This window comes from Peribacillus sp. NPDC097198, from assembly GCF_044762055.1.
Classification (GTDB): domain Bacteria; phylum Bacillota; class Bacilli; order Bacillales; family DSM-1321; genus Peribacillus.
The window spans coordinates 1-56,850 of the sequence record NZ_JBIWDO010000004.1 but is presented as its reverse complement, the minus strand read 5'-3'; the positions used below and the strand labels follow the sequence as shown (position 1 = coordinate 56,850).

The window sequence follows — 56,850 nt, the reverse complement described above, 5'->3', positions numbered from 1 at the left end:
CCTGCTTATTATTACTGAATACCGCTTTATCGCCCGTTATCTTCCCTGCCTGGTTCGTGGTGGTCAATAGATTCCCGGCCATCATGATTCCCACACCCAATAGGACAACAATTAAGGCATAGATATACATCGAAGGTTTTTTATCTTGGGGATCTTTTTGGTCCGGATCTTTGTTCAATAGTTTGTTTAGCCAGGATAATGGACCCTTATCTTTATTCATATCTCAGTCACTCCTCTCCCCGGCGATTTTAATGATTTCTTCATCGACAGACCAACTTGCTGCCAGAAACTTCTTGACGGCTTCGAGGTTCAACATAGTAGGTGTGGTCTTTTCCCGGGTGCTGATGTCCACCTTAGCCACCGTCTCTATCGCGGAGGATGAGTCTCTTTTTTCCGCCTCCTCCAATGAAATATTGATATGCTGTAGTTCTTCTAAGCTCGGACTTTCTTCATTCGTGACTCCGACTTCAATCGAACTGATCTTTACTTGGTACTCCTCCACCAACTCCTCTTCCACTTCTGTCTGTAGGTCAACAGCCATTTGTTCTAAAATATATGCACCTTGGGTAGCTTGTATTTCTTTTTTCTTCATTTCTGTTAAATTTCCTAAATCTTTTTTATTTGGGTTTTCAAATTCACTTGTCACAGTGGAAAGAATTTTATCAAAATCCGTATGAAATAGTCCCAAAATTGGAGTAAGAATTATCGCGATCAATAATAGTCCGATGACCATTTTTGCATATTTTTGCAGTGCTGAACTGGGAAGCAGCATATCGATCACGGTTGCCAGCAATACAAATACGATAATATTTGTTATCCAACCAGCTAAAAAGCTCACTCACACTTCATCCTTCCTAGCGGACCATCAGCGTTATATTCCCGGCTGCGATAATTACGGTGATGCATAAAAAGAACATGAGAGATACGATGGCCAGCGCTGCAAAAATATAAATCATACTCTTACTAATAATGTCGAGACAATTGATGACGGGTCCTCCTCCAAGTGGTTGCAAAAGACTGGCAGCCAACTTATAGACAAAAGCGATCATTAAGATCTTTATGGCGGGGAAAGCAATGATGAGCAGAAGGATGACGACACCTGCCAAGCCCACCGTATTTTTAAGAAGGACTGATGCACTAATGACTGTATCCGTCGCATCAGTGAACATACGCCCTATCACCGGAATGAAATTACCGGTAATGAATTTTGCCGTCCTGATCGTCACTCCATCGGCAACGGCGGATGAGGCACCCTGGACGGAAATCACACCGAGAAATATCGTCATGAAGGCACCCAGGATCCCGATAGCAAAATTACGAAGCAATTGCGCGAGTTGGGTCACTTTGTAATGTTCAGACAATGTGCTGACAATACTTAAAATGGCAGCGAAGAATAAGAGAGGCAGGACGACATATTGGATCAATATCCCACTGGTATTCATCAGGAACATTAAGATTGGATGAAAGAATGCAGCGGATACAAGACCACCTGAAGCCGCTATTAAAGCTAACAACAAAGGTAGGAGCGCCATTAGAAAGGAAATCATTAGATCAATCGTATCTTTTGTATATTCAATGGCCACATGGAAACTATTCAGTGCCATTATGATCAATACCATATAAACGATCGCATAGGCCACCTTACTCACTGAGCTCCGTTCAAAAGCATTCTGTAGTGCTTGCAGAAACATGCTGAACACGGTCAAAAGAATGAGCGATCCCAGTAATTTACCGTTTACAAGGAGTTCATGAAAGACGAATTTCATTATGCCTTTAAACCATTGTTCGAATGAAAACTTCTTTTCACCACTCACAAAATCCATAAAACTACCCTTTTGGCTTTCCGGTAAGAAACCGCCATATTCCGTTACGATGTCATCCCAATATTGCTTGAGCTCGTCAACGCCTAATCTTTCAATTTGGGCTTGTACCAGTTCTGATTGCATGATTGGTTCCTGGTTATCCCTCCATGTCTGTTCTTCCTCAGATTGCTTAATGGGCTCATTCTTGATTTCACCATTTTCGGCAGCATGTCCAACAGATGTATGCAGGAAAAAGAATAAAACGAATAGGAAGAATAAGAAAGGCATCTGCTGCTTCATACATTCACCTCAATTGACTAGTTGGAATAGTCCATTAACTAGGGAGCATCTGTATTACCGTTTCAATAATGACCGTCAAAATGGGAATGGCCATGGCCAAGATCAAAATCTTCCCGCTCAGTTCTATTTTGGAAGCTAATGACCCTTGACCTGCATCTTTTGTGATTTGAGAAGCAAATTCAGCGATATAAGCAATTCCGATAATTTTCAAGATTGTCTCTAAATAAACTGTATTGACATTCGCATTCACAGCTATCTTTTCAAGCATCAAAATGATTTCGTATATTTTATCCGCCAGAAAGAGAAAGATTGTACAACCTACAAAAACGACTAACAAAAAAGCAAAATTTGGCTTCTGCTCCTTGACTATCAAGGCTAAAAAGGTGGCTACTAGGGCAATTCCGACGATTTTTATGATTTCAATCGCGATTACCCCCTTTACTGGAATAGGAATACGGACTTAATTTTTTGAAATAGATCCTCTATCACGGAAGCTACCATAAACAAAATATAGATAAAGCCAAAAAGTGTCACCCACTGAGCATATTCCTTTTTCCCTACCTGATCGAGAATCGTATGAAGAAACGCCACGACAAGCCCCACACCCGCTATCTTGAATATGATGTCCACATCAATGCCCATGTTTATCCCTCCCGCATATGCCCTACATCAGCAAAATGATTAATAATAATCCTGATAAAAAGCCTAGGCTCTTCATCATCTTTTCATACTTTCTCTGTCGTTCCAGTGCATCGTTCTCTTCCCGTTCCAAGTGTGCCATCGTTAGCATGATTTGTTTTTGCTGATGATATTTATCACTTCTCCCAAGGGTTTCACCGAACTGAGATAGGATTTCAAACTCCCCTTGCTTTAAAGCAAGGGACTGCCATATCTTTTTCAAGCTAGCGTCCCAAGCCTCTTTTACAGTTGTTTCGCCTGATTCAAGTCGATTGGCAAACGTATGGAAAAAGTGGGAAAGTGGTTTTGGCATTTGCTTGGAGAGCTTCTGGGCTGCTTCTTTCAAAGGGGTCTGCCCATACATGATTTCAGCTTCAAGCGATTGCATGGCGACTTTCAGTTGACGTAACTGGCGGGGGCGCATACTCAATTTCTTGGCGGCTTCAAAGCCCGCCCATGTTGTGGCTAAAATAATGATGGCCGCTCCAATCATCTTAAACATGAGGACTCACGGCTCCACCTAAGAATAATTGGCCACCCGCCGCATCGAACACCCTATAACTCCGGTCTCCTGTCTTACTTCTTTGTAATTCAATAAAGCGTTCAAAAATATTCTGTCTTAAGATTTCCGATACAAAAGGACGTTTTTTCACTTCCTCCAGTGTATGGCCATGCGTAGTGATGATCAGTTTAATTCCTGCGTTTACGGCTTCGAGTACCGCTTGTGTATCCTCTGCCCGTCCAATTTCATCCACAACCAATACATCCGGGGACATAGAACGAATCATCATCATCATCCCTTCCGCTTTGGGGCAGCCATCAAGGACATCCACCCTTGGGCCGAATTCAAGTTGAGGAACTCCATGAACACAACCAGCTATTTCCGATCGTTCATCCACAATCCCCACTTTTTGAGGAGGGATGCCCTTCCGATCGATTCCACTCGAGATCATTCTGGCAATATCACGCAAAATGGTCGTTTTCCCTGACTGGGGGGCACCGATTAAAAGGGTATGCTGCCATTCCCCATTATATAAATAAGCCGTGAGTGGTTCAGCTGCCCCTATCTTTTCACGTGCTACCCGAATATTAAAGGACGAGATATCCCTTATCGCCTTGACCATCCCATTTTCCAGTATGACCTTGCCCGCTAGTCCTACACGATGTCCCCCGGCTATGGTGATATAACCGCGCTTTAATTCTTCTTCTAGCGTATATAGCGAAAATTGGCCTATAGAATTCAGTAATTGCTCTGCATCACTCGGGGTCACTTCATAAGGGAAAAAGAAAGGATTTCCCCCTACTATCACTTCTAACGGCCTGCCGACTCGAATCCTCAGCTCTTCTATTTTTTCTATCATCATCGGGGTCATCCCTTGGAGATGTGCGCATAGTTTTTTCGGTAGAAAAGAAAGTACCATTTCCATTTAGGCAATCCTCCTGTATACACCACTTTCAATAAAATGTATGCCGGGAATCATATAATGATGACAAGCTAATCAAAGAAGCATCGCCTGAATTCATCTTTGTGACTAAAAAAACATAAAAAAAAGCCCGGGATGATTAATCCCGGACTTCTTATGACTTAGGTTAACTTAGGCACGTGATACGTATGAACCTTCGTTTGTGTTAATCAATAATTTGTCGCCTTGGTTGATGAAGAATGGCACTTGAACGGAAAGGCCCGTTTCAAGTACAGCAGTTTTTGTTCCACCTGAAGATGTATCGCCTTTAATGCCTGGCTCTGTTTCAGCAACTTCAAGTTCAACTGTATTAGGAAGCTCGACGCCTAGTGTTTCCGCTTGGAAAGTCAAGATATGTACTTCCATGTTTTCCTTTAAGAATTTCAATTCGCGTTCGATACTTGATGCTGGAAGTTCGATTTGGTCGTATGTTTCGTTATCCATGAATACATGGCTGTCTCCACTTGCATAAAGATACTGCATTTTGCGGTTCTCGATATGTGCTTTCGCCACTTTTTCACCGGCGCGGAAAGTTTTTTCTTGGATGGAACCTGTACGAAGATTACGTAATTTAGAACGTACAAATGCCGCTCCCTTACCTGGTTTAACGTGTTGGAATTCAATAACCTGCCAAATTCCATTATCTACTTCAATGGTTACACCTGTGCGAAAATCGTTTACTGAAATCATAAATTTGTCCTCCTACATGTACATGTTTACAGAATGATTAACTCTTTTGATGAATGAGTAAGTGCTTCGTTACCACTTAATGTAACGATTGTATCATCTTCAATGCGTACTCCGCCAATTCCCGGTAGGTAAATCCCCGGTTCAACGGTAACTGCCATGCCTGGTTCTAAAATGATATCAGACCTTACGGATAATGCGGGACCTTCATGGACTTCAAGACCAATTCCATGTCCCGTCGAGTGTCCAAAGTATTGTCCAAACCCTTTTTCTTCAATTAAATTGCGAGTTAGTGCATCCGCTTCCCTACCCGTCATCCCAGGTTTAATCCCAGCCATGCCGCGTAATTGAGCTTCTAAAACAATGTCATAAATATTAATAAGTTCTTCACTTGGCTTACCGACTGCTAATGTGCGGGTGATATCCGATACATATCCATTATAGTACGCACCATAATCCAATGTGATGAAGTCACCTTTTTCGATAGTCTTATCCGTTGCAACACCATGTGGAAGAGCAGATCGAACACCTGATGCGACAATGATATCGAAAGAAGATGAAGTTGCGCCTTGTTTCCTCATGAAGAATTCAAGTTCATTGGACACATCCAGCTCAGTGACGCCTGGACGAATAAAATCAAGAATATGTGTAAAGGCAGCATCAGCGATAGCAGCCGCTTCCTTTAATATCTTAATCTCTGAAGAAGTCTTTATCAAGCGTAAATTCTCAATTACTCCCGACAACGGCAAAAGTTGAGCTTTGATAGCCTTTTCATAAGCCTTAAATGTGGCAAATGTCATATGGTCTTGTTCAAAGCCCAATTTGGTAATTTTCATCTCTTCAACTTGTTTCCCGACTTCTTCAAGGAGTGTTCCTTTATGTTGAACGATTTCAAAACCCTTAGCCTGGGTCCCGGCCTGTTCTACATATCGGAAGTCCGTGATGAACTTAGCCTCTTTCTGTGAAACCAGCACGACACCGGTACTTCCCGTGAAGTTAGTCATAAACCGGCGGTTATATGTACTTGTAATTAATAACCCATCAACGTTCACTTTTTCCATTGATTCGCGCAACCGTTCCAGTTTATTCATTTAATTCTCCCCCTTGCAATTTTCGTAATGGCCTGTAATGCCAATTCATATCCATGTATTCCCAATCCGACAATCTGTCCAGCTGATACCGGGGCAGTAACCGATTCGTGACGGAAACTCTCACGGGCATGTATATTCGAAATATGCACCTCAATAACCGGAACATCAATACCGGCAATCGCATCACGAATCGCATAGCTGTAATGCGTGAATGCTCCTGGATTAATGATGACCCCATCGAATCCATGATCTTCTGACCAATGTAGTTTATCGATGATCTCACCTTCATGATTAGATTGAAAACAGCTCAAGTCCACATCTAACCCTTCTGCTTGCTCATTCAATTGGGCTTCCACATCTTCTAGGGTAGAGGAGCCATAATGAACCGGTTCCCGTTTACCTAATCGATTAAGGTTCGGACCATTAATTAATAAAATTTTTATCATCTTTCCAACACCTGCTCATGGTTAAATAATGCTTTCCATGAATATTCTATCATAATTACAAATTGTCTTACTACTTTTTTACAAACGGCCCGATCAGCTTCCCGATTGATTTTCAGCGATTTCTTTTTGACGCAGATATTCCTGATGGTCATAGGATATAGAATATCCTACAAAAAGACCGTATAATATAAAAATGCAAACACTGGTTATGATGGAATTGGATGACATCTTCGAAACAGCGGGCAAATCTGAAAACATTGGCTTGAAAACAAAAACCAGTAATGCCCAACAAATCACACCATAAATCAGACCAGCAAAAATGCTTTTAATTTTTTTAAAAAGCCCATAATATATGAAAGCAACACCAATGGAGAGGATTCCGAACACTAGCAAAGTCATCATCGTTCCCTGCCAACGGTCAATCCAGGACATATCCGACCAGAAAGTTAAGATGAATTTCGGACTAAACTCCATAAACTTAAAATAATGTGCCGCCACTCCGGCTAAACTAGCAAAGATTCCCCCAAAAATACCAATGGCAAATACATTGGCAAGCAACAAACTTTTATTCTCTTGCTGATGATTACCTGTTTCATTTGTAGACACCTTAAACACCTCCGATATATAGTATGTCCTTTCTTAAATAGGAATATTTTCTTTTTTGGGCCTTCGAGGGTAGATTTACTAGAGGTTTTTGTTATTATTCTGTATGATTAACTCATAAATAATGTACTTTTCTCAAAGGATAATATCCATTCAATGTTGAAGTTTATATGTATAAGAATGTTTCTTCCTGAGATGGTTCATTTATGTTCGTGTTTAGGAATAAGTTCCCCGCTCATCATCAATAGATTGATGAAAGGTCGATTTATAAAAACCTGAACATATTTTAGGCTATACATGTTAGCATCCATGAGAGAGCTACGTGAAAAACTATTTAGGTTGGTGTAGAAATGTCTGAGGTTCAAAAACCCGTTTATGGAGGGCAGGCTGTCGTGGAAGGCGTCATGTTTGGCGGCAAGCATCACACAGTCACCGCTGTCCGTCGCAAGGATTCAACGATCGTGTATTACCATTTACCACGAGAATCAAAGCCTGTGATGAATCGGCTAAAAAAAATCCCATTTGTACGGGGAATCGTTGCCCTTATACAATCAAGTGCAAATGGCTCTAAACATCTTAATTTTTCCACAGAACAGTATGAAGAAGAAGCTGGAGGAACCAAAGTAGAAAAGAAAAAAGAAGTCAAGGAGTCTTCAAGGTTTAGTGTATGGTTAAGTGTGGCTGTTATCGGTGTTCTATCATTCCTATTCGGGAAATTGCTGTTCACCCTCGTTCCCGTTTTCCTTGCAGAATTGACAAGACCCATATTCTCTAGTCACCTGGCACAGATCCTAGTGGAAAGCTTATTTAAATTGATACTACTGCTCGTATATATTTACGTAGTATCCATGACTCCATTAATCAAGCGCGTGTTCCAATATCATGGGGCAGAGCATAAAGTGATTAATTGCTTTGAAAGTGGCAAAGAATTGAATGTGGCCAATGTCCAGGCAAGTTCAAGGCTTCATTACCGTTGCGGCAGTAGCTTTATTCTATTTACTGTCATTGTCGGCATGTTTGTGTACCTTCTCGTCCCGACCGATCCTCTTTGGCTCCGTGTCGTGGATCGCGTTTTACTTATCCCTGTCGTCCTAGGTATAGCTTTTGAGGTATTGCAGTTGACGAATAAAGTGAGAGATATTCCTGTTCTTCGTTACCTTGGATATCCTGGTCTTTGGCTTCAATTGTTAACCACAAAATCCCCTTCAGACGATCAGGTCGAGGTTGCACTCGCTTCCTTCAATGAGCTCTTAAAGATGGAAAAAAGTACGGAGGAAGGTTTAGACTCGGATGTTATTGTGTAAAACACTTATAACTGACTTTCGGAATAATATGATAAGTATTACTCCCTCTTTATTTTTTGGGAATATTTTGAATGGATAATGTTTAAAATAAGCTAAAAATGCTTATGATGCTCTTAAGGAGGTGTCTTTGTTGAAACGTTTCATATCTATTTTGATATACGGAATCATCGCCCTCGGAGTCTTCGGACTGATAAGCAGAATGGTTACTGACCCAATCGGACTCCTAAAGAATATTCTGATTATTGCCGCGGTCGCTGGGATTATTTATATGATCTACACCGGATTAACAAAGAGTAAGCCAGTGAAAAAAGAGCAACAGGCATTTCGTAAGGCTGCACGTCAGTCGAAAAAGCGGCTAAAGAGCAAAACTTCGAAAAAGGATAATGTGGCTAGCTTTTCGGCAGCGAAAACGACCAAGAAAGGTTTAGCACGTAAGAAAACGGAGAGTCACTTGACGGTCATTGAAGGAAAAAAAAATAAAAAGAAAAATCGGGCCTCATTTTAGGAGCCCGATTTTTTTCTTTTTAATAGGTCCATCGTTTTAAAAACTCCCTTGTGTAAATTCGTCCACGTTCTATTAATTCCCCCTTCATCTCATCATTCATATTGAAATCCATCGCGGAAATCCCCTTCATCGGAATAAAAACGATGTTGTTAACATGTTTTTTGGATATATAACGTGAATCGTGAGCATCCTTCATCGTTTTGAACAGGGCCGAGAATAACTCCACGGCGTTTCCTACCTCATGTGGCTTCCATATTTCATCCGCACTCAATCGCAAACCGATGACGGGTCGTTCCTTTCGTACATGTTCAGAATTGAATAACCACATGGGGAAGTTGCTCAATACTCCCCCATCAACGAATAGGGCCGTACTTTTTCCTACATTCAGCTTGACTGGTTCAAAAAAATAGGGAATGCTGCAGCTCATCCTTACCGCTTTAGCCACTGAAAAAGTATGAGGGTCAATCCCATAGTTCTTCAAATCATCAGGTAGGACGACCAATTTCCCATTTGTGATATCCGAAGCGATTATGCGGAGAGATTGAGGGGGAAGATCTTTGAAGGTAACCACATTTCTGATAGCCAGTTTTTGAGCTACCCATTTTTCTAATGCCTCCCCCTTGTATAATCCCAATTTCCAATAAACTAAAAGCCATTTTGCAAAAGGAATCGGTATAAGACCGTGTCTCCTATCCAATAAACCAGATAGGTTTATATCAATAAAGAGTTTCTCCATTTCTTCCCCTGTATACCCAGCTGCTATGAAGGCAGCTATAATAGAACCCGCACTTGTTCCTGCAGTTCTATGAAATGTAAATCCACGTTCCTCCAACTCTTGGAATCCACCCAATAATCCATAGCCTTTTATCCCGCCTCCGGAAAATACGCCGTCAATGATCATAGCTGCCCTCCCCACCCGGTCTATTCATTTTTAAGCAGGAGCAGGGCTTATTATGACTGTTTTGGCGAAACTTTTCTCTTTAAGTAAAGTACTGAACTACAGCTTTCGGAAAAAACTCCTCTATATACTCTCTAATTGTCGTTTCCAACTCTTTTGCTTCTTCATTTTGATAAACGTATTTACCGATTCCATAACGGCCCCATTTATATTTCCGTTTGGTTTCATCCAGTTCCAACTTTGTTTTGGGATAATTTTTTTGAATCACTCTTTTAGCAGGCCCCGTAAAGCGGTGTTGTATTAATTCAAACGTTAAATCCGGTATGTCGACTCCTTTTAAGCCCTCGCTCAATCGTTGGAAGAGTTCATAATACCCTCCCTGCCAATCTTCATGCCTATAAATGGGAGCGACGATGAATCCTAATGGGTAGCCCGCACCCGCCACTTTTCGTGCTGCCTCTATCCTCTCGTCAAAGCTTGAGGTACCAGGTTCAAAATTCTTGATCACATACCTTGAATTGATGCTGAACCTGAATCTTGTCTTACCATTATGCTTTGCATCCAAGAGATGATCGACATGATGAAATTTGGTTACAAACCGAAGCACACCATATTCACTTTTGCCAAAGTATTCGATAGCCCGTTTTAATGAATGTGTCAAATGGTCAATGCCGACGATGTCAGATGTACAAGCGGCCTCGAAACGGGTAATTTCTGGTTTTCTTTCGTTCATGTAGTTTTCTGCAGCCTCAAAAATCTCATCCAGATTAACATAGGTCCTTATATATGGTTTGGTACCAAGCGTTGTCTGTAAATAGCAATAATGACAGTGCCCCATACAGCCTGTGGCCAAAGGAATGGCATACTCGGCCGAAGGTTTAGAGGTATCGAATTTCAATGTCTTTCTGATACCTACAACCAGTGTGGATTTAGCTACACGATACTTTTGAAAATCATTATCTCCGGGTAAGTCCCGAATTTGATTATGAGAGGTCGTTTCACGGATTTCGATACCCATGTCCTCAAACTTCTTTTTCAGTTCTCTTCCTAAGGGGTATTCAAGGGCCCGTGGTTCGATATAAACAAGCTGTGGGATAAAGGGTTTCATATCCATCTCCATTCATTGACCGATCCGGTCATAGTTTTAGTTAAACTAGACAACCTATATATAAGGATAGCTTTTGCCACTTCTAAAATCCTCATGATGGTTTTTATTCTGTAAATAATGGAAAGGAGATGCAATATGTCAAAGAAGCAAAATGCATTCCGAAAAGTAACCGAAAATAAAGAAATGACTGTCACAGTTAATGAAAATCCAACTTCACAGCGTATCCCTGGAGACTCTGTCGACAAGTACTCCATTTTAAGAAGTGCAAATCTTGAGCTGGCCGAAAAAGAAATCGGCCAACAAATGGAAAACAACTGACAGATACAACAAAGAGAAAGCCGATTCCTTTAGGATTCGGCTTTCTTGTCGTCCGGTTTCAATGTTTTTTTATTAATGATTTTAAAGACGAGGAATAGCAAGATGAGACCAATCACGGCGGAAATAATATAACTCATGTTTAAATGATTTTTCATTAACACAGACATGAGCGGTGGTCCTGCCGCAACACCGATAAACCTGGCCGCGCTATAAAAAGACGAGATGGTTCCTCGTTGTTCCTTTTCGATATTCTCAGTGATGAGCGCATCCAATGTTGGAAGTAGCGCCCCAATGGCAATCCCCAATATACTCACTAGAATGAGCATGATCACGAGTTTGTCCTTTGTATATCCTACAAATGCCACGCTTGCCGACATCAGTATTAAACTGACCAAAATGATCTTTCTCATCAAAGGAATGCTTCCTTTGATTTTCCTCCCCGCTATATAAGAGGAGATACACAGGAATAATAAAGGGATAGCCAATATAAAGCCTTTTTTCACTCCTTTTAGATGATGCAATTTCTCCAGATTATCCGATAAGAAAAATAGCACCGCAAAAAGAATGAGCATGACGAAAACACCCAATATGAAGACTACGAACAGCCATTTTCCTTCTTTCTTAAAGGTAGCCTTCGTTTTTTTTAAGAATTCCTTGAACTTAAGGGGCTCATCTTCATTTTTTGGAACCTTGATGCAAAAGAATACGAAAATGATTGAGATCAGGCTAAAAAAGGAAATGGAAAAGAACGGAAGGAACCAAAGGACAGCTGCAAACAAAGATCCTAAAATCGGACTTAAAACTTTGCCGAACGTATTTGACGTTTCGATGATGCCAAGCGTCGAGCTGGTCTTTTCATCGTCATCCTTATAAAGGTCCCCCACTAACGGAAGAATAATAGGTGACGCCCCAGATGCTCCAATCCCTTGAAGGATCCGCCCAATGATTATCCAGGTATATGGACTGTCCATTTTCCAGGATGCGAACCCTGCAATCAATCCTCCAATTAAAGCTAATATTAGACTCGGTAGTATGACTTTTTTTCTTCCTATGCGATCAGATAAGTAACCCGCCACGGGGATAAGAAAGATGGACGCGACCGAATAACTGGTGATTATCATACTCGATTGAAATGAAGTGATATTCACTTTCTCTTCAAAAACCGGTAGTACGGGTATAAGCATTGAATTCCCCAGGGTCATAACGAGAGGAATCGAAGCCATGCTTACAATACACCACACGCTAACCTTACTATTACCTTTCTGGTTTTCCATTCAAACACCTCATTAATGTTGATAATGAATAGTCTAACCATAAAACTGAAAATACTTCATAAAGACATTTTCCAAAAAAAAAGGGTTGGACATGCTAATAGGGAATAACTCAAAAAGTCGTCGAGGAAAGCTCCTTAGCTTACCTCGACGACTTTTTGTAGCTTTTTAATAAGTTTAAGTATGACATATAAAGTAATCAGCATGATGGGATTCTATATTTTTCGTTAGTAAAAGTTCCTTGTAGACAAACAAATTGACGATAGTCTAATTAGACTATATTATACAAAGGCGTGAAAAATTAAATGACAAAATCTTTTTTAATGTTAGGTCAATCAAATATGGCAGGACGTGGATTCTTGCATGAAGTAGATCCTATCTATAATGAAAAAATAAAAATGCTACGCAATGGTCAATGGCAAATGATGGCCGAACCGATTAATTACGATCGTCCTGTTGCTGGTGTAAGTCTCGCAGCATCTTTTGCAGAGGAATGGTCGAAAGTCAATCCTGATGATGAAATTGGCTTAATTCCTTGTGCGGAAGGCGGCAGTTCTTTAAATGATTGGCATCCAGAAGGTACCCTTTTTAAACATGCTTTATCTGAAGCTCGATTTGCGCTTGAGTCTAGTGAAATCTGCGGTATTCTTTGGCACCAAGGCGAAAGCGATAGCAACCATGCTCTTCATGAAACATATTATGAGAAATTGGTCCTGATTATTGATACTTTAAGAAAAGAATTAGAACTTGAAGATGTCCCTTTAATCATTGGTGGACTTGGTGACTTTTTAGGGAAAATAGGTTTTGGAAAATACGCAACAGAGTCTCAACAAGTTAATGAACAGTTACTCCGATTTGCTCATACTCAGCAAAACTGTTACTTTGTAACGGCAGAAGGCTTAACAGCCAATCCGGACGGTATTCATTTGGACGCTGTTTCGCAACGAAAATTTGGTTATCGCTACTACGAGGCATTTTCGAAAAAGTGCGATGTCCTAACACCTCTTTCGAATGAAGAACAATCATTAAAAACCAATACTGACTATTCAAAAACAGAACAAATTTATATTCATAGTATGAATATGGCTTTAAGCAAAATCACATACGCTGAATTTGAAGCAAAAATGATGAAGGTGATGCAATCATAATCCCCTTGCTTATACTTGGCCTGCTGATCCAAAATCCTGGAGCGCATGGCTACGAACTACTAACTTTAATGGAAAAACGACATTATAAGTATATCGTTAACTTTACGAAGGGTTCATTTTATTACAACTTACAACAACTTGAGGAAAAAGGCTTGATTGAACAAGTTCATCAAACAATTTCAAGCAATGGGCGCGAAACCCACCGTTTTATTATCACAAATTCAGGAATGGAAGAATTCGAAAAATTAATGGTGAAGTTTGGAACTAAATCCGAATATGTCAACTTACAATGCTATGTGGCGTTACTCTTTGCAGATGATTTCGATAAATATAAATTATTAAAATTAATTCAAGCACAAATTGACCAGACTGAAGCTCGAATTGCTCTCCTCGATGATTATCTAGCCATCACAAAAGAATTTCCTGGTAAAATCGATTATTTTCGCCGCATGAACGAAAATTCTCGTTCTCATCATCAAGTGAACTTAAAATGGTTTAAAGAATTGAAAGAAGAAATAGAAGAGCCCAATGCATAAATATAATATCCCCTATCAATATTACTTAGTAAAATTGATAGGGGATATTTATTTAAGGAATCCATAAAAAGGTTTTCAATAATAGAACATTCCTCTACTTGAAATCACACTGAAATCCTCTAGACATTAAAAAACAGCCCTTTGGACTATCTTAATCCAAAGGGCTGTTTTTTTTAAACGATACATCTTTTCATTACTGGTTTAAAGCCCGCACTTCAATTGGGCACCACAATTCGTACAAGTATTGCATCCGCCCATTTCCTGGACTTCACCCTTACGGCAAACTGGACACGTGTTACCCACTTCCGAACCTATCGTTACATTAGTCGAACGCAGTTCATTAATGGTATCAACCAGAACGACTTTTTTCTTTTCTTCCACATCTGTTAAGCCATCCATTTCAAGCTGCTGTTCCATTTGGTTTTCTTCAGCTTTTAATGTAAGAACCTGGCTGTCACGGCTTCCATCTACATAAACCGTTCCACCTTTTGCGCCGCCTTTATATAAGCGCTCGTACACTTTTTGGACCTGCTCGACGGTATACCCTTTTGGGGCGTTAACCGTTTTACTGATTGAGCTATCAATCCAACGTTGAATGATGCATTGAACATCCGCATGGGCTTCAGGAGCCAATTCCATCGCCGAAATAAACCATTCAGGAAGGTTATCAGGATCGGCTTCAGGATGACGATCCAAGTATTCCTGAACGATGTCCGCTTTGACTTCAATGAATTTCCCTAAACGTCCGCTACGGAAATATGTGAACGAGAAGTATGGTTCAAGACCTGTCGAAACGCCGACCATCGTACCTGTGCTGCCCGTAGGAGCCACGGTCAATAAATGGGAGTTCCGGATACCGTGCTCGGCAATGCTTGTACGAATATCCTCAGGCATCTTCTTCATGAATCCAGTATTCGTGAAGCGCGTTCTAAGCTCATTCGTTTCTTCATCCGACGTTCCCTTCAGGAACGGGAAGCTGCCTTTTTCTTTTGCAAGTTCAACCGAAGCCCTGTAAGCAGACGTAGCAATCGTTTCAAACACTTTGTCCACCAGGATTTTTCCTTCTTCTGATCCATACTCGGTTTCACAATAAATTAGCAAATCATGCAGTCCCATGACACCTAATCCAACCCGTCTCTCGCCGAGTGCTTGTTTTTTGTTTTCCTCTAGGAAATAAGGGGTTGCATCAATGACGTTATCTTGCATCCGCACGCCCACTTCAACTGTTTTCTTAAGTTTTTCGAAGTTAACGGTCTTATTATCTTTATCCGCCATCTCAGCTAAATTGACCGCTGCCAGGTTACACACTGAAAATGGAGCCAATGGCTGTTCACCACATGGATTCGTAGCAACGACTTGCTGTCCATAAGCTTTTGCATTCGTCATCTCATTGGCATTATCAATAAAGAATATTCCCGGTTCTGCTGAGTACGTCGCACAAATGTTAATCAGGTTCCAAAGCTCCTTAGCACGGATCTTACGGTAAACCCGGACTTTATGGCCCATTTTTTCCCACTCGCGTACGTCTCCTACATTGTGCCACTCATCATTATAAATCGCCATTTCTTCCGCGTCGTAGCTTTCGACATCAGGGAAGCGCAACTCATACTCCGTATCTTTTTCGACGGCTTCCATGAACTCTTTGGTTAAGCAGATTGAGATATTGGCACCAGTCAAAAAGTCCGGATTGTGGACGCTATACGTTCCGCCTACGCGAACTTTTTCTTCAGCATCCCTAATGATTTTTTCACTGAATCCACCTAGACCCGGAATCTCTTTATAATTAATGATTCCTTGGTACATCGCCGTTTCTTGTTCGGTATGCGGTGTGAACTTCAATTTATCCGATGCATATTTCTTTATGGTTTCATCTTTTGTGTTCTCCATTAGGTAACGAAGAATCCTCGGATTTTGCATTTTTGAAATAATGAATTCCGCAATGTCTGGGTGCCAATCAGTAAGCATGATCATTTGGGCACCGCGTCTACTTCCACCCTGTTCAACCAAATGAGTCAATTTCGCTATATCATCAAGCCATGAAACAGAACCTGAAGACTTGCCATTGACCCCTTTCGCAAGGGTGTTTCTTGGACGGAGAGTAGAGCCATTCGTACCGACTCCACCACCACGGCTCATGATCTCCATGACTTGCTTTCTATGCTCGGAAATCCCTTCGCGTGAATCTGGTACAAACGGCATGACATAACAATTAAAGTACGTTACATCCGTGTTAGAACCAGCGCCATATAATACCCGGCCGGCCGGCACGAAATTAAGGTCCTTTAATTCTTCATAAAATTTATTGAACCATTCCGTTCTTTTTTCTTCAGTCGTTTCCACTGAAGCCAAACCAGTTGCATTACGCTTGGCAATTTGCTCGTAATATATTTCAAGCGGCTTTTCGATGATATCAAGCGGCCGATTAATGATTCCTGTTTCCACTTCTTCCGGATTATCCAGCACTCCGCGGAACTCTTCATCCACTAAAACCTTTGCCTTTTTCGATTCCCAATCTATTTCGACGATATGGCCAAGACCACGTGCAGGAAATTTCGGATCTTCTTTAATTGTCAATACTACAAAATCGCCAGCAGAGAGTGTGATTTTTTCAGTATCCTTAAAAGAATAACGGTCAAGCATAACTAGACGGGACACGCCCTTATGCATCATTTTCATATCAGCCGTTACAGGATGAACTTGGGGAAATAAAGATATATCTTTATTCAACCTTTCTAGATCAACCTTTAAAGCTTCTTTAATTACAACCGACATAATTCCCTCTCCTTTACATGTTTCAGATCCGTTCTTGTTGCAAAAATCAATATGTAACCTACATGTCCGTTTCGCTTAACAAGTTACACTAAATTTATCATAGCGAAACACAAAATTCAACATGTAGTGTTTAAGTAATTATTTTAGCCACTATATATTGTGTTGTGGTTGATTGTCTTTTAATTTTGTCAAACGGTGAATCAATTAATTGAGTTAGTAAAAGGGAGGAAAATGTCGATTTATAATAAAAATTAGACAGATTTCAATGAATTTGAACATTGCATTTTGCCCGCCTCTTTCAAAGCACTGACGTTACAAGGAATACATGCTTGTTCACACAAATCTGAAAAAACTTATTTATTCCCGACTCTCGCTTCCCCTCTTTTTCTACCTCAAAAAATTCCAGTCATCACTTTCATATTTATTTTTGGCGATGTCCTTCACTTCCTGTAATTGCTTTTCACTCAGCTCATATGGTTTCAAATCAATCGACAGACCCTCAGAAAAACCTTTTTCAAAGGCTGCCTTCGCCTCGGAAATAGTTATTTTTCTACCAGCAATGTCATTGATGGCCACTGCTTTGTTTCTCAGATTGTTTTTCATCTTCTCTTTTACTTTATCATCGGAGAACTTGAATACACTAAATAGCTTCTCCTCATCAAGTTCAAGCAGGATGGCTCCATGCTGAAGGATAACACCTTTTTGTCTCGTTTGTGCGCTGCCCGCAACTTTCCTTCCCTCAACCACCAGTTCATACCAGCTTGGCGCATCAAAGCAAACTGAGGACTTTGGAGATTTCAGCATCTCTTTATCCTGGTCAGTTTCAGGCACAGAGAAATAGGCATCCAGTCCGAGGTTTCTGAACCCCTTTAATATTCCTTCAGAAATCACCCGATATGCTTCGGTCACTGTATTCGGCATTCCCGGATAAGACTCTGGGACAATGACGCTATAGGTGAGTTCATGTTCATGCAAAACAGCCCGACCGCCTGTAGGCCTACGGACAAAACCTAAGCCTTGCCTTTCAACTTCCGCCAAATCGATTTCGGTCTCAGCCCTTTGAAAATACCCGATGGATAATGTAGCCGGGTTCCACCCGTAAAACCGGATCATGGGAGGGATTTCCCCATTACTCTGCCAATTCAAGAGTGCTTCGTCCATTGCCATATTATAAGCAGGTGAACAATCGCCTGAATCAATGAATCCCCATTTTTCTTTCGTCACGATTACCCCTCTTTTCACGTAGGCTTATTAAACCCTCTAAAAAAACTCACAAGTAGTAGTTTACCAGAGTTTAGCAACGTAAAAAAGAAAGTAAGCTATTCCACCAAATATTTATAAATTTTTTTTTGATTATTGGAGAAACCAATTATATAATAGACATTGTCTGTATTCGTTTAGGTAGAAGGGAGTTTTTATGGTTGGATATCTTATATACACTGATTATCATCATAGTAGCCATCGTTGCATATTCACTATTTAATTGGTTCCGTCAACGTAAAATCGTTAAAACCTTAACACAGGAAGAATTTATCGCTAATTACAGAAAAGTTCAATTAATTGACGTACGGGAACCTAATGATTTTGATAATGGACATATCTTAGGGGCAAGAAATATCCCTATGACACAAATGAAGACCCGCTTAGTGGAAATTAGGCAGGACAAGCCTGTATACTTGTATGCTCAAAGTGAAATCATTAGCGGAAGAGCGGCAGCCATGCTATATAAAAAAGGCTACAGGGAACTTTTTCACTTAAAAGGCGGTTTCAAAATGTGGACAGGGAAGATCAAGGCGAAGAAATAAGGCCAATTGCCTAAACCTTACATCTTATCCGGTTTTGAAACATATCATACTGTTCAATAGGGAACTCATGCTTAACAGGCCAAGCATGTTATTTCCCGAGATACATATGAATTTTACCAAATAAAAAACCCCCCGCCATCTGGCAGGGGTTTTTTCAGCATCATGCTTGATAACGAAGAATTGGTTTTCTAGCGGCCAATGTTTCATCCAGGCGTTTAATAACCGTGGTATGGGGAGCCTCCTGAACGATTTCAGGGGTTTCTTCGGCTTCCTTGGCTATTTGTATCATTGCATCTATGAAAGCGTCCAGTGTTTCTTTTGACTCCGTTTCCGTCGGTTCGATCATCATTCCTTCTTCTACATTTAACGGAAAATATATGGTTGGTGGATGATACCCAAAATCAAGTAGTCTTTTCGCAATATCTAATGTACGGACTCCCAACTGCTTTTGCCTCCGACCACTCAATACAAATTCATGCTTACAATGGCGATTATATGGCAAATCGAAAAATGGTTCCAAACGTCGCATCATATAATTTGCATTGATGACGGCATTCTCCGTAACGGCCTTAAGTCCATCCGGTCCCATTGACCTTATGTACGTATAAGCCCTTACATTGATGCCGAAGTTCCCATAATAGGGCTTGACCCTTCCAATGGATTGTGGACGGTCATAATCAAGGACAAACTGATCGCCCTCTTTTGTCACGATCGGTTTAGGCAAATAGGGAATTAAATCCGACTTCACCCCAACCGGACCTGAACCAGGTCCTCCTCCGCCATGGGGTCCAGTGAATGTTTTATGGAGATTTAAATGAACAACGTCAAAACCCATATCTCCTGGACGCACTTTGGAAAGAACAGCATTCAGGTTAGCCCCGTCATAATAAAGCTTTCCACCGGCGTCATGGACAAGCTGTGCCATCTCCAGGATATCCTCTTCGAATAAGCCTAATGTATTTGGATTCGTAAGCATTAATGCTGCTGTATCTGGTCCTACCACTCGCTTCAAGTCTTCAAGGTCCACGAGCCCGAATTCATTGGATTTTACCGTAATCGTCTCTAGTCCGGCAACTGTTGCCGAAGCCGGGTTCGTTCCATGGGCCGAATCGGGGACGATGACTTTCGTACGGTTTACATCTCCATTCGCTTCATGGAAAGCCCTGATCATCATGAGCCCAGTCCATTCACCATGCGCCCCGGCAGCAGGCTGCAAGGTCACTTGATCCATTCCTGTAATATCCGTCAAATGTTCCTGAAGATCAAATAACAACTCTAGAGCACCTTGGACGGTTTCTGAGTCCTGGTATGGATGGATATGGGCAAAACCATTGTACCTGGCGACATTTTCATTAATTTTCGGATTATATTTCATCGTACAGGAGCCGAGTGGATAAAACCCAGAGTCCACTCCATGGTTCCGTTTGGATAAAGCCGTATAATGACGCATGATATCAAGCTCGGAAACTTCCGGAAGCTCGGCTTCCTCCGTACGTATATATTCCACAGGCAGGATTTCTTCTAGTGGAATATCCGCTACATCCATTTCAGGAAGGCTATACCCGATTCGACCGGCTGTACTGATTTCAAAAATGAGTGATTGATCTTGATTATTCATAGTTGATCCCCCAGTTCCTGCGCAAATGCATCGATTTCTTCTTTTGTTCTTAGTTCCGTTACAGCCACTAGCATATGATTTTTCAACTCGGGATAAACGGAGCCCAGGTCAAAACCACCAATCATTTCTTTTTCAAAGAGCCTCTTATTGATATCTTTGTAGGGAAGAGGCAACTTAATGACAAATTCATTAAACGAAGGTCCTTCAAAGACCACTTCAATTCCTTGTGCTTGGAGCGTCTTTTTTGCGTAATGGGCTTTTTGAATATTCTGGACGGCCATTTCTCTGACGCCTTTTTTCCCTAGAGCAGTCATGGCTACAGAGGCTGCCAATGCGTTCAATGCCTGATTGGAACAAATATTGGATGTAGCTTTGTCACGGCGTATATGTTGCTCACGTGCTTGGAGCGTCAATACGAAGCCCCGTTTTCCATCCTCATCCACTGTCTGCCCGACTAAACGGCCCGGGACTTTCCGTAGCAGTTTTTTCGTGACCGCGAAATATCCGCAATGAGGTCCGCCGAATGCGGCAGGAATGCCGAATGGCTGAGCATCACCTGTCACGATATCGGCACCGAGTTTTCCCGGCGGAGTCAATGCACCAAGTGCAAGCGGATTACTCGATACGATAAACATCGATTTCTCGTTATGTATGATTGCTTCCATTTCCTTCAACGGTTCGATGCGTCCAAAGAAGTTGGGGTACTGTACGATAACACCTGCAATATCATCCGAAGCCAGGTCTTTTAAAGCAGCAATATCTGTGACTCCGTCTTTATGAGGAATCTCGATGACCTCCACCCGTTGACCCTTTGCGTAGGTTTTCACCACTTCCCTTGATTCAGGATGGACAGTAGATGATAATAGAATCTTTTTCCGGCGTGTTTGTCCGGCGGCAAGCATGGCCGCTTCGGCTAAGGCTGTTCCACCGTCATACATCGAGGAATTCGCCACCTCCATACCCGTCAATTCACATATCATCGTTTGATATTCAAAGATGGCCTGAAGCTCTCCTTGAGAAATTTCCGGTTGATAGGGAGTGTAGGCTGTATAAAACTCCGAACGGGATAGGACGTGATCGACGATGACAGGTGAATAATGATCATACACACCAGCCCCAAGGAAAGATGCATAGTTTTTCAAATCCGCATTTTTGGAAGCCAGTTTCGATAGTTCCTTCATTAAGGCTGGCTCTGATTTTGCTGGTTTTATGTCATATTCACCTTGAAATCGGACATTTTCTGGTATATCGCTGAAGAGATCATCGACGGATGTGACCCCTATAACTTCCAACATTTCTTTTTTATCCTGCTCTGTCATCGGTAAGTAACGATGTTTCATCTTATGGACCATTCCCTTCTATTTTCGTGTATTTTTATAAAAAGGTGCTTGGATAACAATGGCTTTCAGTCTCTTAGAACGGATTTCCACTTCTACTTCCGTGGATAGACTTGAGTGATTTTTATCGATAAGGACCAATCCTACATTTTTATTCAATGTTGGTGACTGAGTCCCTGTCGTCACTTCGCCAATGAGTTTCTCCCCGTTATATACTTTATAGCCATGCCGAGGTATACCTCTGTCAATCATTTCGATTCCAACAAGCTTACGTGGTGCCCCTTTTTCCTTTTGTTCGGCAAGCACGGCTTTTCCAAAAAAGTCTGACGCCTTATCCGGTTTAACCGCAAAACCAATCCCCGCTTCGATTGGGGTGATGTCCGGCGAAAGCTCTTGACCATAAAGCGGTAGTTTCGCTTCGAATCGAAGGGTATCACGGGCTCCCAGCCCAATCGGTTGTATCCCATCATCTTTACCAGCTTCCAAAATTTTTCTCCAGAGGGCTGGACCATCCTCACTTCGGCAATATATCTCGAAACCATCTTCCCCCGTATACCCTGTACGTGAAACCATCGTGGATATATTATGAATGTGGACATCTTCTTTAAATTTAAAAAAGCCAATTGTGCTTAAATCGGTTTGCTCGGTAATCTTCTGCAATACTTTCTCCGCTCGAGGACCCTGCAGAGCAAGTTGCGCATAATCGTTTGAAACATTATTGATGCTGACACCTTCCATACCATTCGCCTGAAGCCAATTGAAGTCTTTCTCGATGTTGGCTGCATTGACCACAAGCAGATAATCCTCTTCCGCTTTTTGGTAAACGATAAGATCGTCCACGGTCCCCCCATTTTCATAACACATGGCTGTGTATAGCGCTCCGCCCTGTTTCAGCTTGGCTACGTCATTCGTCAGCATCTTTTGTAAAAAAGAAAGGCTCCCGAAACCTTTTACCTCAATCTCTCCCATATGCGACACATCAAATAAGCCACCTCTTGTACGCACAGCTTCGTGTTCATCTTTTATGCCGGTAAACTGCACGGGCAGTTCCCACCCACCAAAATCGATCGTTTTTCCACCGTGCTCACTGTAAACCTCGAATAATGGCGTTCTTTTTAAATCGCTCAAAAAATGACCTCCTTCAATTTTTTTGCTTGTTCTCTTTCACCTGATATTCCTTAAAAAAAAGACACAAAAAAGGACAGAGAAAGCCAAAATGGCTTTTTCTCTGTCCTGAAACCTGAAAGTTTACCTATTATTATAGGTTTTCCCCTTTGGTGGCCGTCATTAAATAATTGGCGCTCTCCAGAGTCGCGTCCGATAAGAGTTCATTTGCCTGAGAGATTCACTGCTAAGTTTGCTCCTTCGGCGCTACATATGTAGATGGTAGTCTCTCCCCTTATCCTCACCCGCATATTGATGGAAAAGACTGAAAATTCCCCACCTGATGGTCATCCATTTGCGTGAAATGGGTACCAATCTGCTCATTGTTGATCTTTGGATAAAGCACTATCCAAATGCTAATACTATAATAACTAAAATTATTATCCAAGAAGAATATTTTCCTTCTAACTTCAGTACTATTGCAATTTTCTAAATATATTTACATCCTACCCTAAGATACTTTACTCTGCAATAACTTTCGTGGAGAAAGATTTTATTAACCTATAAAAAAGTTCATGGTCTAAAGAAACTAAGAAAATTATGTTTTAAGAAGGAGCAAGAATCAATGAAAATCAATATATCCTTCAGTTCTGATTGGAATGATGAATTTCTGCAAAAGATGGAAAACGACGGTCCATGGGGAAATTGGGATCTTTATAAACTGGCCATCCAAATGGAAGAGAACCTAATTATTCCTGATTTCGAAGGCTTACAAGCGCCTAAGCACCTTCAACAACTGACTCCCCTTCCCCATCAATTAGAGGCTGCACGTCAGGTGGTTGAACAGATGAATGGCAAAGCCATATTGGCTGATGAGGTCGGTCTTGGTAAGACTATCGAAGCGGGATTGATTTTAAAAGAATATATGATTCGGGGACTGGTTAAAAAGGTTTTGATCCTTGTACCCGCATCACTTGTCACCCAATGGGCTTTCGAACTGAATACGAAGTTTCATATTCCTGCAGTCGTTCAAAGGAAGAGTTATGTATGGGAATCATGCGACATCGTCATATCCTCCATCGATACGGCTAAGCGAGCCCCCCATCGGGATATCATTTTCAATCAAGAATATGACTTTATCATTATTGATGAAGCTCATAAACTTAAAAATAATAAAACGAAAAATTATGAATTTGTCCAAAATCTTAAAAAGAAATTCTGTTTGTTGCTGACCGCTACACCCATTCAGAATAAAATCGAGGAAATCTTTAATCTCGTTTCATTATTAAAGCCTGGACACCTAGGAAATGCCGCACTCTTTTCCGAAAAATACAAAGGGAAAGGCCGGAACATTCTAGAAGATGAGCACTTAAAGGAGCTTGTCAATACGGTCATGATAAGAAACCGACGTGCCGATACTGGTATTGAATGGACGAAACGGCGTGTAGAGACGATCATCATTGAATTTTCACCAACTGAACAAGCCTTGTATGATGCCGTAACGAAGTTTAAACCAATATCAGACGGAACAAAAGGAAGTGCTTTTTCTTCACTCACCCTTCAAAGGGAAGCATGCAGCAGCCGAGAAGCAGTCTACTATACATTGAAGAATATGAAGGAAAAATACAAAGAACCATCGGCTGACTTTGAAGCAAGATTAGATGATCTGTTTGAGAAAGTAAACCTCACCGAACAAAATTCAAAGGCAGAGAAGGCTTTGGAACTTATTAAGAAAATTGATGACAAGGTCATTATTTTCACCGAATATCGCGCTACACAGCTTTATCTACAATGGTACCTGCAACAGCATGGCATTTCATCCGTTCCATTCCGCGGAGGGTTTAAGCGTGGTAAAAAAGATTGGATGAAGGAACTATTCCAGAAGAAAATCCAGGTATTGATTGCCACCGAAGCCGGAGGAGAAGGAATCAACCTACAATTTTGCCATCACTTGATCAATTTTGATTTGCCTTGGAATCCAATGAGGTTGGAACAAAGGATTGGACGGATTCATCGACTTGGTCAAGAAGAAGACGTCATGATTTATAACTTTGCCACTAAAAATACAGTCGAAGAGCATATTTTGAAATTGCTTTATGAAAAAATCCACTTATTTGAAAAGGTAATTGGAGAATTGGATGATATTTTAACGAAGTTGGATATTAACAATATCGAGGAATATTTAATTGATGTTGTCGGAGAGTCCAAATCAGAAGGAGAAATGAAAATTAAAATGGATAATTTGTCTTCCATGATTCAGTTCGCACAAGCTATGAAGGATGGTGAAATCCATGCAGCAACAGGAAATTCATGATTTTTTAATAACCTACTTTCAATCCAACGCATGTGAAGTGTTGGAAAATACCTCTTCATATCTCACTGTTCAGTTAACGATCGAAATGGATAAGGAACTCATGAACAGACCTTTTTATTGGCACTATCTCGAAAAAACCGGTGGGATACCGAATCCTGGCATGCTTACGTTCATCACCCATCCCGAACTGGCACCGCCTGATTTGAAAGGGGAAATCATTCATTTTGGTTCGCCACGGCTCCACCAAATTATCCAGTCGACCAAGAGGCTGGCAGGTTTCATCAGGCTTTTTGAGGATAGGCCTCCCTTAAAGACGGGCCAAAGTCCACTTTTTCCTTGGCTCACCCAAAATGTAAAAATCTCTTATCAGTGTGACAGAAAAAAAGATATCTTCATGTCCATAGGACTTAATTTAATTTCCGGTGAATTCATAGAAGGATTCAATGAGCGTCTCCTGTCGGTCAAGGTCACTCCCAAAATACCGGATTATTCTTTTACACTTTCCCCCTTGATCATGCCTAAAAGCGGGCTATCCAGACTCGATACGTATATTCGTAAAAGCTTCGAGAATGATGATCATACCTGGGCGGAAGAAGCGATGGAACGGTGGCAGACAGACTTGAATCTATTGGAACATTTTTATAAGGATATGGAAGAGAAAAGCGAAAGCTACTTCACTGAGAAACAGGCATTGCAAGCCCAATATGAGCCAAATATCCAAATTACCATCATCAATGGCGGGCTATTCTATTTATCCGACCAATCATTAGCATAATGGTCTCTTTAGCCAATCATTAAGAAAAGCAGATGTCTATGAATTCAAGACATCTGCTTTCTTTTTTTGACTTTTTTAATGAACATGGACACTGCGAAAGGGACAATTCCAAACCAGTGAGAAACTCTAGGCTCCTTATCCTCTTTCCGATGACGGCGCTTTTCTTTTCTTTCTCTCTTGGTTAAATTGAAATACTGTACGATTTGTTGTGTAATATATTTGATATAAGCGTTCGTAGACATACATTATCACCCATGACCAAGTATGCCCCATATTCGTATTCCATATTCGTATTCACCACAAATCGACACGTTAGTCCTTCAGTTTTTCTATCCATTCTATCACTCTACCTAGTTTTTTATCATATAGAATGATGATTCGGCCTGTTCGCTTATTTTTGGTGATAGAAGAAAATTCGATATAGGCATATCGCACATCCTGCTTCGTTAACCTATAGTGAACATCACCATTAGGATAGGCGATTTCCCCCTGAATGCTTTTGGGTACCTCATCCTCCCATTCGGCTGTCACTTCATTAACGGCCAGATGCACTAAGTGATCGGAAAGTAAGGTCTCTTCTACTTCTTTATAAAATTTTTTATCAATAACGAATTGATCAATCATCAGTATCGTGAACATGATAAAAATACTAGCTATAATCATAACCATTGGGAATATGACTCCTTTTTGATTATTCATCAGCCACCAACTCACTTTTAATGAAGGGATGGAACCTTCGTATAAAGGTCTGACCTGCTTTATCCGTTATATTAAGCACGATGACGTTGCCATCCTTTTCAACCTTCACATTCGAAATGTTCTGGAGTATGACCTCATGGCCCTCCCCGTTAACCCGTCTTCTAAGCTTGTCATTATATTGCTCGATTAAAGACAAATCCTCTCCTGAAAGTAAATATAATTTATTCCCCACAACATCCTGGCTTTTGGAGCTTCTGACTTCCTGTTGCATTTGCAACGTAAAGATCTCCCACTCTTTAGGATGTATTCTATTTTTTGTTCCTATCTGGGATTGAATGATTGAGAAAAACTGGAGGATAAAAAGGGAAAGGGTCAGCAGGATCATTAAGGAAAAGAGCATTTCAATCATGGTAAACCCTTCACTTTTTCGCAACATCACAAATCGATTCATACTTCCCCTTTGCATTTTCATATCGGACACATCCTTCAACCATATCCGGAAACTCCTTTTGGACATTCCAGGTCAATTCATACGATTTTTCCTGGTACGTAATTTCTTCGTGGATAGCCTGTATTTCCCCATCCATATATGCCAACAATCTTTCATACAGCAAATGATGGGCATCCGCCCTCAAAACTACGTTCTTACGATTGGACATCGAATCTTCAAGAATAGGAAGCATGGAAATCACTAGGAATACACAAATGGAAAAAGAGGCTATCATTTCTAAGTAGACGTATCCTTTACTGTTTCTCAATCCTGAACCTCCCTTTACCGATATTGACCACCAGCTTGTATTTCCCCTTTGAAGTATCAATGGTCATCGTACCGGCTTTTGAAGCATTTCCATATTGATTGAAATAAAAAGAAGCCCCTAATGTCCCATTCATGAACTGTACGTCCGGCGGTATCTTTCTCTCTAGTATCACTTCTTCCTTATAAGAGTAAATCGTGTAAATATCGTTATCCACATAGAAATAAATTAAGCTTTCGTGACTTATTGCATACTGTTGTGCATAAAAAATATCTTCATTCAATTGATTAAGGAACATCTTATTGTGCATTCCCTTTGAAAAACTTGGATATAGGTTAAGGCCTAGAGTGCTTAATAGAATAAATACCACAAGGACAATCAGGGTCTCGGACATGGTGAATCCTCCGGAGGAAGGGCTATCCTCCCCGAATTTTCTACTCAACGACTGTAACCTTTCCTTTATTGTCAATGCTGATGCTGTCCCCATTCGGACAGGATTTCTGTTTAAGGTATCCTTGAGTTTCCAAATCATTAATACCGGAAGGCAACTTGGAATTGTCTATCTCATAAGCTTGGACTTGGGCCTGAACCATTTTGACAAAAGCCTCACACCCCTTAGAATGGATGGTCGATTGATGCTTCGTGATGTTCGGTATGGTGATAATCAGCAGAATCGAGATGACGAGCAATACAATAAGCATTTCAATTAACGTAAAGCCTTTTTCGTTTAAATATTTCTTCATATTAATCTGCTAATTACGAAAATAACAAGAATGCACTCAATATTTTCTGAGCAGATTCACCTCCCATTTTTTCTTGTACCTTATATTCCATCTAGTAGAGAAAACATCGGCAATAAGACAGCCATATAAATAGAAATAATCAATAGCCCGATTATAGAAAAAAGAAGAGGTTGTATGACTTTCATGATGGTGTTCATCCTCTCTTCAATCTTTTCCAATAAAAAACGGCTGTAATGGAGTAACTCAGAATCAAGCCTGCCATACTTTTGTCCATTCGCTGCGATAATCGACAAGTTCTTATCAAAGTACGGTTGCTCTTGAAAGATGGTTTCTAGCGACCTGCCCTCCATTAAATCATCTTTAATGATGGAGCAAAGCTTTTGATAAAATGGTTGCTGCTGGTTTACGGAGAATAATTTAATGCTCTCATTAATAGAAAGTCCACCAGCGAGGAGACCGCTGAACTGACTTGCAAAAAAATACGTTTCATACAACTTGATGAAGGGTCCTGCCAACGGAATCTTCATCAATAATCGCCGTTGTCTTAATGGACATAGTTTGTCGAACCAGAATTGTTTGAATAAATAGAAGATAAGGAGCATTCCAAGTAGGATGAAGGGGATCAGCGGGAGGATGACTGAGGATGCAGCCAACACATTCAGGATCATATTCTGTTTAACATTCATCGTCTGAAAAATCGTCTGAAACTTGGGGAGAAGGACACTTTGCAGTACATAAAATACAATGCTCACAAAAAAGAACAGGAAAATCGGATAGATCATGAGTTTTTTCACTTTTTCTGTATCTTCCGTCCGTTTCTTCCAGTAGTCCCCACCTTCCTTCAATGCTCGATCAAGGTCGCCATATTGTTCGCCATAAAATATAAAACTTACAAGCTCTGGATGAAACGTAAGATTCGTCAACACTTGATGCAAAGGGTGCCCACTCCTTAAATCCTGAATGGCCTGATTGAAATCCCCAGCCTTTTTCTTGGATTCCTGAAATTCCAGGAAGTGGATCGCCTCGGCTAAAGGATAACCATGAGCTAATAATTCGCCCAGCTTCGTTATAAAGACAGCCTGTTCTTTCAACGTCCATTTACTTTTTGGTTTCTTCGTAAACCAACCGTTCAAATTCATCGAGATTCACATAGCCCATCGCTACCGCTTTCCCAATTTCGTCTTTCAGCTGACGATAGGTGGCTTTCCCCTTTCCTTTTTCCTCTTTCGTCACCTTCAAGACTTCCGCTAGACTTTTTCCAGTCAGCAACTCATATACGCTGGCCCTTTTATTTCGGTAGGTCATGGAACAATCGGGTGCACACTCGCCCTCACAATGCGGGCATTTCAATTCCACCAGTCTTTGCGCCGTCACACCAATCAAACTCTGTTCAATCTCCAGCCAGCTTACACCGAACTCTAGAAGCCTAGAAATGGCTCCTTGAGCATCCCTTGTATGCATAGTAGTAAGGATTAGATGCCCGGTCAATGCGGCCCGTACTGCAATCTTTGCCGTTTCGGAATCCCTAATTTCCCCGACCATGATAATATCGGGATCATGTCTAAGTACCGCTTTTAAACCGACTGAATACGTAATGCCGGCCTTTTCATTAATTTGGACCTGTAACACTTTATCAGATTCATTTTCTATAGGATCCTCAAGCGTGATGACATTTCGGTTAATCATTTCTTGTGCATGATGAAGCAAGGAGTATAATGTTGTCGTTTTCCCACTTCCAGTAGGACCCGTGAAAATGATCATCCCATGGGAATGTTTCAAAAGCGCTATCAGTTTTTGAGCGGTATTGGGAAATAAGGATAACTGTTCTAGAGGTAGGATATTCTGTTGAGGAATTAAACGGATAACCAAACTCTCGGAGTGAGCTGTGGGTAGGGTGGAAAGGCGAAGTCCAACCACTTTATTGGCGAGATTGACGGTAATGGCTCCGCTTTGGGGCCTTCTTTTCTCGCCAATATCCATTGCGGCAAGAAATTTAAGATGGGAAATGAGCCTCTCGGTTTCAAAAAAGGATAGGGTTTCTTGTGGTACGAGCCTGTTGTCGATTCTAAATTGAATAAGTGGGCCTTCCTTGCGTGGTAAAACGTGGATGTCCGATGCCGAGAGTCTAATGGCACTGGTAAGGATTTTTTCTGCTGTTTTTTCAGTTGATATCAATCATTCATCACCTCCAGATTTTCTTGTAGTAGAATTTCGACGTTATAAGACAAATTCCTTCTAAATAAAAAAAATTCTCGAAAAAAAATTCGAGAATAGACTTATATGCTCATTTTCAATTCTGAGTTATGGGAAACCAAATTTCGTAAAGCATCTTCATTATGACCAATCACTAACTTTTCACCGTCTATGAGAATCGGACGTCTCAATAATTTAGGCTCATTCGTCAATAGATGGAGTACATCGGAAAGCATCATCTCATCAATGTTCACGTTTAATTTTTTGTACGCTTCGCTTCTTGTTGCCAATACCTCATCCATTCCTTCGGTTGTTAATTCAAGTATTCTCTTCAATTCTTCTTCATTCGGTGTATCTTTGAATAAATGACGCTCATCAAAGCTAACATGGTTGGCTTTCAACCACTTCTTTGTTTTACGGCAAGAAGTACAACTTGGATAAGAATAGAAAGTTAATCGATTCATCCTTCATCACTCTCCGTTCACAAATTATTGTTTTTGATTTCCATAATGGAATTGTACAACATTTGTATAATGTTTGTATATACATTTGCACTATAAATCCAATTGAAATGTGAACTTTTTCTTAAATAAGGGAAATTTGTTCTTTCTTTCATTCCAATTTTTTTTGCCTGTATTATAATATAATTAGTTAAACTTGGAATTTTAGGAGGGCACAATGGAACAAACGTTAAGAATTACCAACGTATTAGCCGATCCAACCCGATATTATATCTATCAATATATCGTGAATAATCATCAAGGAGTCTCCGTCCAGCAAATTGCAGACTCCTTTGAAATCCATCCAAATGTTGCCCGTCTTCATTTATCAAAACTTGAAGATGTTGATATGCTTACTTCAGAGGCACGGAAAACTGGAAAAGGTGGCCGTCCGAGCAGGATTTACCACTTATCGGATAAAGTCATTCAACTTCATTTTCCTTTCAGGGATTATCAGTTACTTTCAAAAATTGCCATCCAGACTATGATGACACTCGGCGAAGCAGGCATACAGGCGCTCTATGAAACTGGAAAAACATTTGGAGAAGAGTTGATCCACCAACAAATCAAACTTAAATCAACCTCCATCGATGACTTGACCTTTGATGAAAAAGTCAACATGCTTAAAAATGCAGCATCAATTGCAGGGTTCTCTCCTGAAATACAGGCAGATGAGGCGGAAAATAAAATTCACTTCAGAATTTATAACTGTCCCTTTAAAGAAGTTGCCAAAATTGACCCTAGCACTATCTGCACCATGCATAACTCCTTCTTAAAAGGAATGTTTGAGTCGTTGTTTACCAATGTCCACATCGTGGAATTGGATAATATGATGGAAAATTGCGTAACATGTTCTTATAAGGCATCCATCCTCGCCTAGAAACAAAAGGCATCCTTTACATTACCTTACAATTTCATTTATAATTATTTAGTATGAACACGACTAGACACAGGGAGGTATTCAGATGGAACGCATGTTTAGAGTTTGTGGATTTTGGACAGGGGTTATGGCAATTTTCTTTTATCTTGGCGATATGTACCAAACATCTTTACTTTTCTTCGCACAAACCGGATTTTTTGTACTATTGAGTTACCTGAAGTTGTCTGAACGCATGTATATTTACGTTTTCGGTGCCTATCTTACCGTTTTCTTTGCAGGATTTTCCTACTGGAGCGTATTTATGATGACCCCAGGCGCTGCACATTAAGAGCAAAATACATAACCCATGGACTCTTGGTCCATGGGTTTTATCATGTCTCATTCACGAAACAATTTCACCTTTTCGTCTATATTCTTTGTTTGTACTAAAACCCTAAAGTATTCACTTTGGCCTCCAGGCATGATTAAGCTTCGTATCGCACGGTTACGCTTAGCATGTTCGGAGAATGGGTTTGTTCCTTCGTGATCCCTCAGCCCTTCAAGAATTCCCCCTTTCAGTAAAAAGTCCCGTTGCACCAGGAGATCTCTCAAGGATAGACCCCGGTTAGTCCCAAGTTTGATTAGGGTATCAAAATGGATATGCGTAGTCAGATCCGCTTCCCCTGGTCGTTGGAGTATGTCATTGACCATGTTATGTTGATAAAAACCTCTTAAGCTACCTTGCTGATGAGCTGGTTCGCCCCATTCCAGTTCCGTATAGCCATAATCAAAGGTAAGGAGGATACCCGCATGGAGGCGATTAACGATTCTCTCAAATTCCTCTACCATCTTTAAAGGTACCTCATAACGCTGATTTTCTTTCAATGCAATATTATGCTCCTCCAGGTAGGAGTGGATTTCCTGATTTTCAAGGGATTCCTTTATTTCCACTAATTTATCTTCTTTCACCGTGATGAATATTTCTACAAGCTCTCCATTTTTCTTTTCGATAACATGGACCGGCAATGCATCAAAAAGTTCATTAGAAAACAAGATTCCCTTCACTATTGGGAAGTCTTCGAGATCAGTGGCAAAAACGACCTGTTCGCATGGACGTATCCGCATTTGTTGCAGTTTCCTATGATAAGGACTGCTATCCACTAGGATATATGTAAAATCCTCCCACAGCATTGGTTCTTCTTCTCTCATATACTTGAGAATGTCATGGGCCAGCTTTCCATTTCCAGCCCCCATTTCAACGACACAAGGCGGCAACCCCCTTTCCTTCATTAAGAAGGCAAACCACCTAGCAAGGGTCCTACCAAATGCATCGCCAACATTACCAGATGTATAAAAGTCACCGTTCATACCAATCTTCTCTTTTTCACGCATATAATAGCCTAAAGTAGGTGAATAAAGAACAGCTTCCATATAGTCCTGATAGGATATTTTTTTATGTGGACTATTTCCTATCAGTTCATACAGGAACTTTTCCAAATTCCCACCTCCTTTTTTCGAGTACCTTCAGTATAATTACACGAGTCAAAATATTCAATCAATTATAATTCAAAGAAAAACAGGTACCTGATCCGGCACCTGTAGCATCTCTTATTTCAGAAAGGGATTCGTATTCTTTTCATCTAAAATGGTCGTAATGGGACCGTGCCCTGGAAAGACAATTGTATCATCAGAAAGGGGCAATAATTTCGTATCAATACTTTTTAAAAGCACTGATTCACTGCCACCTATCAAGTCCGTTCTTCCTACACTTCCCTGAAACAAGACGTCCCCGGAAAAGAGAAGCCGCTCTTCCTTTGCATAATAGGAGACGCTGCCCGGCGAGTGTCCCGGTGTTTCAAGCACTTCAAAAGTGAATCCGCCAATAGTAAGCTCCTGTTCGTTGGCAAGGATATGGTCTGCCGGCTTCATGCGCATCGGATTATCGGGGAACCAGTTCTGTGAACCATTCAGGGCAGGGTCAAGCAGCCATTTGGCCTCCCTTTCATGGATATACGCAGGAATTTCATAATGATCGCGGATGGCATCCAGTGCACCGATATGATCAAAATGTGCGTGGGTTAATAAAATGGCCAGCGGTTTAAACTTTTTGGTTTGTATGTACTGAATTATTTTCTGCGGCTCCTCGCCCGGGTCAATAATTAAGCACTTCTGTCCGTCGGAAACGATATAACAATTCGTTTGCAACGGTCCTAGAGGTATTTGAGTCCATTTCATCTTCAACAACTCCCATATTTTCATTACCCTTATCTTACACCAATTTGGATCTTTTGTTGATACAGTTTACCCATGACATAGAAGTGTCATCTTTTAGGCCTCGACAAATAATTGAAAAAATATTAAAATATTAACAAATGCAATCTTTTCTACATATTTTTGGTAGTTACTTAAATCTCTGGGTATATTATTAGGGATTGGGTTTTCAATTAGGGAAAAGGGGGTTTTGATATGGTATTAATGGTCATTTTCGGACTTGTGGCGATACTTGGTTTAGCAGCGGTAGTTACCACAATTAAAAAAAGAAACTTCTTGGGATTCATTTTCGCAGCAGGCAGTGCCGCCGTATTTGGCTGGTTTACTGTCATGACTATCATCAACAGCGGTTTTCCAGTTGCACATTAAAAGAAAAAGCTCGCCATGTGGCGAGCTTTTGATTTAGTCATTATATTTCTTAGAATAATTTTTTTATTTGATGGGTTTTCATATCAATGATTTTTTCAAATTGATTCCCATATAAGCATAGACTGCCATCAAGCGAACAGCTCAATGGTTCATTTTCCATGTCCTTCATCAATTCTTCTTGTGTACCCGTTTCCCAATTCAATTTAGTTAAAGTAAACTTACTTTCATATTGGTCAGCGTCTTTTGATTCTACAGGAACGAACGTTAAAAGTTCCTTATTCTTTTCAATCATGTCATAGGCTGGTATAACCCAATCTGAAAAGCTTTTCAATAGTGGTACGGAAAAAGAATGGATCGGTTTGTTTGTCTCATCATAAAATGCGTATGTACCTCGATCTTGTTTTTCTGTCTCCACTTGAATAGTCATAAGCGCGTGTTTCACTTTTTTAAAATGAATGACATCCAGCATTAAGTTTTCCACTGTCCCATCATTCAACGCTTTTCTTTCTAAAGGAGCCGTCAAAGCGGGTTCTTCCCTATCCCAATCAAGAAACATCAACCCATTTCCACTATCCCATTGAGCGAAAGGCTGTGGAAAATCAAGGGAATGAACCGTTTGCTCTTCTGGGTTTATCACATAACTGCTGTATGTCCAATCTTCATAAAAACTGGTTAGAAACAACATATCCTCTTGGAACGAATTCCACTCAAAAGATAATTCGTAGGCAGGTAACACGAGAGAATATTGTGGGTTACCCGTTCGGTCCAAGATTGTAATCGCCGTTTTACCTGCTGATGTGAAGGAAGAAATCAACACATGTGCCCCTGTTGGACTGATTGACACTTCACTAAAATCCGAAGAAGGCTGATAAAAAACAGCTGAAGTATTCGTTTTCAAATTCCATTCCATCAGCTGTGGTGAATCCATACCATCTTTCTTTTCGGAAAACAAAATGGTGTTGGAATCGAGCCAACCATAAATAGCTTCGATTTTTCCCTTTTCTGAAGCCGGGATTTCTAATGTGCTCAATGAAGATTCCTGATTGTGTTGGGATTTTTCTTTTTCCGTATCAGCTACGGGTTTACTAAGGTCATTGGAAGGCTCACAAGCCGAGAGAAGAAGGGTAGTGGAGATACACAACAAAACGATACTTACCATCTTACAGATAGGCAGCAATTGAGTGAGGGCTGCATTAAACACTTTAATCTCCACACACCTTCCTTTGAAACTAAACGCCTGGCATATGTGTGAGCAAGACATTAGAAAGAGTAAGAGATTACAAATGAACCTCTTATGTTCTTCATTATAAAGTAAAAAAGAAGAAATGTGGCGATTAATCACCTTATATTTATTTGGAAGTATATTCCGACAAAAATCATGGTCACATATATAATGCCGCCATTAAAATATGCACAGATTCTTCATATATAGAAGGAAACTGGGATAAAGGAAGCGGGTTGATCCCCTTGCCCAACTCTATTGTATAGGCCTCTTTCCTGAATTCTTGAATGAACCAATCTTTATAGCCTGCATGACTGTCAACATATTGAACGGCACGGTACCCGCTTCTCGCTTCAAACTCTTTAGCGATTTCCTCACTTTGCTTAGGCTCCCATCCTTCATACCCCCAGTAAAACTCTTTACCTTGCGTATGGAGTGCCAAGACTCTGCAAAAGTTCCGCTTCTCTGCCAATTCTTTCATGGCAATTGCTTCCGGCTCCGACAAACACACCTCACCGGGAAAATCCCTCGGTGCAGGTGCCTGTGGTACTTTTCTTTGTTTTTCTATCTCCCACTTGGCAGGGTATTGATTGTTCAAATCAACCCCGCGTATATTCGCCTTCCAGGCATAAAAAGCAGGGTTGCCATTATTCATTTCGAGCACATCTACGCACCCCTCCGCCGCTTCCTCCCCCTTAAGTACAAGGTCTACGCCATCAGGGTTGACCATAGGAACGACCGAAATGGTCACTTCCTGAAAAAAAGGCAAACACGCTATGCCGCATATGCGATCATCGTTGCTTAGGGCGAGAAGCAAATCATTAAGCCATTTCATTAAAATGGCCGAGGTGATCCATTCATTTGCATGAAATGAACCATTAAAATGGATGACTTTTTCACCTTGGCCGATTCTTACTTCCAACAGCTCTTTGCCTAACACACTCTTTCCAATCGACTCCACCTTGATAAATGGGTAATGTACGGTTAAAGCCTCCAAATCATCCAGAAGTGACTGATAATCATAGAACTTGACCGGATTAAGCAGAGGGCCCATGATTCGAACGGGTACTGAAAAAGGTCCTTGGTTTGACTGATTAACCAGGATCAATGCATCCAGCGGCAAATGATAGTGTTTGGAGATTGTCACCAGATCAAAATCGTTCCTTGACTCCTTCTGAAGAATAAACCCCGGTATGTTCACATAAAGTCCTTCCTGCAGAATGCCTTGGATATCTCTGTTAGCCTCCTCCACCAACACCTGTGGGATTTGAAACAGTTTACTGTAATAGTCCAAACTGTCACCATTCCTACTTATGATTATCATCCACTATCGTCCCCTTTCATTCCTTAATATTTATGAAATGAAAAAGGGAAACATGTAAGAACCTCCCCTTTTAAAGGACCCTTTCTTTTCCATGGACATTGACCGAGCCAAACAATACCTACATTCAGTTCCCGTCACTTCTTTTGCAATATTCCATCTATTCATCATCCACCCATGCCTATATAATCGGTTGAATCATTACAAGTAAGATCATGATGGATTTAACCGATTTTTAATAAGCCAGGCAGCCCCTATGACCCCGGCATCATTTCCAAGGGTTGCTAGATGGATTTTTGTCGATTTGCGAACTCGTTTAAAAGAATAAAGTTCAAATGCCTTACGGACTGGTTCCAGGAGTATATCTCCAGCATTAGAAACCCCTCCGCCGATAACGATTTTTTCAGGATTCATGACATTGCCAACATGGGATAATGCCAGTCCTAAATAATTGCCCACACGATCCACCACAGATTTAGACAAAGAATCTCCTGCTAGTGCGCATTGAAAAAGCAATTTGGAGGATAGCCGATTTCCCTCTTGTATTCTTTCTTGTAGCAGAGAGGGTTCGCCCGCCATTCCCAATGCTTCTGATGCAAGTCGGACAATTCCAGTTGCCGAAGCAACCGTTTCCAAGCAGCCAACCTTGCCACAGTTACAGGGAGCCCCTCCTTCTGTAACGACGGTCATATGACCAATTTCCCCAGCTGCTCCGCTTATACCATGTACGATTTTGCCATTATGGATGACCCCTCCGCCTACCCCTGTTCCAAGCGTTACACACACAAGGTCTTTAGCTCCTTCTCCAGCGCCTTTCCACATCTCGCCCAATGCCGCCATATTAGCATCATTGTCGATCACGGCCGGAAGAGATGTCTCCACTTCCAATAAATCCTTCAATGGATAGTCTTTCCAACCGAGATTGACCGCTTCATAAATGGATCCGTTGGTAAAGTTGACGGGGCCCGGGGCACCCATTCCGATACCTAGCATTTTACTTTTCGGTTCATTGAGTTCCTCCAGCTTTGCATCAATCGCCTTTGCAATATTCATGGTGATGTTCTTTCCATTTTCGGAAATGTCAGTCGCAATTTCCCACTTATGAATAATCTCTCCGTAAACATTGATTAAGGCAAGCTTGGTTGTGGTTCCGCCCAAGTCAACCCCTAACAGCACCTTTTCCATCGTATCACCTTTTTTTATCATTTTTTTCTCTTTCAATAGCCAATTGCTGCCTAATCAAGAGTATCGCCATCTGGTAATCCTTCGTGTCCATCATTTGCATTTGATGGATTTCCCTGATTTCAGATTCCATCATTTCCAACTCAGCCACACGATCACCGAAATAAATGAATGTCCCAAACTTTTTCAAGTATTGTTGTAAATCATAGTATGTTTTCATATTAAACCTCTTTACTATTTTCTCCATACAGCATAATCAATTTGCCATGTGAATCCTCTAATGTTATTTTTCAGTACTTCTTGTCCCGCACCATTCATATGATGAAACAGTGGGTATTTCCATCTAGCATTCCGTTTATTCATTTTTCTTTTAAATGAACTTGTTTATAGCATACAGCCAAAAACGGAGGCGACAAATGAAACTACAATTGAAGTATACCGTTTTTTTAATGGTAGCTGCCATCTTTATTATCCTATATTTTTCGGACACACACCAGGTAGAGGAAACGATCATTTATTTCCCAATTGACTCTTCCCTCCAATTTGAACATGCTTCTACTCATTTGGTAGCGAAAGAAACAGGAAAGGACGCCTATTCCCTTACATGGAAAGTTCACTCCTCATTGGATCAGACAGCCTATTTGCGTCAGGACGTTTCACTCCTTTACAAGAATGGGAAACTAGAAGGCACGTTAAAAAACTGGAAACAAAATCGACAAGAGCTCTCACAGTCAGACAAATTCAAGGAAAAAGAAAGTGGGCGTTATGATGCGATAACCTTTCATTATGCCGAGTTACACCCTTCTGATACCATTTTCACAAGCGCACAACAATTAAGTAAAGACAAACTATATGCCATATCTACACCTGATTTTCAATCTTTCCATAATCCCCTTTCCGAGGAACAGAAGGAGTGGAAACATGTCCTGGACAGTGTAACCAAGAATATTACCCAAAATAGTTTACAAAAAGCCGAAGAACACTTTGATATTGACCCAAATCAATATAAAGTGATTTCTCTAACCGATTTACCGGCCAGAAAAAATCAGTGGCTTTCAAGTTTTCCTTCATTCCAGCGGGAAGAAATTGTCGGTAAACTTTGGGAAGGCCTTTATAAAAATTATGTAATAAGCATAAAAAAAGAGGACGGGACCACCTTGAGTCCACAAGGCAGCACCATCCCCCTATTGTTAGTAGCCAAAGATAAAAGGGAAGTCCTCGTCTTATTTTCCGGTAAAGACGGCACCCCATATTTGCTAAGGCAAAAATTATAGACTTCCTATTCCAATTCTTCTAGCAATTCCTTATATGATTTTTCCTTTGGAGCAAGCTCAACGGCCTTTTGAGCCTGCTCTTTAGCTTCATCCATCAGGTTGAGCTTGGCATACGCCAAAGCGAGATTGTAATGTGCTTCATGTAACTTAGGGTTTTGTTCAATCGCTTTTTCAAAGTAGTGGCGAGCGTCTTCGAATTCCTCATTATCAAAGGATAGGTTCCCAAGGATGAAATGAGATATCGGTGCATCAGAATTATCCTCCACATAGTCCGCCAACATTTCCTCCGCTTTCGCTTCCTCACCATCTTCAATGTAATCCTGTGCCAACATGGCCATTGTTTCATCATCATTTTTCTGATGAGTATAGCCAAATTGCAGCAAAAAGTAAGTCAGTACGGCAGTTCCAACTAAAAAAGCCATCTGACGTAACACCTTTTGCGTCTTCGGTAGGTGGACCACCCCGGCCGCTAGGAATCCACCGATCAAACCACCGATATGTCCTGCATTATCGATTCCCGATACGGTAAAACCATATACCAGGTTAATGACGATGAGAAGAATGACGGTAGAACCCATCGTACGCATAAATAACTTTGGATACACCATTCCAAAATACAACAGGGCCCCAAAACAACCAAAAATAGCTCCGCTGGCTCCTGCTGAAAGGTTTGGAGTCATAATGAAGCTACCTAGAGTTCCTGCAAAACCTGCAAAGATATAGATGAATAGAAACCTAGCATTCCCATATATCCTTTCAACTTCCGCCCCTATCAAGTACAACGAAAATGTATTCATGAGTAAGTGGATAAAACCAATGTGGACAACCATCGGAGTAAAGAACCTCCACCACTCCCCTTGAAGGATGTAAGGCGAGTATTTAGCTCCAAACTCGATTAAAGTCCTGGAATCGGTGCTCCCTCCACTAAACCCCATCAAGATGAATACAGCAACCTGTATCGCTATCAATATATAGGTAAAGAATGGTTTAGCCTGCTGGAATACTTTTTGTTCAGCCTTAGCCTTTTTGACGGAAGCTGAGATGGCTACCTTCTTTAACTCGAGCACTTGCCCTTCATCAATTTCTTCATCCTCCGGTACAGAAATCGAAAGTGGTGTTTTCAGGGTAGCCTCCAAATTTTGTTTGGAAGTCTGAAAAGACTCGCTTGCAAATATAAAGGTGTTCACTTTCGTTTTTTGAAGCATAGCTGGTTGTGCGCTAAATTCAAAATCATCAACAGGAGCAAATTTACTCACATAGATACTTAAAATGCTCATTGGTTTTTTATATAACTTTTTCCTGACTTGTTCGCCGTTTTTCAAGGTCCGGTCTATATCCCTTTTAAGCCAATTTGCCCAATCAAGATCATGACGAATCAATCTTATCACGGGGAAATCCGTGTTTTTTTCGCTTTCTAGCCATATTTCCTCATGATTTTCCGTGACAGTGATCATGCGGTAATCATATTGAACTGACAATAGCCGGACAATCTCCCAAAATAAATACTCCTCTTTATACCCCAAAACATTCCCCACTTTCCAAATCATTTCCTGATGAAATCCTTATATTATCTAATTCAAACTATAGACGAAATGATCAAAAAAGTAAAAAAAAGAAGTGTACATCCCATAAAAAAAGGAACCCTCTCATTAGGTTCCTTCTACTCACTCATCATTTGGTTTGTGAAAACATACTTTGCATCATTTTATCCCTCAATATCGGCATGTTTAAGGACTTGGTCACTAGATATTTTCTTATCATGCCATTCGATAGGGCTATATTCATCAAACGATACCGATTTTTGAAACCTGCATAAATCACTAAACCAATCAAAAATATTTGTACAATTACTCGTAACATAAAAATCCCTCCTACCATTAGTGTGATACAGGAAAGGATTTTTATGAGTGAAAAATAATAATGGAACCTCTTCTTGCTCTAATGAGCATATGTACGTAAAACTTTCGTGGGAGTAATCAGTTTACCAACGGCGATATCATGCACCTCTATTGGCAAGTCATCCAGTATTTGAACATCGTAGGCAAGCGCTAACGTCTTTCCACTGTAATGAGAAAGGAAACGATCATAATAACCTCCGCCAAATCCTAGACGATATCCTTCATTCGAAAATGCCAAACCCGGGACAACCAAAAGATCCAATTCACGGACGGATGCTTTTTTCGTATCCTCCATTGGTTCAAGAAGACCATAATAAACGGACTCTAACTGATTGAAAGAAGTGATTTTCTTAAAATCCATTGTCTTCTCTTCTGGATAGCACTTCGGTACGGCAATCGACTTGCCTTCTCTCCATGCCTGTTCAATGATCCTGACCGTTGAAATTTCAGGGTAGATAGAAATGGTAATGCCGATGGTTTTGGCCTGTTTCCACTCGTCAAGTGAAAATAGATTTTCGGCAATCTTATTTGATAGCTCCTCATGCTCTTCATTGCTCATTTCCATTAAATGAGTTCGAATGCGTTGCCTGATTATCTTTTTATTCTCTCTCATCATTTTATACTCCTTTAAGTCTACTACTATCAGTATCTCATAAAATGAACTCATTTACGAAAGCCGAAATAGAAAGTTGTCGAATTTTAGGATTAATGGCTAAAAGGGAAAAAAGCAAAAAAAAAACAACAGGAAAATCCTGTTGCTTACTTTGTTTCGCGGTGAGTTGTGCTGCGTTTTTCTCTTGAGCAGTATTTTTTAAGCTCAAGACGGTCTGGATTGTTACGTTTATTTTTTTTAGAAATATAGTTACGGTCTCCACATTCAGTGCAAGCTAATGTAATATTTACGCGCATGTGTATTTCCCTCCAAACATATTGACTTTTTCACATAGGACTTTTCTATAATAGCATTATTTATTGTGAAATGCTAGTATGTTTTTCGGGAAAAATTAATTTAACTTTTTTTTTCCTAGTTCTCGCCGTTTTTCATGGTTTGAAGAAGATTGTGATTCAGGAGTTTTGCTTCTTCTTTTGTTTCAGCATGTATGGCCCATGCCACTACTTCCACACATTCCTTTGGCAGGATTTCCGTTTCCAGGGTGAACATACTGGTGACCTCCCCTTTGGCAAGTGGTGAGTAAGCAAGGATCCCTTCTTTCAACGATTTAAAACATCCTTCTTGATAGAGACTCCCTTTCCCCTGAATACAGTATTGTGAAATACCTTTCCCCTTTACAACTCCTCCTAATAGGGCAATCGACTGCGTCGCAACATGTAGGATTGCCCGCTCACCCGGACTGTAAAAAGCGACCGCTTGCTTTTCGAAAGCGTTTTCATAATGAAAGAACATCTTTGGATATTTAGGCTCAAAGGACGTATTTCTTATCGTGAACTTTGAAAATGTTATTTTTCCTTGGGTAAACGTTTGTAAAAGCGACCTTATTTCCCCGCCGGGCTGACTCATCATATCCTCTTCAGGATACCAATCAAAACTCTCGTCCATCCATAGCCCCGCCTTTAACCCCTTTCGAAATACTTCCCGGTTATCCTGTGGCATATATGCGGATAATGAACTCATAAAAATCATCCCTTTCTCTTTTCGAATTTATATCACACTTAACGATAGGCGCTGACAGTGACACTCAATCTCTCATAATCCTACACACTAATTTTAAGAAAGGCTTTACCTTGTTTAAGAAATAAAACTATTTGATTTTTCAGTTTATTTTATTACATTTATGTTAGCATTGAATTCGCCAATGAACAATAAACACATTTTGTCGAAATTTATTTACTTTAGAAATAAAGGGATTTACATCAAAATTATTATCCATATTTATTTTTTTTTATAAAAACGAGTGCATTTTCGACAAATAGCGAATGAAAATCCGTCAGATTAGGAAAAGAAATGCTATTTTAAAAATATAATAAAAGGAAAATCACCAAATTTTTAATAAATATGTGTAAAATAGATGTAAATGTCGAAAATTTTCTCCCTGAGGTGAAAACATGCAAATCTTAATTATTCTATTATTCTCATTGGCAATCATCCTTCTTATTATTTCTTTTTTCAAACAAGACAAGGTTGCTAAATTAGAAGAAGATCTAGAACAAATGACTATAACCTATATGCAGGATATCTACCAATTGAAGAAAAAGGTGAAGATTCTTGAAGAGGAATTTGTGATCCAGGACGGGCCAGACCACTCTGAGGCAAACCGTCTCAAAGCAACCACTCCTTCAAATGACAGGGAGTCCATTCATAAAATCTTAAAGAGCCAGGTTCTTTCTTTATACAACCAAGGACTTTCACTGGACCAGATCGCCAAACAATCCTCTTTGACGAAAGAACAAACCCTTTCAGTCATTGAAGAATATGGATTGCGGGGAAAAGAAGATGAATAAAGTGACTCTTCAGGCCTTTTCAGCAGGCCTCATTGTTTCCACAACAATCTTTGCTGGTTTTTATTATATGACGGAGCCCAACGAAGAAACTGGACCGACTGTGGAAGAAGCTAAGAAATTGCTGAATGAAAAAGGCTATCTCGTATCCTTGCAGAAAGACGAAAGGCTAAATTCCGAAAAAGAAGAAAAAAGGATCGACAAGGAGGAGAAGAAACAAGAGAAAGAGGTTCCCAAAAAGAATAATCCTGTTGTTTCCTATACCTTAGAAGTGAAAGCCAATATGACTACACTAGAAATAGCAACGAAACTGGAAAAGGAAAAAATCATCGATGACGCTGCACGTTTTGAGTCTTACGTTGAAGATCAGGGCTTCTCCAAGAACATTCAGATTGGCGAATTTGTCGTCACGGATAACATGACCTATCGACAATTGGCCAAGACACTGACACAATAATGATAAAAGAGAGACTTTGAATGGCTGCCGGCCAGGCAAAGTCTCTCTATTAAAACTGCCTATATTCAATCCCTGCGGCTGATATAACGCCCCCTCACAAGGAAGTATATATTTTCGGCAATATTCGTTGTATGATCAGCCGTTCGTTCTAGATAGCGGGCAATGAAGGAAAGTTGAGTCACCTGTTGTAGGTTCTTTTCATCCGACAATCTTAGGAGACTTCGGATCATATCCCCATAGAAACGATCGACCTCATCGTCCATTTCAATGATTTCTCGCGCTAAAGTAATATCTTCCCTCTCAAAGGCATCAATGGAAAGTTCAATCATCTTCAGTGTGATATCATACATCTCTTTCAATGAAGTTATCGGAAGAATGAAAGGCTGATCACCGATTCGTATGGCCGATTTGGCTATATTAACGCCAAAGTCTGCCATTCTCTCCATATCGGATGCAATTTTGATGGCAGCAATAATCCTCCGTAAATCGATGGCAACCGGTTGTTGTTTAGCAATTAGGAGAATGGCGAAGTCGTTAATTTCCTCTTCCAATAAATCTGCTTTCGTATCATCCTCGATGACTCCAAGCGCTTCTTCAAAATCCCTGTTCTCGAGTGCCGTAAATGATTTAGTGATTGCGCCTGATGCCAATTCAGCCAACTCAACGATTTTCCCTTGTAATTCTTTTAACTGAAGTTCGAAATTTTCGCGTACAATCATGCATCTGCCCCCTTTTCTCTCATCCAAACCGACCTGTAATATAATCTTCGGTCCTCTTATCATGCGGGTTCGAGAAGATGGTATCGGTGTCGTCATACTCGATGACTTCTCCATTTAGAAAGAAAGCCGTTTTATCAGAGATTCGGGCCGCTTGCTGCATATTATGGGTAACGATTATAATACTAAAATCTTTTTTTAGCTCTTGGATCAATTCTTCAATTTTTAATGTGGAAATCGGATCGAGCGCTGATGTCGGTTCATCCATTAAAATGACATCAGGTTCAATGGCGAGACACCGAGCGATACAAAGTCGCTGTTGTTGCCCACCTGAGAGTCCATATGCATTTTCTTGAAGACGGTCTTTTACTTCATCCCAGATGGCAGCACCTCTTAAACTTTTTTCCACTATTTCGTCCAAAATCTTTTTATTCTTGATGCCATGAAGTTTCGGTCCATATATCACATTCTCATAGATTGATTTAGGGAAAGGGTTCGGTTTTTGAAAAACCATACCCACCTGCGTTCTCAAATCCTCCACTTTATAAGATTGATCCAGGATATTACGGTTCCGGTATTTAATCTGTCCTGTCGTCCTTACGCCTGGAACAAGTTCGATCATCCGGTTCAACGTTTTGATAAAGGTGGATTTCCCACATCCTGACGGACCGATGATTGCGGTCACCTCATTCTCATGCATATCAAGATCAATATTTTTCAATGCATGGTTTTCCCCATACCATAGATTGAGCCCTGCCGTTTTATATACGGGAGCCCTTGAAGAAACAGGCTTTTTTTCATTTTTAATTAGTGGAACCTCTTGTTTCGCTAAGGTCATGTTCATATTATCTTCTCCCCCCATCAGTATCTTTTCTGAAATTTATTTCGGATTACCACAGCAATTGAATTCATGAAAATGAGCAGAATGAGCAACACGATGATTCCTGCTGCAGCCACCTGTTGAAATTCTTCCTGAGGACGCGATGTCCAGTTATAGATTTGCATAGGGAGCACCGTAAACGTATCCATGACTGATTGCGGTAAAAAGGCAATGAATAATGGAATGCCGACCACCACCAATGGAGCGGTTTCTCCGATTGCCCGGGATAAAGCAAGGATCCCACCTGTTAAAATCCCTGGTATCGCTGCTGGCAGGACCACTTTCCAGATGGTCTGCCATTTGGTGGCACCCATTCCATAAGAAGCATCTCTTAATTCACGAGGTACAGCCCTAATGGCTTCCTGTGCCGCTACAATGATGACTGGCAGGACGAGTAGGCTCATCGTTAGTCCTGCTGCCAAAATGGAGCGATCCAAGGCCAAAGCCCTGACGAAAACCGTCAAACCAAGCAATCCGAATACAATGGAAGGAACTCCCGCCAGGTTAGATATATTAACTTTGATGAATGTGGTGATCCAATTCCTTTTCGCATATTCCTCCAAATAGATGGCCGTCCCAACCCCCAACATAAGAGCAACCGGTGCAACGACGGCCATCAGCCATAATGAACCAATGAGAGCAGCCTTTACCCCAGCTTCTTCAGGTTTTCGGGAAGCGAAGTTCTGGAGAAAATCCCCATTCAAGTGACCAATCCCTTGAGTAAATATCCGATAGAATAAGAGGGCTAAGATCAGGAGCCCAAATAAGGTTGCCAAGAAGAATAACCCTTTACAGATTGAGTTAATCGCCAGCCGGACAGGCATTTTCTTTGCTACAAGACCTTTATTTATCAGTTTCATGTCAATATTCCTCCCTGTACCTGCGGGAGATGAACTGCGCCAGCAGATTCATGATTAGCGTAAAAGCGAACAGTGTCATTCCGACCGCATAGATGCTGTAGTATATCGTTGTTCCATACCCAGCATCCCCACTACTGACCTGCACGATATAGGCTGTCATCGTTTGAATCGATGAGGTGACGTCCATGCTCACGCTAGGAGTCGAACCACCTGCCACACTCACGATCATCGTCTCTCCTATTGCTCTCGAGATAGCCAGGACGATGGAAGCCACAATGCCGGATACAGCAGCTGGCAGGACCACCTTTATCGTCGTTTCAAGCTTTGTGGCACCTAGAGCATATGCACCCTCACGGATCGATTTCGGTACCGAGATAAGTGCATCTTCCGATAAAGAGGCTATCATCGGCATGATCATGATTCCTACGACGATCCCAGGGCTTAGCGCATTGAACATTTCCAGGAAGGGGAAGAGATCACGCAAAACCGGTGTAACGAAGGTCAAGGCAAAGAATCCGTAAACGATAGTGGGAATCCCCGCTAACACTTCTAGAATCGGCTTTATCACTCTCCGCGTTTTCTCTGATGCATATTCACTCAAGAAAATGGCAGTGGCAAGTCCTACGGGGACCGCAACTAGCGAGGCTATTACCGCTATCTTCAGTGTACCTACAACAAGTGGCATAATTCCATAAGAAGGAGTGGCGGCAAAAGGTAACCACTTACCATTTGTAAAAAATTCAACGATCGATACCTTCTCAAAAAATATAAACGTCTCAAAAATAAGGGTAAAGACAATTCCAATGGTCGTGAAGACCGATATGGCCGCTGTTAGGAACAGCATGACCGGAATCAGCTTTTCCAGATTGAACCTTTTTTTATTTTTTCTCTCCAGGATCATTCGCTGTACAGAATAGGCTTCTGCTTGTTTCAGTTCCAAAATGCATCCTCCATTTCAAACACGCAATATTTGAATGACCATCCGTTCCCCGCTCTGAATTCAGATGAGGAGACGGAAAGGAGTGACATGATTAAACCGTCTATTCCTTTAGTTCTTTCAATTTATCAAGATCCTTTTTATACTCCTCTTCCGGAAGGCTGATGTACCCTACTTCTTCAGATAGTTCTCCCGCATTTTCAATCATGAATTCCGTATAATCCGCTACTTGTTCCTTCTCTGCTACTGATTTATTCGCTACATAGGTAAATAAGGGACGAGACAAAGGAGCATAGTCCCCACTTTTAATCGTTTCATGGGTTGGCTCAACGGCCCCATTTCCATTATCGATGGAGATGACCTTTAATTTATCCTTATTCTCTGCATAGTACGCGAATCCAAAGAACCCTATGGCATTCTTATCCCCCTCTACTCCTTGAACCAAGACATTATCATCTTCGGAAAGTGTCGCGTTCTCCACCATCGGTTTTTCCTCGAGTATGACTTCATTGAAATAATCGTATGTGCCTGAGTCTGTACCCGGGGAATAAAACTTAATCTCTTCCTTTGGCCATTCCGGACGTATATCAGACCATTTCTTCACGGTTCCATTATCAACCCATAGTTCTTTTAGTTCCTCGACTGTCATGTGTTCAATAAAATCATTATCTTTGTTGACCACTATCGAGATGCCATCAAACGCTAATTTCAATTCTGTATATTCAATACCTTTTTCATCGATCAATTTACTTTCTTCCTCTTTGACAGGTCGGGACGCATTCGTTAAATCCGTTTCACCGGCAATGAATTTTTTAAATCCCCCGCCCGTTCCTGAAGATCCTACAGAAACTTTCACATCCGGTTGTTCAGCCATATATTCTTCCGCAACTGCCTCTACTATGGGAAATACAGTAGAAGAACCATCCATGATGACTTCCCCTGCCAATGAAGATGAGCTAGAGCCTTCCCCTTTTGCACCGCTTGTTTTAGTCGAATCATCCGCACCACAACCAGCCGCAATGGCTATCACTCCACCCATTACTACAGTCATCGCCATCCCCTTGAAATATCTCATGCGTAAGTCCCCCTAATATTTTTTTATGATTAATTTGTCCTACATACAAATCATACGATTACTCTGTAAACCTCGTATAAAGGAATTGTAAATATTCAGTAAATGATTGTTCACCTAGTGTAAAGATGCTAAGAGAAAAGTGGTTGCACCCTGAACATCCCCATTTGAACATAAAAAAACACGCTTTGGGTTGATCCCAAAAGCGTGTATCTTTTCTTTATTCGTCTTGACTATCTCTTATTTCAGCTTGCTCTTTTTGAATCTCTTTACCGTTCTCAACTTTCAAATCGGTTGATGCATTCGTATCTTTTTTCTCGGTCCGCTCTTTTTTCAGCTTGAAATAAGTATCCATGATTTCCGCACCAATTTCTTTACTCATGGAATGACCTGAATGTCCCTGATATGCCCAAGGAACGACAACAGCAAATGCAACTTCCGGGTTTTCGGCTGGAGCATAACCCACAAGCGTGATATTCATCGTGGCTTGAGGCTCGCTATAATCCAATCTACTCGGACCATCATAGAATGCTTCCGCCGTACCTGTTTTGGCCGCTACTGTATAAGACTTATTTCCAAAGTAAGAATAAGCGGTTCCGCCTACTTCCATCGTTACCTTTTCAAAGCCCTTTTGTACACGGGTAATCCATTCATCCTTCATATCAAGACGATTCAGGACAGTTGGTGAAACTTCTTCGGAAATGGGACCCAATTCATCATTTTCATCAACCGGATCACGTATTTCCTTAACAATGTGGGGTTCCATACGGTTCCCGCCATTGGCAATCGTGGACACATACTGCGCAAGTTGCATAGGAGTGTATGTATCATACTGACCGATAGCAAAATCCAGTAATTTACCCGGAGTTGTTTCGGAACCCTTGAAACCATTCATTTCCATCGGGAGATCGATTCCCGTACGAACCCCTAAACCAAACTGGGCAAACGAATTTCGCATCGTTGAAAATGCACTGGATTTAATGTTTAAAGGCTCATTCGGCACATAATGTGCACCTGCAATATTAATGGCGGTCCTGAACATATAAACGTTGGAAGAGACTTTTAAAGCCGTTAAATCGTTTATGTTCCCGAAATTGCTATAAGATCCTTTTTCCTTTGTACCTTTGATCTTCAACTTTGTATCATAGAAGAATGTTCCGGGCTGAATGGCTCCTTGTTGATAACCAGTCAAAACAGTCGCACCCTTCACAGCAGAACCCATCGTATAAGAAGTCGTGATGTTTCCTAATGCGAAATCATTAATGGACCTTTTTCCCGTCTTTTCATCCTTGTCATATTTTTTACCTGCCATCGTTAAAACTTCTCCCGTTTTCGGATCCATCATCACGACAAACGCTCTATCCAAGAATTTTGTGTTCCCCATCTTTTTCTTGCTGATTAAATGCTTTTCAATGATTTCCTCTGTTGCCAACTGTAAATCCATATCAACCGTCAACACCAGGTCTTTCCCACGCTGTCCTTCAGTAATGACTTCTGAATCCACAACGTTTCCTGATTTATCGGTTACATTCTTCACTTTTGCCTTTTGGCCTTGGAGGACATCTTCATATTGCAACTCAATATAACTTTTACCCACACGGTCATTCCGGCTGTAATCACGTGCTAAATAATAATCAAGGCTTTCGCTAGGCAATCCTTCTTCTGAAGAAGACACCTTTCCTAACACAGACTTAAGCGTTTTATTATAGGTATAGAACCTGTCCCAATCGGTTGAAATATCCACACCTGGAAGCGAATCGAGATTTTCACTCACCCTTGCAAACTCTTCCTTGGTTACTTTCTTGTTTTTCACGATTTGTGGAGTCAGTGCATAACCACTGGCGAACTCCCTATAAATCGCCAGGACTTCCATTTCCTTTTTGGAAAGCTTCATTTCTTCTTCTGTAATACGTTCGAGCTGTAGCTTGTACAAATCAGCTTCTTCAAGCTCTCCCTCTTCTACCTTTTTTCTTTCTTTATCCGTAATCTTTTTCTCCGCAAGCTCTGGATTACGCAGGATCCAAAAATCCTTTTTATCACGATCCGTGACCTTATCGGCTTCTTTATCAATCAACTTAGCTAGCTTCTCGGCCGTTTCAACCATTTCTATTTGTTTCGTACCTTGCTTTCTTGTATATGTAATTGCATCCAGCGGCTGATTGTCGACCATCAATTTCAAATTCCGGTCATACATTTTGCCACGAGGCACCGAATTATTCACGGTTACTTCTTCTGTTCTTTCAATCTCGCGTCGGTAATCATCGCCGTATACGATCTGTACGACACCCAAACGCAAAATCAGACCAGAAAACAAAACAAATACTAAAAAGAAAAGAACATTCAATCTGAAAGGTACATGCGTCTTTTTCTTTTTCTTTGTATTTACCACACCAAGCCACACTTCCTTTATCCATAGTCATGATAGTCCTATACTATTCTATAGAACAATTTTGTTTTTTTCTACCTTCATGTTCTAGAAATATTAGACACATAAAGAAAATCTAGCCCAAAAGCACGCTCAAGCCGTTCATTCGCGTTTTTTTACCACCATCTTACAATAAAAAAAGGCCCTCCAAGGCCTTTTTTCATTCTCGATCATAGATATCGATATTCCTCACAAACCAATAAATGATCAAATGTCCCGCACCAACGATTAACAAATAGAAGGGCAAGCTCTCTTTTAAATCAAAGCTCATGACCATCCAGATAAAACCTACTACAGAAACAATCCTTCCAAGATGAACGAACAGTTCACGGACAACCACGTATTCAATTCGCATTTTAGCTGCATCCTTAGCCCTTCCTATGATGTCATAGGTCAAAGAAATATATGGAACAAGCAACAGCGGATATGCTCCTGCAACGATGGCCCCATAAACGAGAAGCTTACCGAATGTCACATCGAAAGCGATGAGCCAGACTCCCATATAAAGAAAGATGCCTCCGATAAGGATTGCTTTCTTCCGCATGGGTTGTTTTATGTACCGCGAAACAAAAAAATAAGCAATGAAGGACACCGCTGAATTCAATAGTCCATAGCTCCCTATAGCCAGTTCACTTCCCGTTTGTACAAAGATGGTGATGGATATGATGAACATGAACGTTCCTTCCCGAAGCCCCTGAAAAAAATGGGCACGGGTGATCATACGCCAGTTCTTATCATTTTTTCTTTCTTTCCATACTCTCATAAAAAAGTATTTTCCGTGAGCAGGGCGTCTATTCAAGGAAAAGCTCATAAAAACGGCAATGGTAAACAGTAATAATGATAAACCAAAAATGATTGTATACCCCGTGAACTTTTCGAGCCTTGATATAATAAACCCTGAAAGGATAGGACCAATCATGCCCCCAAAGGAATGTAGAGCCCCTAAAACACCGTTGAAGAAGTCTCTCGTATCCGGTTCAGTAATTTCAAAAGTCAAAACATTAAACGCTAGCCAATAAAACCCATAGCCAATCCCTAGCAAGGCCCCCAATAGAAAAAGAAAATCCGTGGCCCTCGTTCCTACCAAAAGGACTGTCAAATAAAACAAAGCCATGAAACTTACGCCTAACCTTAAAACGATAATTCGGTCGACCTTTTTGGCTAACCGTCCGGCAAATACAAAAGTAATTGGTTGGAAAAGAACCACACTTAAATTGTAAACGGCAATATCAATAATTTGACCGGATTGTTTCCACAGATACACATTAACAAATGTATTGGATAAAGCGACACTCAGGCTATATAATCCGCCAATCAGCAAGAGAAGCTGCAAATCCTTCTTCGCTCCCGCCTCTCCCTTCCATTTTACTAAAATACCCATTGTTTTAACTCCCCTTCAAATTCCACTCTAGTGTTTGAAAAAACAATGGCATTTATGTGAGAAAGGGAAAGAAAACTGATGAATCGGCGTTCCCAATCAGGCATCAGGCCTATCCCTTTAGATTATCCAAGAGGAATAAGTAAGTTGTAAACGATTAGTTCCCATAAAACAAATAAGGCGGAAATCCCCGAAAGGATTTCCGCCTTATTATTAGTGCGTATAATTATTTAGCTGCGCTGTAACGTTTTGCAACTTCATCCCAGTTAACAACATTCCAGAAAGAATTGATGTATTCAGGACGACGGTTTTGGTAGTTCAGGTAATAAGCATGTTCCCAAACATCTAATCCAAGAAGTGGAGTCTTTCCTTCAGATAATGGGTTGTCTTGGTTTGGTGTGCTAGTAACTTCTAATTCACCGTTGTTAACGGCAAGCCATGCCCAACCAGAACCGAAACGAGTAGTTGCCGCTTTAGCGAACTCCTCTTTAAAGCTGTCAAAGCTTCCAAATTTAGAAGTGATAGCGTCTGCTAATTCACCAGTTGGTTGTCCGCCACCGTTTGGTGAAAGGATTTCCCAGAATAATGAGTGGTTAGCATGTCCGCCACCGTTATTGCGTACAGCTGTACGTACAGCTTCTGGTACTGCGTCTAGGTTAGCAACGATTTCTTCAACGCTTTTGCTTTGAAGCTCTTCGTTTCCTTCTAGCGCCTTGTTTAAGTTTGTCACATACGTATTGTGATGTTTAGTGTGGTGAATGTTCATTGTTTCTTTGTCAATGTGTGGTTCTAACGCATCGTATGCGTAAGGTAATTGTGGAAGTTCGAAAGCCATAATAAAATTCCTCCCTATGTAAGCTGTTTTTTGGGGCTCTAGTCATCTTCAGATTCCTAAAGCTCGTTAGCATTAGATTACCAAATTTTCTTATCCGTTTCAAATCTTATGCCTATATTTATTTTCATTTTATAGTTCTTTAGGCGAAGATCACGAATAAAAAGTACCCAATCATCAAAAGTTGGATGATTCCTTTAGTGAAAATGCTGCTTATGAAGCCTACCACGGAACCAAGGCCGATTTTTGATGCCGTAACCACATCTTTTTTATGGAAAAGGATCTCGGCCAGGAATGCTCCAATGAAGGGCCCAATCAATATTCCCACAAATGGAATCACAAAAGGACCGACAATGAGCCCGATTGTACTGCCCCAAACACCCGCCTTAGTCCCTCCGTATTTTTTGATGCCGACCATATTCGCAATATAGTCCGCAGAAAATAAAAGAACGACAAACAAAACTTGGACCGTCCAGAAAAACCAACCAAAAGGCTCAAAGGAATAAAAAAGTCCATATAACAAAATCCCTGCGAATATGAATAATACGCTTGGGATGATGGGAAAAATCAAACCGACAAAACCGATGATGAACATCAGGATAATGATGATCCAAAATAGCGTATCCACAAATAAAACATCCCTTCTATTTTATACACCTTACCTCTTCATATTTGCCCGTTTATATGCGGTTGAAACCATTGAATGCTGATACAGGTTGTTTTATTCCATAACTCTAGTTAAAATTGAGGGGAATATCATAAGATAGGTGCTGAAATCATGAACATATTCAAACAACTATGGGTGAGCCTCTATTCACCGAAAGATATCGGTTCCTTTCAAAACCAGGGAATTGGTAAGACAATTTTATATGTATTTTTCTTGAGCCTCATATTCTTCCTTCCTTCCGCATTTTACTTAGGTACAATGATTACGAATGGAATAAACGCGATTTCAGAAACTGTCTCGGAGGAAATGCCTGATTTTGAAATTAAAAATGGAACGCTAACCTCTGCTGACAAAGAGCCATTCGTCTTGAAAAAAGACAACTACCAAATATTCGTGGATGGCACTGGTTCCTTAACTCCAAAAGATGTTTCCGAAAAAACGGATGAAGCAGTGGCCCTTTTAAAATCCGAACTTGTATTTGTATCGAATGGCAATATACAAACTTCTCCTTATTCACTCTTAGAAGGAAATAATGAAGATTTATACAAATGGATCCATTCCGTGGAATCCGTCCTACCGATCATCCTGCCGTTGCTTCTCCTGACTTTATATTTATTCACGGCTGCTGGAACATTCTTGAAAGTGACCATTCTTGCTGCATTCGGGACGATATTCCGGAGCACCATGGGGCGTTCAATATCGTATAGACACCTATGGAGGATTGCCGCATATAGCATCACGCTGTCCACTATTTTCTTCACAATCATGGACGCCTTTCAAGCAGAAGTCCCCTTCGCTTCCTTCATTAGCTGGTTCGTGTCGTTAATTATGCTTCACTTATCCATTAAAGAAACGAATGATAATCCTGAAGAAATAGGATCATAAGAATAAATCAAAACCAGACTTGCTCTTGCCTGTCTGGTTTTTTGTACAGGGCGTTATTCCATATGACACCCCTGCTCCCTAACCATATGTGACTGTAGTCATCATTTTTCCCGTTCACCTAAAATCGACAAACTATTCCCGAACATATGCCTATAATAAGAGTTTAATCAGTATGTAAGGGGTGAAATGGCATGACCAAAGGGATTTTTGAATGAACTTCAAAAAGGACTGCCCAAACAAACTCTATTTAAAAGACACTCAGGAAAACCTGCCCAATTTCAGGCATAATACACCATCCTCCCAAATATATATGTATGAAAGACCATATTGGGGGATGAAATAATGAAAAGGTTACTGATGTTTTTCTCAATTTGTTTCATTCTATTTATCATTTATTTCGACATGACTACAGGAACTTTACCCACCTCCCCATCGTCAGCAACTTCAGTTCAGCCATCCAAGCCCGTAAGTAAACCTTCGGCCCCTTCAATCGCATATAAAGAAGTCCTCATCAAACCTGGAGATACCTTACTCTCCATCATGGAAAATGAAAGGGGAGCATCAAACAAGCCAATTGAAGAAGTCATATCAGATTTCCAAAGTTTGAATGAAGGGTTAAAACCTGAAAATATGCAGATTGGTAAAACGTACAAAGTACCCACATACTAATAAACCGTAATGATATATCTATCTTATCCGATGCTGGGATTGATGTCTTCTAGAAATAGCCGAACTTCAATCGAGAAAATCTCGACTGAAAAGAGTATACTTACTTCATAATAAAAAAGTAATGCGTCCTATTCCTTGTCAAGCGGTATGGACATTGATACAATATTTTAGTGAACTAAATGAAAAATCAAAATTGATTTTTTCCTAAAGGAGAGAATTCCACTTGAGTGAAATCATACATCGTACTAAAACGCGGCCAATTAAAGTTGGAAACTTAACAATCGGCGGCAATAACGAAGTAATCATCCAAAGCATGACAACAACTAAAACACATGATGTTGAAGCAACCGTTGCAGAAATCCTTCGTCTTGAAGAAGCAGGTTGTCAAATTGTACGTGTGGCCTGCCCGGATGAAAGAGCGGCTGATGCCATCCCTGAAATTAAAAAACGCATCCATATTCCACTTGTGGTCGATATCCATTTTGACTATAAGCTAGCCTTGAAAGCGATCGAAGGCGGAGCGGACAAAATACGGATTAACCCTGGGAATATCGGACGCCGAGAAAAAGTGGAAGCAGTAGTAACAGCTGCCAAAGCTAAAGGCATTCCGATTCGTATCGGTGTCAATGCAGGTTCTCTTGAAAAGAAAATCCTCGACAAATATGGCTATCCAACAGCAGATGGAATGGTCGAAAGTGCATTGCACCACATCAAGATCCTGGAAGATCTTGATTTCCATGACATCATCGTGTCAATGAAGGCATCCGATGTTACTTTGGCAGTCGAAGCTTATGAAAAAGCTTCAAGAGCTTTTGATTATCCATTACATCTGGGAATTACTGAGTCGGGCACCCTCTTCTCCGGTACGGTTAAAAGTGCGGCTGGACTCGGCGCCATCCTTAGCCAGGGTATAGGTAGCACACTCCGCGTATCGTTGAGCGCAGACCCTGTAGAAGAAGTGAAAGTAGCAAGGGAGCTCCTTAAAGTATTCGGGCTTGCTTCTAATATGGCCACACTAATCTCTTGCCCTACTTGTGGACGAATTGAAATCGACCTTATCTCCATCGCAAATGAGGTCGAGGAGTATATCCAGACGATTAAAGCACCAATCAAGGTATCTGTCCTAGGTTGTGCAGTGAATGGTCCTGGTGAAGCACGTGAGGCTGATATAGGCATTGCCGGAGCACGAGGCGAAGGTTTGCTGTTCAGAAAAGGAAAAATCGTTCGTAAAGTACCTGAAGAAACCATGGTTGAAGAATTAAAAATAGAAATCGACAAAATCGCCGAAGAGTATTATGCAAAGCAAAGAGCTGAAGCAGAAGAAGCGGCTAATGCAGTCATTAAATAGTAAAAAAGGGGCTGTCCCAAAAGTCAGGAAAATGACTTTTAGGGCAACCCTTTTTTTATGAAATTTATGCACAAAAAAATCGCCCTTTTTAGTAAAAT

65 protein-coding genes and 2 riboswitches (1 of these 67 only partly in view) are annotated in these 56,850 nt (G+C 40.8%); of the genes, 17 read left to right on the top strand and 48 right to left on the bottom strand.

What is annotated here, in order from left to right; genetic code table 11:
- The 11 genes from spoIIIAG to ACIQXQ_RS07975 all read right to left on the bottom strand — a co-directional run.
- On the bottom strand, positions 1-220 hold the 5' portion of the coding sequence (spoIIIAG, locus tag ACIQXQ_RS08025) for a stage III sporulation protein AG (protein ID WP_402869421.1). The gene continues 452 nt to the left of window position 1, outside the view; 220 of the gene's 672 nt are visible here — the first part of the coding sequence; its start codon is at positions 218-220; the stop codon falls past the left edge of the window.
- A gap of 3 nt (positions 221-223) precedes the next feature.
- Positions 224-838: a stage III sporulation protein AF gene (gene spoIIIAF / locus ACIQXQ_RS08020; protein WP_402956577.1), complete on the bottom strand. Its 615-nt coding sequence runs from the start codon at positions 836-838 to the stop codon at positions 224-226.
- Positions 839-854: 16 nt separating this feature from the next.
- Positions 855-2,102 (bottom strand): stage III sporulation protein AE, encoded by a 1,248-nt coding sequence (gene spoIIIAE, locus ACIQXQ_RS08015; protein WP_402956575.1) that lies wholly within the window; start codon positions 2,100-2,102, stop codon positions 855-857.
- Between the two features lie 34 nt (positions 2,103-2,136).
- A complete protein-coding gene (gene spoIIIAD / locus ACIQXQ_RS08010) occupies positions 2,137-2,517 on the bottom strand; it encodes a stage III sporulation protein AD (RefSeq protein WP_402869884.1) in 381 nt (126 codons plus the stop codon).
- A 23-nt stretch (positions 2,518-2,540) separates the two neighbouring features.
- A complete protein-coding gene (gene spoIIIAC / locus ACIQXQ_RS08005) occupies positions 2,541-2,744 on the bottom strand; it encodes a stage III sporulation protein AC (protein ID WP_402956573.1) in 204 nt (67 codons plus the stop codon).
- A 22-nt stretch (positions 2,745-2,766) separates the two neighbouring features.
- Positions 2,767-3,282, bottom strand: a complete 516-nt coding sequence (spoIIIAB, locus tag ACIQXQ_RS08000) for a stage III sporulation protein SpoIIIAB (protein ID WP_402869429.1) — start codon at positions 3,280-3,282, stop codon at positions 2,767-2,769.
- The gene (gene spoIIIAA, locus ACIQXQ_RS07995) at positions 3,275-4,207 is read right to left on the bottom strand and encodes a stage III sporulation protein AA (protein ID WP_402869432.1); all 933 of its coding nucleotides are present in this window, start codon (positions 4,205-4,207) and stop codon (positions 3,275-3,277) included. Before spoIIIAA ends, spoIIIAB begins: the two co-directional genes overlap by 8 nt.
- Positions 4,208-4,375: 168 nt before the next feature.
- The gene (efp, locus tag ACIQXQ_RS07990; RefSeq protein WP_402869434.1) at positions 4,376-4,933 is read right to left on the bottom strand and encodes an elongation factor P; all 558 of its coding nucleotides are present in this window, start codon (positions 4,931-4,933) and stop codon (positions 4,376-4,378) included.
- A 26-nt stretch (positions 4,934-4,959) separates the two neighbouring features.
- Complete coding sequence (locus ACIQXQ_RS07985; RefSeq protein ID WP_402956571.1) at positions 4,960-6,021, bottom strand: M24 family metallopeptidase; 1,062 nt, start codon at positions 6,019-6,021, stop codon at positions 4,960-4,962.
- Positions 6,018-6,467, bottom strand: coding sequence for a type II 3-dehydroquinate dehydratase (gene aroQ, locus ACIQXQ_RS07980; protein WP_402956569.1), 450 nt, complete (start codon positions 6,465-6,467; stop codon positions 6,018-6,020). Before aroQ ends, ACIQXQ_RS07985 begins: the two co-directional genes overlap by 4 nt.
- 93 nt (positions 6,468-6,560) lie before the next feature.
- Positions 6,561-7,073, bottom strand: a complete 513-nt coding sequence (locus ACIQXQ_RS07975) for a YqhR family membrane protein (protein WP_402956567.1) — start codon at positions 7,071-7,073, stop codon at positions 6,561-6,563.
- 347 nt (positions 7,074-7,420) lie between these two features.
- Here ACIQXQ_RS07975 and ACIQXQ_RS07970 point away from each other — a divergent pair, with 347 nt between their 5' ends.
- Both ACIQXQ_RS07970 and ACIQXQ_RS07965 read left to right on the top strand, forming a co-directional pair.
- Positions 7,421-8,374 (top strand): DUF1385 domain-containing protein, encoded by a 954-nt coding sequence (locus ACIQXQ_RS07970; protein ID WP_402956565.1) that lies wholly within the window; start codon positions 7,421-7,423, stop codon positions 8,372-8,374.
- A gap of 130 nt (positions 8,375-8,504) precedes the next feature.
- On the top strand, positions 8,505-8,879 hold the full coding sequence (locus tag ACIQXQ_RS07965) for an SA1362 family protein (RefSeq protein ID WP_402956563.1): 375 nt from the start codon (positions 8,505-8,507) through the stop codon (positions 8,877-8,879).
- Between the two features lie 19 nt (positions 8,880-8,898).
- Here ACIQXQ_RS07965 and ACIQXQ_RS07960 read toward each other — a convergent pair whose 3' ends face one another.
- Both ACIQXQ_RS07960 and splB read right to left on the bottom strand, forming a co-directional pair.
- A complete protein-coding gene (locus tag ACIQXQ_RS07960) occupies positions 8,899-9,780 on the bottom strand; it encodes a patatin-like phospholipase family protein (protein ID WP_402956561.1) in 882 nt (293 codons plus the stop codon).
- A gap of 79 nt (positions 9,781-9,859) precedes the next feature.
- Positions 9,860-10,885, bottom strand: a complete 1,026-nt coding sequence (gene splB, locus ACIQXQ_RS07955; RefSeq protein WP_402869448.1) for a spore photoproduct lyase — start codon at positions 10,883-10,885, stop codon at positions 9,860-9,862.
- 135 nt (positions 10,886-11,020) lie between these two features.
- On the opposite strand from splB, the gene ACIQXQ_RS07950 reads away from it, so the two are divergent.
- Positions 11,021-11,203, top strand: coding sequence for a hypothetical protein (locus tag ACIQXQ_RS07950; RefSeq protein WP_402869450.1), 183 nt, complete (start codon positions 11,021-11,023; stop codon positions 11,201-11,203).
- A gap of 29 nt (positions 11,204-11,232) precedes the next feature.
- Here the strand turns inward: ACIQXQ_RS07950 and ACIQXQ_RS07945 are convergent, their stop codons facing one another.
- Complete coding sequence (locus ACIQXQ_RS07945; RefSeq protein WP_402869452.1) at positions 11,233-12,477, bottom strand: MFS transporter; 1,245 nt, start codon at positions 12,475-12,477, stop codon at positions 11,233-11,235.
- Between the two features lie 302 nt (positions 12,478-12,779).
- Between ACIQXQ_RS07945 and ACIQXQ_RS07940 the strand changes: the two genes are divergently transcribed.
- Positions 12,780-13,622, top strand: a complete 843-nt coding sequence (locus ACIQXQ_RS07940; protein ID WP_402956559.1) for a sialate O-acetylesterase — start codon at positions 12,780-12,782, stop codon at positions 13,620-13,622.
- The gene (locus ACIQXQ_RS07935; protein WP_402956963.1) at positions 13,619-14,158 is read left to right on the top strand and encodes a PadR family transcriptional regulator; all 540 of its coding nucleotides are present in this window, start codon (positions 13,619-13,621) and stop codon (positions 14,156-14,158) included. Before ACIQXQ_RS07940 ends, ACIQXQ_RS07935 begins: the two co-directional genes overlap by 4 nt.
- A 201-nt stretch (positions 14,159-14,359) precedes the next feature.
- On the opposite strand, the gene ACIQXQ_RS07930 is transcribed toward ACIQXQ_RS07935, so the two are convergent.
- A complete protein-coding gene (locus ACIQXQ_RS07930; protein ID WP_402869454.1) occupies positions 14,360-16,930 on the bottom strand; it encodes a vitamin B12-dependent ribonucleotide reductase in 2,571 nt (856 codons plus the stop codon).
- A 387-nt stretch (positions 16,931-17,317) separates the two neighbouring features.
- Positions 17,318-18,154, bottom strand: a complete 837-nt coding sequence (locus tag ACIQXQ_RS07925; RefSeq protein WP_402956557.1) for a lipoate--protein ligase family protein — start codon at positions 18,152-18,154, stop codon at positions 17,318-17,320.
- Between the two features lie 197 nt (positions 18,155-18,351).
- Here ACIQXQ_RS07925 and ACIQXQ_RS07920 point away from each other — a divergent pair, with 197 nt between their 5' ends.
- Entirely contained in the window at positions 18,352-18,735 is a 384-nt protein-coding gene (locus ACIQXQ_RS07920) for a rhodanese-like domain-containing protein (RefSeq protein WP_402869458.1), read from the top strand.
- Between the two features lie 160 nt (positions 18,736-18,895).
- Here the strand turns inward: ACIQXQ_RS07920 and gcvPB are convergent, their stop codons facing one another.
- The 3 genes from gcvPB to gcvT are packed head-to-tail and all read right to left on the bottom strand — an operon-like array spanning position 18,896 to position 22,818.
- Positions 18,896-20,353: an aminomethyl-transferring glycine dehydrogenase subunit GcvPB gene (gene gcvPB, locus ACIQXQ_RS07915; RefSeq protein WP_402956555.1), complete on the bottom strand. Its 1,458-nt coding sequence runs from the start codon at positions 20,351-20,353 to the stop codon at positions 18,896-18,898.
- Positions 20,350-21,693 (bottom strand): aminomethyl-transferring glycine dehydrogenase subunit GcvPA, encoded by a 1,344-nt coding sequence (gene gcvPA / locus ACIQXQ_RS07910; RefSeq protein WP_402956553.1) that lies wholly within the window; start codon positions 21,691-21,693, stop codon positions 20,350-20,352. The genes gcvPB and gcvPA overlap by 4 nt, the downstream gene beginning before the upstream one ends.
- 18 nt (positions 21,694-21,711) lie before the next feature.
- Positions 21,712-22,818, bottom strand: coding sequence for a glycine cleavage system aminomethyltransferase GcvT (gene gcvT / locus ACIQXQ_RS07905; protein ID WP_402956551.1), 1,107 nt, complete (start codon positions 22,816-22,818; stop codon positions 21,712-21,714).
- A 98-nt stretch (positions 22,819-22,916) separates the two neighbouring features.
- A riboswitch (glycine riboswitch) is annotated at positions 22,917-23,001 on the bottom strand.
- A gap of 3 nt (positions 23,002-23,004) precedes the next feature.
- Positions 23,005-23,099, bottom strand: a riboswitch (glycine riboswitch).
- A gap of 320 nt (positions 23,100-23,419) precedes the next feature.
- Here gcvT and ACIQXQ_RS07900 point away from each other — a divergent pair.
- A complete protein-coding gene (locus tag ACIQXQ_RS07900; RefSeq protein ID WP_402956549.1) occupies positions 23,420-25,108 on the top strand; it encodes a DEAD/DEAH box helicase in 1,689 nt (562 codons plus the stop codon).
- Positions 25,086-25,883 carry a YqhG family protein gene (locus ACIQXQ_RS07895; protein WP_402956547.1) on the top strand — a complete coding sequence of 266 codons (798 nt, stop codon included), beginning with the start codon at positions 25,086-25,088 and terminating at the stop codon, positions 25,881-25,883. Before ACIQXQ_RS07900 ends, ACIQXQ_RS07895 begins: the two co-directional genes overlap by 23 nt.
- 44 nt (positions 25,884-25,927) lie before the next feature.
- On the opposite strand, the gene ACIQXQ_RS07890 is transcribed toward ACIQXQ_RS07895, so the two are convergent.
- The 9 genes from ACIQXQ_RS07890 to ACIQXQ_RS07850 all read right to left on the bottom strand — a co-directional run bounded on the left by ACIQXQ_RS07890 (position 25,928) and on the right by ACIQXQ_RS07850 (position 30,737).
- Positions 25,928-26,125: a YqzE family protein gene (locus ACIQXQ_RS07890; RefSeq protein ID WP_402869469.1), complete on the bottom strand. Its 198-nt coding sequence runs from the start codon at positions 26,123-26,125 to the stop codon at positions 25,928-25,930.
- A 70-nt stretch (positions 26,126-26,195) separates the two neighbouring features.
- Complete coding sequence (comGG, locus tag ACIQXQ_RS07885; RefSeq protein ID WP_402869471.1) at positions 26,196-26,552, bottom strand: competence type IV pilus minor pilin ComGG; 357 nt, start codon at positions 26,550-26,552, stop codon at positions 26,196-26,198.
- A gap of 22 nt (positions 26,553-26,574) precedes the next feature.
- Entirely contained in the window at positions 26,575-27,054 is a 480-nt protein-coding gene (gene comGF, locus ACIQXQ_RS07880) for a competence type IV pilus minor pilin ComGF (RefSeq protein ID WP_402869473.1), read from the bottom strand.
- The gene (locus ACIQXQ_RS07875; RefSeq protein WP_402869475.1) at positions 27,002-27,340 is read right to left on the bottom strand and encodes a hypothetical protein; all 339 of its coding nucleotides are present in this window, start codon (positions 27,338-27,340) and stop codon (positions 27,002-27,004) included. Before ACIQXQ_RS07875 ends, comGF begins: the two co-directional genes overlap by 53 nt.
- A complete protein-coding gene (comGD, locus tag ACIQXQ_RS07870) occupies positions 27,327-27,731 on the bottom strand; it encodes a competence type IV pilus minor pilin ComGD (protein WP_402956545.1) in 405 nt (134 codons plus the stop codon). The genes ACIQXQ_RS07875 and comGD overlap by 14 nt, the downstream gene beginning before the upstream one ends.
- Positions 27,732-27,771: 40 nt before the next feature.
- Positions 27,772-28,080: a competence type IV pilus major pilin ComGC gene (comGC, locus tag ACIQXQ_RS07865; protein ID WP_402869479.1), complete on the bottom strand. Its 309-nt coding sequence runs from the start codon at positions 28,078-28,080 to the stop codon at positions 27,772-27,774.
- 80 nt (positions 28,081-28,160) lie between these two features.
- Positions 28,161-29,219: a competence type IV pilus assembly protein ComGB gene (comGB, locus tag ACIQXQ_RS07860; RefSeq protein WP_402956543.1), complete on the bottom strand. Its 1,059-nt coding sequence runs from the start codon at positions 29,217-29,219 to the stop codon at positions 28,161-28,163.
- Complete coding sequence (gene comGA / locus ACIQXQ_RS07855; RefSeq protein ID WP_402956541.1) at positions 29,179-30,255, bottom strand: competence type IV pilus ATPase ComGA; 1,077 nt, start codon at positions 30,253-30,255, stop codon at positions 29,179-29,181. The genes comGB and comGA overlap by 41 nt, the downstream gene beginning before the upstream one ends.
- A gap of 101 nt (positions 30,256-30,356) precedes the next feature.
- Complete coding sequence (locus tag ACIQXQ_RS07850) at positions 30,357-30,737, bottom strand: Spx/MgsR family RNA polymerase-binding regulatory protein (protein WP_402869485.1); 381 nt, start codon at positions 30,735-30,737, stop codon at positions 30,357-30,359.
- A gap of 214 nt (positions 30,738-30,951) precedes the next feature.
- Between ACIQXQ_RS07850 and ACIQXQ_RS07845 the strand changes: the two genes are divergently transcribed.
- Positions 30,952-31,653: a helix-turn-helix transcriptional regulator gene (locus ACIQXQ_RS07845; RefSeq protein ID WP_402956539.1), complete on the top strand. Its 702-nt coding sequence runs from the start codon at positions 30,952-30,954 to the stop codon at positions 31,651-31,653.
- Between the two features lie 85 nt (positions 31,654-31,738).
- The gene (locus tag ACIQXQ_RS07840; protein ID WP_402869489.1) at positions 31,739-31,981 is read left to right on the top strand and encodes a DUF2626 domain-containing protein; all 243 of its coding nucleotides are present in this window, start codon (positions 31,739-31,741) and stop codon (positions 31,979-31,981) included.
- Positions 31,982-32,031: 50 nt separating this feature from the next.
- On the opposite strand, the gene ACIQXQ_RS07835 is transcribed toward ACIQXQ_RS07840, so the two are convergent.
- Together ACIQXQ_RS07835 and ACIQXQ_RS07830 are read right to left on the bottom strand one after the other, a co-directional pair.
- Complete coding sequence (locus tag ACIQXQ_RS07835) at positions 32,032-33,129, bottom strand: class I SAM-dependent methyltransferase (protein ID WP_402956537.1); 1,098 nt, start codon at positions 33,127-33,129, stop codon at positions 32,032-32,034.
- 111 nt (positions 33,130-33,240) lie between these two features.
- Positions 33,241-33,867 (bottom strand): MBL fold metallo-hydrolase, encoded by a 627-nt coding sequence (locus ACIQXQ_RS07830; RefSeq protein WP_402869493.1) that lies wholly within the window; start codon positions 33,865-33,867, stop codon positions 33,241-33,243.
- 231 nt (positions 33,868-34,098) lie between these two features.
- Between ACIQXQ_RS07830 and ACIQXQ_RS07825 the strand changes: the two genes are divergently transcribed.
- A complete protein-coding gene (locus tag ACIQXQ_RS07825; RefSeq protein WP_402869495.1) occupies positions 34,099-34,272 on the top strand; it encodes a DUF2759 domain-containing protein in 174 nt (57 codons plus the stop codon).
- Positions 34,273-34,321: 49 nt separating this feature from the next.
- Here the strand turns inward: ACIQXQ_RS07825 and ACIQXQ_RS07820 are convergent, their stop codons facing one another.
- The 4 genes from ACIQXQ_RS07820 to ACIQXQ_RS07805 form a co-directional block, all read right to left on the bottom strand.
- Positions 34,322-35,485: a YqgU-like beta propeller domain-containing protein gene (locus ACIQXQ_RS07820; protein ID WP_402956535.1), complete on the bottom strand. Its 1,164-nt coding sequence runs from the start codon at positions 35,483-35,485 to the stop codon at positions 34,322-34,324.
- A gap of 169 nt (positions 35,486-35,654) precedes the next feature.
- The gene (locus ACIQXQ_RS07815; RefSeq protein WP_402956533.1) at positions 35,655-36,818 is read right to left on the bottom strand and encodes a M14 family metallopeptidase; all 1,164 of its coding nucleotides are present in this window, start codon (positions 36,816-36,818) and stop codon (positions 35,655-35,657) included.
- 210 nt (positions 36,819-37,028) lie between these two features.
- Complete coding sequence (locus tag ACIQXQ_RS07810; protein WP_402956961.1) at positions 37,029-38,000, bottom strand: ROK family glucokinase; 972 nt, start codon at positions 37,998-38,000, stop codon at positions 37,029-37,031.
- A gap of 4 nt (positions 38,001-38,004) precedes the next feature.
- Positions 38,005-38,217 carry a YqgQ family protein gene (locus ACIQXQ_RS07805; RefSeq protein WP_402869501.1) on the bottom strand — a complete coding sequence of 71 codons (213 nt, stop codon included), beginning with the start codon at positions 38,215-38,217 and terminating at the stop codon, positions 38,005-38,007.
- 196 nt (positions 38,218-38,413) lie between these two features.
- Between ACIQXQ_RS07805 and ACIQXQ_RS07800 the strand changes: the two genes are divergently transcribed.
- Positions 38,414-39,271 carry a hypothetical protein gene (locus ACIQXQ_RS07800; RefSeq protein WP_402956531.1) on the top strand — a complete coding sequence of 286 codons (858 nt, stop codon included), beginning with the start codon at positions 38,414-38,416 and terminating at the stop codon, positions 39,269-39,271.
- A gap of 5 nt (positions 39,272-39,276) precedes the next feature.
- On the opposite strand, the gene ACIQXQ_RS07795 is transcribed toward ACIQXQ_RS07800, so the two are convergent.
- The 5 genes from ACIQXQ_RS07795 to ACIQXQ_RS07775 all read right to left on the bottom strand — a co-directional run bounded on the left by ACIQXQ_RS07795 (position 39,277) and on the right by ACIQXQ_RS07775 (position 42,802).
- Positions 39,277-40,818 carry a rhomboid family intramembrane serine protease gene (locus tag ACIQXQ_RS07795; protein WP_402869505.1) on the bottom strand — a complete coding sequence of 514 codons (1,542 nt, stop codon included), beginning with the start codon at positions 40,816-40,818 and terminating at the stop codon, positions 39,277-39,279.
- Between the two features lie 124 nt (positions 40,819-40,942).
- Positions 40,943-41,131: a hypothetical protein gene (locus ACIQXQ_RS07790; protein WP_402869507.1), complete on the bottom strand. Its 189-nt coding sequence runs from the start codon at positions 41,129-41,131 to the stop codon at positions 40,943-40,945.
- Between the two features lie 78 nt (positions 41,132-41,209).
- Positions 41,210-41,782, bottom strand: coding sequence for a 5-formyltetrahydrofolate cyclo-ligase (locus ACIQXQ_RS07785; RefSeq protein ID WP_402956529.1), 573 nt, complete (start codon positions 41,780-41,782; stop codon positions 41,210-41,212).
- Between the two features lie 146 nt (positions 41,783-41,928).
- A complete protein-coding gene (gene rpmG, locus ACIQXQ_RS07780) occupies positions 41,929-42,078 on the bottom strand; it encodes a 50S ribosomal protein L33 (protein ID WP_028391797.1) in 150 nt (49 codons plus the stop codon).
- Positions 42,079-42,193: 115 nt separating this feature from the next.
- Positions 42,194-42,802, bottom strand: a complete 609-nt coding sequence (locus ACIQXQ_RS07775) for a hypothetical protein (RefSeq protein ID WP_402956527.1) — start codon at positions 42,800-42,802, stop codon at positions 42,194-42,196.
- Positions 42,803-43,233: 431 nt separating this feature from the next.
- On the opposite strand from ACIQXQ_RS07775, the gene ACIQXQ_RS07770 reads away from it, so the two are divergent.
- Positions 43,234-43,629 carry a hypothetical protein gene (locus ACIQXQ_RS07770; protein WP_402956525.1) on the top strand — a complete coding sequence of 132 codons (396 nt, stop codon included), beginning with the start codon at positions 43,234-43,236 and terminating at the stop codon, positions 43,627-43,629.
- On the top strand, positions 43,622-44,083 hold the full coding sequence (locus ACIQXQ_RS07765; RefSeq protein ID WP_402869515.1) for a hypothetical protein: 462 nt from the start codon (positions 43,622-43,624) through the stop codon (positions 44,081-44,083). The genes ACIQXQ_RS07770 and ACIQXQ_RS07765 overlap by 8 nt, the downstream gene beginning before the upstream one ends.
- 65 nt (positions 44,084-44,148) lie before the next feature.
- Here ACIQXQ_RS07765 and phoU read toward each other — a convergent pair whose 3' ends face one another.
- From phoU to ACIQXQ_RS07720, 9 genes are all read right to left on the bottom strand, one after another.
- A complete protein-coding gene (gene phoU / locus ACIQXQ_RS07760) occupies positions 44,149-44,802 on the bottom strand; it encodes a phosphate signaling complex protein PhoU (protein ID WP_402956523.1) in 654 nt (217 codons plus the stop codon).
- A gap of 19 nt (positions 44,803-44,821) precedes the next feature.
- Positions 44,822-45,637: a phosphate ABC transporter ATP-binding protein PstB gene (pstB, locus tag ACIQXQ_RS07755; protein WP_402956959.1), complete on the bottom strand. Its 816-nt coding sequence runs from the start codon at positions 45,635-45,637 to the stop codon at positions 44,822-44,824.
- A gap of 23 nt (positions 45,638-45,660) precedes the next feature.
- Entirely contained in the window at positions 45,661-46,539 is an 879-nt protein-coding gene (gene pstA, locus ACIQXQ_RS07750; RefSeq protein WP_402956521.1) for a phosphate ABC transporter permease PstA, read from the bottom strand.
- A 1-nt stretch (position 46,540) separates the two neighbouring features.
- Complete coding sequence (gene pstC, locus ACIQXQ_RS07745; protein ID WP_402869889.1) at positions 46,541-47,440, bottom strand: phosphate ABC transporter permease subunit PstC; 900 nt, start codon at positions 47,438-47,440, stop codon at positions 46,541-46,543.
- Between the two features lie 139 nt (positions 47,441-47,579).
- Positions 47,580-48,551, bottom strand: coding sequence for a PstS family phosphate ABC transporter substrate-binding protein (locus ACIQXQ_RS07740; RefSeq protein ID WP_402956519.1), 972 nt, complete (start codon positions 48,549-48,551; stop codon positions 47,580-47,582).
- 217 nt (positions 48,552-48,768) lie between these two features.
- Complete coding sequence (locus tag ACIQXQ_RS07735; RefSeq protein ID WP_402869523.1) at positions 48,769-50,937, bottom strand: peptidoglycan D,D-transpeptidase FtsI family protein; 2,169 nt, start codon at positions 50,935-50,937, stop codon at positions 48,769-48,771.
- Between the two features lie 196 nt (positions 50,938-51,133).
- Complete coding sequence (locus ACIQXQ_RS07730; protein ID WP_402956517.1) at positions 51,134-52,354, bottom strand: MFS transporter; 1,221 nt, start codon at positions 52,352-52,354, stop codon at positions 51,134-51,136.
- A 223-nt stretch (positions 52,355-52,577) separates the two neighbouring features.
- On the bottom strand, positions 52,578-53,186 hold the full coding sequence (gene sodA, locus ACIQXQ_RS07725) for a superoxide dismutase SodA (RefSeq protein ID WP_402869526.1): 609 nt from the start codon (positions 53,184-53,186) through the stop codon (positions 52,578-52,580).
- 139 nt (positions 53,187-53,325) lie between these two features.
- A complete protein-coding gene (locus ACIQXQ_RS07720; protein WP_402869528.1) occupies positions 53,326-53,811 on the bottom strand; it encodes a DUF456 domain-containing protein in 486 nt (161 codons plus the stop codon).
- Positions 53,812-53,961: 150 nt separating this feature from the next.
- On the opposite strand from ACIQXQ_RS07720, the gene ACIQXQ_RS07715 reads away from it, so the two are divergent.
- The 3 genes from ACIQXQ_RS07715 (at position 53,962) to ispG (ending at position 56,752) form a co-directional block, all read left to right on the top strand.
- On the top strand, positions 53,962-54,735 hold the full coding sequence (locus ACIQXQ_RS07715; protein WP_402869530.1) for a DUF1189 domain-containing protein: 774 nt from the start codon (positions 53,962-53,964) through the stop codon (positions 54,733-54,735).
- 342 nt (positions 54,736-55,077) lie between these two features.
- The gene (locus ACIQXQ_RS07710; RefSeq protein WP_402869532.1) at positions 55,078-55,404 is read left to right on the top strand and encodes a LysM peptidoglycan-binding domain-containing protein; all 327 of its coding nucleotides are present in this window, start codon (positions 55,078-55,080) and stop codon (positions 55,402-55,404) included.
- Positions 55,405-55,636: 232 nt separating this feature from the next.
- Entirely contained in the window at positions 55,637-56,752 is a 1,116-nt protein-coding gene (gene ispG, locus ACIQXQ_RS07705; protein WP_402869891.1) for a flavodoxin-dependent (E)-4-hydroxy-3-methylbut-2-enyl-diphosphate synthase, read from the top strand.
- Positions 56,753-56,850 lie beyond the last annotated feature (98 nt).

Bases quoted from the DNA above. Each gene is read 5' to 3' on its own strand.
- spoIIIAE (WP_402956575.1), bottom strand. From the start codon at position 2,102: ATGAAGCAGCAGATGCCTTTCTTATTCTTCCTATTCGTTTTATTCTTT.
- spoIIIAC (WP_402956573.1), bottom strand. From the start codon at position 2,744: ATGGGCATTGATGTGGACATCATATTCAAGATAGCGGGTGTGGGGCTT.
- spoIIIAB (WP_402869429.1), bottom strand. From the start codon at position 3,282: ATGTTTAAGATGATTGGAGCGGCCATCATTATTTTAGCCACAACATGG.
- spoIIIAA (WP_402869432.1), bottom strand. From the start codon at position 4,207: ATGGAAATGGTACTTTCTTTTCTACCGAAAAAACTATGCGCACATCTC.
- efp (WP_402869434.1), bottom strand. From the start codon at position 4,933: ATGATTTCAGTAAACGATTTTCGCACAGGTGTAACCATTGAAGTAGAT.
- ACIQXQ_RS07985 (WP_402956571.1), bottom strand. From the start codon at position 6,021: ATGAATAAACTGGAACGGTTGCGCGAATCAATGGAAAAAGTGAACGTT.
- aroQ (WP_402956569.1), bottom strand. From the start codon at position 6,467: ATGATAAAAATTTTATTAATTAATGGTCCGAACCTTAATCGATTAGGT.
- ACIQXQ_RS07970 (WP_402956565.1), top strand. From the start codon at position 7,421: ATGTCTGAGGTTCAAAAACCCGTTTATGGAGGGCAGGCTGTCGTGGAA.
- ACIQXQ_RS07960 (WP_402956561.1), bottom strand. From the start codon at position 9,780: ATGATCATTGACGGCGTATTTTCCGGAGGCGGGATAAAAGGCTATGGA.
- splB (WP_402869448.1), bottom strand. From the start codon at position 10,885: ATGAAACCCTTTATCCCACAGCTTGTTTATATCGAACCACGGGCCCTT.
- ACIQXQ_RS07950 (WP_402869450.1), top strand. From the start codon at position 11,021: ATGTCAAAGAAGCAAAATGCATTCCGAAAAGTAACCGAAAATAAAGAA.
- ACIQXQ_RS07945 (WP_402869452.1), bottom strand. From the start codon at position 12,477: ATGGAAAACCAGAAAGGTAATAGTAAGGTTAGCGTGTGGTGTATTGTA.
- ACIQXQ_RS07940 (WP_402956559.1), top strand. From the start codon at position 12,780: ATGACAAAATCTTTTTTAATGTTAGGTCAATCAAATATGGCAGGACGT.
- ACIQXQ_RS07930 (WP_402869454.1), bottom strand. From the start codon at position 16,930: ATGTCGGTTGTAATTAAAGAAGCTTTAAAGGTTGATCTAGAAAGGTTG.
- gcvPB (WP_402956555.1), bottom strand. From the start codon at position 20,353: ATGAATAATCAAGATCAATCACTCATTTTTGAAATCAGTACAGCCGGT.
- gcvPA (WP_402956553.1), bottom strand. From the start codon at position 21,693: ATGAAACATCGTTACTTACCGATGACAGAGCAGGATAAAAAAGAAATG.
- ACIQXQ_RS07900 (WP_402956549.1), top strand. From the start codon at position 23,420: ATGAAAATCAATATATCCTTCAGTTCTGATTGGAATGATGAATTTCTG.
- ACIQXQ_RS07895 (WP_402956547.1), top strand. From the start codon at position 25,086: ATGCAGCAACAGGAAATTCATGATTTTTTAATAACCTACTTTCAATCC.
- ACIQXQ_RS07890 (WP_402869469.1), bottom strand. From the start codon at position 26,125: ATGTCTACGAACGCTTATATCAAATATATTACACAACAAATCGTACAG.
- comGG (WP_402869471.1), bottom strand. From the start codon at position 26,552: ATGGTTATGATTATAGCTAGTATTTTTATCATGTTCACGATACTGATG.
- comGF (WP_402869473.1), bottom strand. From the start codon at position 27,054: ATGAAAATGCAAAGGGGAAGTATGAATCGATTTGTGATGTTGCGAAAA.
- comGD (WP_402956545.1), bottom strand. From the start codon at position 27,731: ATGTCCGAGACCCTGATTGTCCTTGTGGTATTTATTCTATTAAGCACT.
- comGC (WP_402869479.1), bottom strand. From the start codon at position 28,080: ATGAAGAAATATTTAAACGAAAAAGGCTTTACGTTAATTGAAATGCTT.
- comGB (WP_402956543.1), bottom strand. From the start codon at position 29,219: ATGAATTTGAACGGTTGGTTTACGAAGAAACCAAAAAGTAAATGGACG.
- ACIQXQ_RS07850 (WP_402869485.1), bottom strand. From the start codon at position 30,737: ATGAATCGATTAACTTTCTATTCTTATCCAAGTTGTACTTCTTGCCGT.
- ACIQXQ_RS07845 (WP_402956539.1), top strand. From the start codon at position 30,952: ATGGAACAAACGTTAAGAATTACCAACGTATTAGCCGATCCAACCCGA.
- ACIQXQ_RS07840 (WP_402869489.1), top strand. From the start codon at position 31,739: ATGGAACGCATGTTTAGAGTTTGTGGATTTTGGACAGGGGTTATGGCA.
- ACIQXQ_RS07830 (WP_402869493.1), bottom strand. From the start codon at position 33,867: ATGAAATGGACTCAAATACCTCTAGGACCGTTGCAAACGAATTGTTAT.
- ACIQXQ_RS07825 (WP_402869495.1), top strand. From the start codon at position 34,099: ATGGTATTAATGGTCATTTTCGGACTTGTGGCGATACTTGGTTTAGCA.
- ACIQXQ_RS07815 (WP_402956533.1), bottom strand. From the start codon at position 36,818: ATGATAATCATAAGTAGGAATGGTGACAGTTTGGACTATTACAGTAAA.
- ACIQXQ_RS07810 (WP_402956961.1), bottom strand. From the start codon at position 38,000: ATGGAAAAGGTGCTGTTAGGGGTTGACTTGGGCGGAACCACAACCAAG.
- ACIQXQ_RS07805 (WP_402869501.1), bottom strand. From the start codon at position 38,217: ATGAAAACATACTATGATTTACAACAATACTTGAAAAAGTTTGGGACA.
- ACIQXQ_RS07800 (WP_402956531.1), top strand. From the start codon at position 38,414: ATGAAACTACAATTGAAGTATACCGTTTTTTTAATGGTAGCTGCCATC.
- ACIQXQ_RS07795 (WP_402869505.1), bottom strand. From the start codon at position 40,818: ATGATTTGGAAAGTGGGGAATGTTTTGGGGTATAAAGAGGAGTATTTA.
- ACIQXQ_RS07790 (WP_402869507.1), bottom strand. From the start codon at position 41,131: ATGTTACGAGTAATTGTACAAATATTTTTGATTGGTTTAGTGATTTAT.
- ACIQXQ_RS07785 (WP_402956529.1), bottom strand. From the start codon at position 41,782: ATGAGAGAGAATAAAAAGATAATCAGGCAACGCATTCGAACTCATTTA.
- rpmG (WP_028391797.1), bottom strand. From the start codon at position 42,078: ATGCGCGTAAATATTACATTAGCTTGCACTGAATGTGGAGACCGTAAC.
- ACIQXQ_RS07775 (WP_402956527.1), bottom strand. From the start codon at position 42,802: ATGAGTTCATTATCCGCATATATGCCACAGGATAACCGGGAAGTATTT.
- ACIQXQ_RS07770 (WP_402956525.1), top strand. From the start codon at position 43,234: ATGCAAATCTTAATTATTCTATTATTCTCATTGGCAATCATCCTTCTT.
- ACIQXQ_RS07765 (WP_402869515.1), top strand. From the start codon at position 43,622: ATGAATAAAGTGACTCTTCAGGCCTTTTCAGCAGGCCTCATTGTTTCC.
- phoU (WP_402956523.1), bottom strand. From the start codon at position 44,802: ATGATTGTACGCGAAAATTTCGAACTTCAGTTAAAAGAATTACAAGGG.
- pstB (WP_402956959.1), bottom strand. From the start codon at position 45,637: ATGACCTTAGCGAAACAAGAGGTTCCACTAATTAAAAATGAAAAAAAG.
- pstA (WP_402956521.1), bottom strand. From the start codon at position 46,539: ATGAAACTGATAAATAAAGGTCTTGTAGCAAAGAAAATGCCTGTCCGG.
- pstC (WP_402869889.1), bottom strand. From the start codon at position 47,440: ATGATCCTGGAGAGAAAAAATAAAAAAAGGTTCAATCTGGAAAAGCTG.
- ACIQXQ_RS07740 (WP_402956519.1), bottom strand. From the start codon at position 48,551: ATGAGATATTTCAAGGGGATGGCGATGACTGTAGTAATGGGTGGAGTG.
- ACIQXQ_RS07730 (WP_402956517.1), bottom strand. From the start codon at position 52,354: ATGGGTATTTTAGTAAAATGGAAGGGAGAGGCGGGAGCGAAGAAGGAT.
- sodA (WP_402869526.1), bottom strand. From the start codon at position 53,186: ATGGCTTTCGAACTTCCACAATTACCTTACGCATACGATGCGTTAGAA.
- ACIQXQ_RS07715 (WP_402869530.1), top strand. From the start codon at position 53,962: ATGAACATATTCAAACAACTATGGGTGAGCCTCTATTCACCGAAAGAT.
- ACIQXQ_RS07710 (WP_402869532.1), top strand. From the start codon at position 55,078: ATGAAAAGGTTACTGATGTTTTTCTCAATTTGTTTCATTCTATTTATC.